This window comes from Halocatena pleomorpha (assembly GCF_003862495.1).
GTDB classification, from domain to species: domain Archaea; phylum Halobacteriota; class Halobacteria; order Halobacteriales; family Haloarculaceae; genus Halocatena; species Halocatena pleomorpha.
Genome location: NZ_RRCH01000028.1, coordinates 115343 through 173013, shown reverse-complemented (window position 1 = coordinate 173013; position 57671 = coordinate 115343). Strand labels below are relative to the sequence as shown.

The window sequence follows — 57671 nt, the reverse complement described above, 5'->3', positions numbered from 1 at the left end:
GGATTCGTCGGCTACCTCGTCGGCTTTACCGTTGCTGGCTGGTTTTTCCGTAACGATCCAACAAATCGTTTCAAGCTCGCTACTGGTGCGATTGTGGGTGCATTCGTTCAGGCGAGCTTCGAAGCAAGCGCGTTCGTGCTGATTGAACGAGAAGCGATGGAGGCCGCATTCGTGAGCCTCATCGGTAACACGATCACTCACGGGATCATCCTGGGAATCATTCCACTATTCCCTTGTGTTACAGCACTCTACGGGCGAATCGAGCGTTTTCTTGGCTTTGCACCAAAAGGGACAAATATCGAACAGATTGTCGAGAGGATTGAGTAATATGTGGTGTAAACGAGCCCACTTAACCACACTGGCGACAACCTCTGTCCACTCACTTACCATTCTCTCACGGTGGGGTGGGCATTGATGTTGAACGTTTGTGATTTTACATTTAGATATCCCGGAACAGTGACCCCTGCTTTGTCAGGGATTACGTTCGACATCGAACAGGGGGAGGTCCTCGGAATCGTCGGACCCGTTGGAGCCGGTAAAACCTCGTTGTGTATGGCTCTTGCTGGCTTCATTCCCCAAGTTACGGGGGGCAGTTCAACGGGTGAACTCACCGTTTGTGGACTCGACCCACGCGAGGTATCCAACGAAGCGATGGCGTACCGTGTCGGAATGGTCTTCGAAGACTACACGGCACAACTCACTCAGCCAACGGTACTCAGTGAAGTGATGTCCCCGCTCCTCAACCGTGGCGTCTCAAGAGAGGAGAGCGAAGACCGTGCTCGTAAACTGTTAGATACGGTAAGTCTCACCGAGCAGGTGGACAAGCGAACCTGGGAATTGTCCGGTGGGCAACAACAACAGGTCGCTATCGCTACGACGCTTGCAATGGATCCGGACGTTATCATCTTCGACAGCGCAACCGGAATGCTCGATCCCATGGGGACGGCAGATGTGAGAACACTCATCAATGAGCTAGCAGGTGAGACGACACTGGTTATCGCACAGAACGACCCCGACATGCTGATCGGTCTCACTGATCACGTGTTGGTTCTTTCTGCGGGTGAAAGCGTCGCGTTTGGGCCTCCCGAGCAAGTTCTTCGAGATGAGGATCTCCTCGATCAGAGCGCTATCACACCGCCCGTGTGTCTTCGCGCCGCCCGTGCGCTTGATCTCTTTGAGACACCGCTCACGGCGGCAGCGTTCGAAGAAGCAGTCAAATCATCGACGCTATCGGAAGTGGACAGCGAACAGCCGGCGACAGACGGTGATCGGCCCGGCGAGACCCTAGTCCGAATTTCGGACGTGACGTACCAGTATCCAGACGGAACCACGGCACTCTCGAATGTCGATCTCGAAGTTCGTGCAGGCGGAGTCCACGCGATCATTGGCGGAAACGGAGCGGGAAAGACCACCCTCGGAAAACTCCTCGTCGGACTACTCGAACCGATGTCCGGCCGTATCTCGATCGACGGTGTCGATACCTATGAGCAGACCGCGTCCGAACTCGCACGTACAATCGGTATTGCGCTCCAGAATCCGGACGAACGACTCAGCGAGCGCACGGTTGAATCCGAAATCGCCTTCCCACTCCACCGTCATCAGTATGAACGGACAGGTCTGTTGTCGAAACGGAAACACTACGACAACAGCTACATCGACCACAGGGTATCGTGCGTCAGTGAACTTGTCGGACTTGAACAAGAGCTGCACGATCGGGATCCGACGCTGCTCCCCCGAGGGCAGCGTCAGCTCGTGGCGATCGCACAAGCTCTCTCCCTCGATCCCTCAGTGCTCATTCTCGATGAGCCGACAGTTGGTCTCGATTCAGCCGCCAGAAGACGAGTTGGACGTACTATCAGTCGCTTGCAGGAGATGGGAAAGGCCGTGATCCTGATCGAGCACGACATGGATTTCGTCTGTGACGTTGCTGACACCGTGACGGTTCTCGATGACGGTTCGGTCGCGCTCGCTGGATCGACACGGGACGTGTTCACGAAACACAGCCAAGAGACACTTTCGGAGTGGTGGCTTCGTCTTCCACGAGCGGGGCAGCTAGCCAGCCGCATCGGTGTCGACGCGCTGACCCTTGATGAACTCGTCTCGAAACTCACATCGATACCGGAGGTGTCGTAGATGGGACGAGTACCGACACTCTATCACGAGCACGATACGATCTTGCATCGCCGTGATCCTCGGGCAAAACTGTTCGTGTTCGCGCTACTCGTCGCTTTCCTCTATATCGCTCCGACGTGGCAGTGGATGGCGGCACTAACTGGGATCGGTCTGTGTATGGCTCTCGTCGCACGCCTTTCGTGGAAGTGGGTCGCTGGGTTGTGGCTGCTTCAGGTGCCGAACATCCTCTCGATCACCGCTTTCGCGGCGAGCGACCAACTCTTAGCCGGTCAGCTCCCTTCCCTATCAGAACTCGGATTCGCTCTCAACATCGTGTTCGCGTGGGCGGCTGCGCTGTTCGTCAGCGTCAGCCTCTTCTCGACGATGCGGACTAACGAAATCGCGGACGGCCTACGTGGACTCGGTGTTCCCGAAGTGATTTGCTTCACCGTCGAATATACGTTCTTACTCATCTATGCTAGTTTGAATGATATATTCGACATTGCTGATGCGATGCGATTAAAGGGAGTTGAGATGCGGAGAAGGAGACCAATAGCGTTTCTGGTCGGCATTTGGCGACTGTTCGTTCCGGTCGTCATCACGATCGTTCGTCGGGCGAACACGATGATGGCTGTCCTCCAGATGCGTGGATTCGCGGCGGCGACCCGGCGTGATCGGGAGATCCCGTCGAAACTCGATGTGGGAGACGCGATATTGGTCGGCGGCGGACTCGTCCTAGTTTGTGGGGCTCTCATCGCGCGTTTCGGCGTCACCGAATGGCAGGTGGTTCGCACTGTCTTCAAGGCCGCCCTTTCCTAACGGACGTTTCATTTCCACCTAACGATCTGGAGAGCTGTCACCATCACGGATTCGGCAATCTCGCTGCTTGGGAAACACCTATCTTTCTACAAGGAGAGAAACCCGCCGTTCACGCCGGGGAGGATATCACACTACCGATATGAGTGCGAAGCCAGAATCGAAATCAGGGGGGAGTTCCTTTCCGGGAGTATTTCATAATGACAGATGAGTGCAGACAGTTTGGTCTAATTCTGTGCTTCCGCAGCAGGAGTTCATTCCCCAGTGTGCCGCTGCATAGAGCGAATCACCGTTGACGAAATAGAGCACGCAGGACGCTCAACGGCGTGAACGCAGTTTGTCGCTTACTTTCTAATGCACTGAGTTCGACCGATGTCACAGTGATCTACTCCGAACTGGAACCAGAAGATACGGATTCCCGAAGAGCCGCGAGCTGTTCAAGGACGGTCTCCCGGTTCACGTCGGTGGCTGCGTATGGGTTCGTGACGGCCGCGAACGGTTGGGAGCCGTCGAAGGCGGCCGCTCGTTCGACGGCTCGGTCGAGCCGAACAAACGCGTCGGCCAGTCGTGTTGCTGCTGTTTCCGATGGGAGCCACGCATACGCGTCGTGTTCGTCGTTCAGGGAAATCGCCCGCTCGTCAGTCTCACAGCGATAGACGAGCGTCACCATCGGCGCGCCCGTCGCGTCGTCGATCCATCCGCCGTACATCGCTTCAACAAGTGGCCCAACACGACTGTCGATGGATAACTCCTCCTGAAGCTCGCGACGGAGTCCGCCGACGAGTGTTTCCCCGTACTCGAACGTCCCACCGGGTGGTTCCCAGTGATCATCACATTTCGTGAGCAACACCTGATCGTCTGGGCCGAACAGGATCGCCTTCTGGGTGAGCTTGCCAACATAGTGAGTGGTAGTGTCTGACATCGCTACGTCTACAGTGTTCGGAATAGGAGGTAATATCAGTCGTGGGAAGACCATTCACGGGCCGAGGAATGGCTGAGTGGGGAGTGGTCCTCCGAGTGCAGTATCTGGAGGCAGCCGAGCTAGGAACGTCTCACTATCCGAAGCTGGTATGTTAGCCCGATTCCCCATCGGGACGCGTCGCGGCCGACGAACCGCACGGACTAGCGGTCAAAAACGAGCTTGCGAATTACGACGAGACAGAGATCCACGCTGGTCAGCTGTATCTAAACCTCGACACGATTGACGAGAAATATTTGGTCGAGAAGGGCCAACTCGACCGACGAACGAACTACTACAGCCTGACGCAACAGGGCCGGCGTGAGATCGACGCTCGGACTGACTGGAAAGCACAGTACATCGACTCACGTATCTAGTCGGAGTCAGTAACTGGTGTCAGCGTCTTCTTATCGGCCTTAGCTTTCGCGTGTTCGGGGTGCCACCGCTCGTTGTCGAACGGTGATAGACAGAACCCGACTCGGGTTGAAGTCTGGTTGCGTGAGTAGTTAAGGATTAGAGGACAGCCACCACACTAACGGTCACCGTGCCCAAAGGATAGATGTCTGGGGGACAGACACCACTACAATGAGCAAATTGAAAACGGCTCGTCGACTGTGGAACCGGCTGCCATCAAGCGTCAAGCAACGAATCATCAAGAAAGGACGGAAGCTGCTTCGACGAAAGTAATCGATATAGTCGTCAGCTCCTCTTTGTCGCGTTATTGGAGACGAACGCCTGAAAGAACTCGCTGAGTCTGATCCGCGGGTCGGTCGGCGGTCTCCTGACCAACCAGCACCGATTTCGGGATGTCGACCGCCGCCGTGACCGATTGGAGTCGTTTGGCGATGTGTCTCACAGTTACCCCACGAGTTAGAACTGATCTGGCCGGTCTCTGGGAGTTTCGTCATGTTTCGACGGACACGTTGCCCTCCGCAGTCACGGTAATGGAGTAGCTGCAGTAGTTAAACGTTACCTCCCCGCCTGTTCCGTCGTTGTTTACGAACAGGACATCCAGAGCATCGGGATCAAGGGCGTCGTACAACGGTTCTGGAAGTTCTGTCGGGTGAATATTCATCTCTGTGGCGACTGCCTCAATAACGTTCCTGCTGAGCGATTCATCAACGGAGCGTGGTGGCGATGGACCCATTGTATTGATTTAGAAGGACAACTGTATACCACTACTGGTCGCCTAGACATTCCATCGAAGGCACTCAACACTCACCGGAGTCGCTCATCCATTTAAGTAGTGGGCGAAGCTCCCCGAACTGTGGTCCCTTGACGATCTCGTTCTCATTCTCATTCTCATCCCACTGAATAAATCCGTAGTCTTCGAGTTTTGGAAGGTGGGTATGGTACATCGCTATCTGCAACTGCCGGTCAGCGTCCGCTTGCTCTGGCCGCCCGTCTGCGGTGCTCTGGTTCGTGACGCTCTGTGGGTTGTGTTCAAGCAGATCGAGTAACAGTTCTCGGCGGTGTTCGTCTCTGAGTGCGTCGAAGATGTTGTCGTTCATTGTAGCCTCAAGAAGTGCCCCCCTGAAGGCTAACCGTCCTTCAGGATCTCTTCACACTAGTGAGAGGATCGGCAGACGGATAAGACTATCGTGAACGTAGATGCTCAGATTCGGATTTTCGCGAAATACGCGTGATGAAATTGTGATTCCCATATTGGATGATGTGAGAACACGAAAATTTGCGCCCGATTCTGTGGAATCCCGAACTCAGCCACCGTTCACTCGGTCGGTAGCTCTTCGTCTGCTACATCAGCTGTGCGTGCATCTGTCTTCTCAGTACCTTGCAGGAAGAAGTGGTTGAACGGCTGGACGTGGCGCTGTCGCATCATCTCTGAGGACTCGATTTCTACCCCAAGGTCGTGGATCGCGTCGGTGACTGTGATAATGTCGTCTGTACTGGTGCCAACCACATCAACGCGGATATTTCGTCGGCTAGCCAACATCTCACGAACGTCTATCACGCCCTGAATCTCACGGAGTTGCTCGGAGAACTCAGCGAGGTTGGTGGGTGGTGCGGAGATGACAAACGTCACTTGCAACGGCAGATTCGCGGCAGCAACGGTGGAACAGCAGCTTCGCGCCATTATTCAACAGTGTATTATGTAGAATAATGTACTCGTGGCAGAATGAATCATATTGTTGTGGGATAACCATAAGCATTTCATTCCTACCCACAGAATACTCACCGATGGGTTCTCGTAGATCGATCCTCCTTGCGGAGATGGCATGGCCAGACATTGAATCGGCACTTGAGTCTGGAACACGGACCGTAATCGTTTCCGTCGGTTCGATCGAACAACACGGGCCACACCTGCCACTCAATATGGACACGCTTGACGGTGATGAACTCGCTCGCCGAATCGCAGAGCAACTCGGCGATGCCCTGGCCGCACCGACAATCCGTCCCGGCTGTTCCGGTCACCACATGGAATTTTCAGGGACGATCACGGTACCACCTGAGACGCTGATGAACATGATCCGTTCGTACTGTCGATCGTTGGACGACCACGGGTTCGAGTATATCGTTCTGATACCAACACATGGTGGGAACTTTGCTCCTGTCAAGACTGTGGCCCCTGATATTGGGCGAGAGATCAGTGCCAGCGTGATTACGCTTGCCGACTTGGAGGAGCATATGCAGTTACTGAATGACGGGCTTATCGAGGCAGGCATTGAGTACGATCAAGACGTGATTCATGCAGGTGCAGCCGAAACAGCAATCGTACTGGCGATAAACGACGGACTCGTACAGGGAGAACACTGTGAGCAAGGGTATGAAGGAGACCTCTCTCCCGCACGGTTACTTAGCGAGGGATTCAAATCAATCACCGAGAATGGTGTCCTCGGCGATCCCCGTAAGGCGACTGCCGAGGCTGGAGAACGCATCATCGAGAAAGTGACGAATGAGTACGTTCAACACATTCGGAACGAACGTGAAGCGACATAACGTACAGATTGGAGTAAACACCTGCTTTGTCTGTATTACGGGGGGCTGAAGATGTTTTTTTCATGCGCCCGATTAGCAAAGCAAGGCTAGATAAGAACGCCGAATGCTCTCGTCGATGATCATAATTACAGATGGCGGTTCACACTAGACACTTGACTGATGCATATCTTGTTGGGATCAAACTTTGCGAACATATCTGTAATCGGACGTCGCTCTGTGAGGCTTCTACTGCGCTCGATGGTCCATTCGACACACCTTACTGATGGCTACCCGGCCCGGCATCCAGCACCAAGAGCTTGCGCAGAGATTCGGTCTTGATCGTCTCCCAGATGAGCCAGTGCTATCACGAACCAAGTGCTCGCACTGCGTGACACACCCACCCGATCGGCCAACGGCTGATCGTGGCGAGCGGGTGTGGTCTCGTGCAACGAGAAGACGACTCGTTCCGGCACGATCGCAGAGGTCTAAGACGGCCCGAACATCGCTCACGTGGCCTACCGATCGTTCCTATCGATCTCTGGCTATTTGACAAGACAGTATCGTCGCCGGATCGTAGTCCGGGTAATGACCGTCGCTTGAACAGCGGGAATCAAGGGGACCGGTAGCCCGTAAATGAAAAATACCTTTTGAATCCAATGGTGTAAATGTTCCTATTGGAAAGATATAATAGATACCACTGCAACATTTTGATGATAGCGTGCAACGGCGTGGCAACCGGGTAGATAGCACAGCGGCTTTACGGGCGCTGGAACGCGACGGTCACTAAAGCGGAGAGACCAGCAGACAGGGTCCGCCGTCGCAGAGACGTCACGCCGGGGCGCTATCAGCAACAACTATGAGCAACGAACAATCTTCGAACGACGAAGCGATCGACAGTCAAGCGCAATCGAACGACGTATCGCGCAGGGATTACTGCAAGCTGGTCGGCGCAGCATCGGCGGCGTGGACGGTCGGTGGGGCCAGCACTGCCAGTGCGAGCAACCATGTGCCGGTTGGCAACGGCAGTTACACGACGGCGTTGCCGTCGGGTGCGCAAGCACCTCAGGATGCAATCTGGACGACCACAGGGTTCGGTGATGAGCCGGTTCCGACCAACGACTGGTGGTCGAGTCTAGTCTGGAACGCATTTTCGGAGAACATGTTCGCCCAGCCGCTGATGCTTCGGGCGGAAGACGACGGGCTCCTCGTCAAGAACCCGACCAACTGGGTTGACGGCACGACGACGGTGATGGACAACAGCGGCCGTGATCTGACAATCGGACACGCAGGTACCGACAGTTTCGCTGACACGCGCTTGGACGATCACGGCGACTGGTCGGTTGACGCGCTCTGGGGCGAGGGGAGTGCCACGACGTTGCGCACAACGTTCGCACAAGGATCACCCTTCGTATTCTGCGAGTACGAGGGCGGCGGAGCCGTGATCAAATTCGACAGTGCGCCAGAGATCTGGACTGAAGAAGGGAACGTTCTCGGCGTCACCGTTGGTGGGCACCACTACGGGCTGTTCGCTCCGTCCGGAACGACCTGGTCGGGCGTCGGCACCGACACACTCACCAACGACCTCGGCGGCGCTGGCTACTGCTCGATCGCCGCCCTACCCGAGACCGCTTTCCTCGGAACGTTCGAGGACTACGCGTACAACTTCGTCACCGACACTCGGGTCGACTGGGAGTACGACCAAGCCAACGCTGCAGTCCACACCACCTACAACTTCGAGACGGATGACAGGGCCGAGAGCGCAACCACAGGGACGATCACCGCTTTGCACCCCCATCAGTGGAAGCACAGCGATGACGACACGCTAGAGACGACTTACACGTCCCAGCGCGGGGAGATGCGTGTCGTCGCCAAGTCATCGTTTTCGACGACGTACGACTACGGCGGCATGCTCCCGTTCTTACCCGACGAGGGCAGTTACGACACCGCAGAGCTGCAGGGATACATCGAAGAGATCGACACCTCGATTGAGGGCCCCGACACGTACAACGTCGGCAAAGATTACGGTCGGCTGGTCGAGAGCAAGGCGCTGGCCGAGCAGTTTGGCCTGAGCGGCAAGCGCGACGACATCGTTGGCTCGCTGCGGGATCACCTTGAGAGGTGGCTTCAGGCCGAGAGCGGAACGACGGAACTGTTCTACTACGATGACACTTGGAAGTCGCTACTGGGATATCCCGAGAGCCACGGGTCGGCGTCGTCGTTGTCTGATCACCACTTTCACTACGGGTACTACGTGCGCGCCGCTGCCGAGATCGCGCGCACCAACTCTGAGTGGGGCGCTCAGGACCAGTGGGGCGGTATGGTCGAGCACCTGATCCGCGATTACGCCAATCCTCGCCGTGATGACGACATGTTCCCGTTTGCACGCAACTTCAGTCCGTACTGTGGGCACTCTTGGGCGGAAGGCGGCGGTGCCGAGTTCGCCGACGGGAACAACCAGGAATCATCATCCGAGGCGCTCAACGCATATGCGGCGATCATCGAGTGGGGCGAGTACACGGGCAACGAGGAGCTACGCGACTTCGGCGTCTTCCTCTACACGACTGAACTCCACGCTGTCCACGAATACTGGTTCGACGCCGACAACGCGAATCACCCCGACTCGTGGGACTACGGGACCGCCGGGATGGTGTGGGGCAACGGTTATGCCCACGCCACCTGGTGGACTGCCAACGAGGAAGCAATCCATGGCATCAACTGGCTGCCACTCGCTGGCTACTCGCTGCATTTGGGATGGGATGACGCGGTGCCGGAGGAGAACTACAACGAACTCGTCGAGAACAAGGGCACTGACGAATTCGACTACTGGCCGGACATCATGTGGATGTATCGGGCGCTTTCGGATGGACAGGACGCTGTCGAGAAGTTCGAAGCGCGGAAGAACACCTACGAAATCGAAGGTGGACACACGCGCGCTCAGACGTATCACTGGATCTATAACCTCCGCGAGATGGGCTCACCGGACGGCACCGTCACCGCAGATACACCGTTCTACCAGGTGTTCAGCGACGGCAGTCAGCGGACCTACGTGGCCTACAACGCTGGTGACTCCACTACAACCGTGACCTTCTCCGACGGCGCGCAACTGGACATCCCTCCGAATTCGATGGCCACGTCTGCAGGCGACGACACCGGTGACGGCGGTAATGGCGGCGGCGGTGACAGTACAACCACCTACTCCGGCGACAACTGGACCGCCATTGTCACCGACGACGGCGACACCAGCTATTGGACGTTCGATCCGAACAACGACGCCGCTTGGGCGGACATCCAGTTCGATGACGGCGGCTGGATCGGCTACCGCATGGAGTCCGATGGGGGGACCCACCGCCACGCACGCGACACCGCTGACGACGGCGACTCTATCAACGTCCGATTCGTCTGGGACGACGGTGCTGGTGGGCAGTACGTCTCCGACGCGATTACTCACGAGTACTGACTGCCTGCCCAACCGCTCTCCGGTCAGTAAGTCAGACGCGGTCGGTGTCTCTCTGGCCGATCTACTACTGAATGATACAAACGATTCGGCCCGACTGTCTGGCAGGGTGAGCGAAGATACTGGTACTGGTGAACGGCGTCACTCTGCGCCCTGACTTTGCAAAAGACTGATTAGCAATTGTTGTTCTTATGAAGCTATGGATAGAGACCCGCTCCAAGACGCGCTACAGGGCGCAGGGTTGACCTCATACCAGGCTGACGCCTACGTCACGTTGCTCGAGCAAGGAATGATGCCAGCCGTGAAGGTCGCCAAGCGATGTTCCGTACCGATGTCCCAGATCTACGATGTCCTCCGCGATCTCGAACGGATGGACTACATCGAGACGTTCGATCAGGACAAACTCCACGCCCGTCCACGAGAGCCGATCGATGTCCTCCGTGAACTTCGGTCTCGGGGGCAGCTGATGAACAAGGCGGCAGACGCGATTGAGGACCGGTGGGAGCGGCCAGCGATCAGCGACCACATGGTCAGCGTCGTCAAGCACGAGGAGACGGTCGTTGACCGGGCCCGTGACTTGATCCGAGACACGGAGAGCTTTATTGAACTGTCAGCAACCGTCGATCAGTTCCGGGCGTTGACGAACGCCCTTGCGGACGCACATGACCGTGGTGTCGTCACGAAGGTGGCCGTATACGGAATCGATCTGGAGGAGAGACTCGCGGAGTCCCTTGAGGGGACAGTAACGGAACTCCGCGCGTGCCGGATCCCAGGACCGTTTCTACTCGTAGCGGACCGCACGTGGACGTGCTTCACGCCAAACGACTGGGCCAACAGGCCGTTCGGCGTCCTGATCGATGACTACATCCTCTCGTTTATCTTCCACTGGTACTTCCAGACGGGCGTCTGGGCCCTCTGGGAGACGGTCTATGAAGACACCGGCCCGCCGTACGTCTACGTGACCCTCGAAGAGTTCGTCCGGGACGTGGCGCCGCTGTGGGAGGACGGAGCGAGTGTCGCCGTGACGGTCGAGGGAACATGGGTCGACACGAACGAACCCTGTGAGATCACCGGGCGTGTCACCGATATCGCGTACTCGGATGTCTACCGCCCTGAGAGATGCCCGTCGTTCGAGGAGTTGGCCGGATTCCTACGGCTGGAGGTCGCCGCTGACAACGGCCTGTACAGCGTCGGCGGGTGGGGCACCGTCTATGAGGATATTGAGGCAGTCCGGATCTCCTTCAACGCGATCGAATTCGACGAACCGACGAGTGCAGACGCCGACGGTACGCAGGACATCACCTTGATGACGTGGTGATTCTGTCTCAGCAATATCAAGCGCGTCCCTCATAGATCCGCGGATCGGGTTAGACGGCACGGTCGTGGCCCGTTTGTACCAGCGATCCCGATAGCGCTCACAGTTGTGTTGTCCGCGATCCCAAAGATAGCCTCGACGCACACGGCGTCATGGCTGATCCAGCCGTGGATGTCAAGGTTTGAAACGACCTCTTTCCCTTCGATCGACACGTCGAACTCGCGGGCGCCGTCCTCCGTCCAGTAGATTTCGGAGGTGAGCTCGCTATATATCTCTGAGTGGTGCAGAGCGTCAGCGATAGGATCCAACCTCTTGTCGACTACTGCGCTGGTCAGGCCTTTGGTTTAGAGGAGATTCACTGATAGACCTGACAGTCTAAATTGATACTCAACTTACCATTATTGAATATTATATGAAACACGTCATTTATTCGTTCCACGGTTTATACTTAGAATCAACGTACTCGGAGCGGATAGATATGTCAATATTCTATTTAGTCTCCAGCAAATAGACAAATTTCATCATGTATCGTTTACAGTCCAGTATCTAGCCTGAGTGATGGTTGCATTACAGAGTTGGTCTACGTGAATACGATGAAGTGGAACACCGACCCTCGTCACACGGTGCGCTGAAGCGCCACGATAGCAGAAGCGAACAACAGTGATCCGACACGAAGTGATCGTATAGCGAAAGGATCGGATCGACGAGTGTCGTGCTTTAGACGGCAATCTGGTAATTGAAGTGGTGTCAGGTTCGTTAGATCGGTCTCACGGGTGTGTGTCATGGGCTGCTATTCATTACGAATGTAAGAGTGTAACGAGACTCGTCTCATCGGCTGCGTTCAGCTGATAGCAATCAGGTAACCAGGCAATCGCTTGAACTCAGCTGTTTCCAACCGGTGTTGAGTACAGTAAGAAGGAGATACAATATCACCGACTCTGTAAATAATTCTAAACTGTAGCCATCTATAACAATTAGGGTAAGAGAGCTACTGCTCAGCAGGTACAGTCCCGGAGAGAATGGCCGTTTGCAAGAATCTGTCCGCCGAAGTTAGCGTCGATCCCCTACTTCGGCGTGTAAACGGGAACAGGGCCTCAGAAAATTTTGTTCCTAATTCTATCGTAAATAAGTGGGATGTACGCTCCAGGAATGCCGTTGGTACACAAACTGCCCCCGGTGTCAGTTGTCCGTAGCAGGGTAATTCCGATCAATCCTGGTCTCGTTCGTACTGCTGTCGTCACTCATTGGCCTATCTATAACTAGTCCCACAATACAATCTGATACTGGTTAGGTAGATTTGTCATACATATGTACTACACAGGCAAAAATAGTAATGAATTGGTGGATAATACCCGCTAACTGCTATGTTTTAGGCAACTCTGGGCTTTTCATCGTAAACGCGATGTCTTTATTTCGTCGAGTTTGATATTCTTCCTCTGGTCTTGGACGATAACTTCGTACCCGAACTGCACCGTCTCTGTCCCTGACAGCCAGTGACTATCCTTATCATGTCCTGTCTCCGACGAACTGCATCCACTGGGGCATGGCAATGGCTATGGTCGATCGCAGATGTGACGATGGATTCTACGCCCCTAATGTCAATAGAACCGACAATAGAAGCGGACAATACCGTCTACCGGAAGGCAATCACCGAACGGGAGGAATTCTTGAACGATTGCAATATAAATTTGAATGGTTTGAGTTTGAATCCTAATGGAATCAACTGGTATTGGTGTATATCTAACTATAGACGGGCCATAATAGTAGTTAAATATATTATATATAACGTTAGCTTATGGGTATACTGTATGTAACTATTGGTTAAACGCTTTTAGAAGAGGTGAGAAAACTATGAGAAAAGAATCAACCAATGATGAACTGGATAGTAACACGACGGATACTTCACCTGCCGTCGATCAGGTCCATACCTCGCGGCGGTCGTTTCTCGCGGGGGGCAGTGCGCTTGCGACGGGAATCAGTAATCTGAATCTAGCCAATTCCGTGCTCCCGGAGGACATCCTTGCTAGGGTTCCGGATGAGCCTGCTAAGAATGGGAAAGTGCGCACATTCACAGTACACGCGATTTCTGTGGATATCCCCTATAATCGATTTGGACTCCATCAGCCCAAAGGGGTGATGTATGTCCTCGATGAGGATTTGGAGGCCGCCCGTGAGGCGTCCGGCACGTTCCCCGATGAGGGGTTCGAGGCGGCTGACGACGATGACGAGCGATTCGACTTCTACTCAAGCGTTAGACGGGAGAAAAAGGACAGGAAAGGAAAGAAACACAAAAAGGGAGCGCACAACAATAAGAAAGACCGGTGTGCGGATACCGATGAGGTCGAGTGTGACTTCGATATCACGCACGGTGAGGATCGGTGTGAAGACGATAACCACGAGGACGTTCCGACTTCAGTCCTCCGACCGCTCGTGATTCGTGCGAACGAGGGTGATCTCGTCGAAATCGAGTTCATCAATCATCTGGATCGTCACGCGTCGATCCACCAGACGAGTCTTCCGTACAACGTCAAAGACTCCGACGGGGCGAAAGTCGGTTTTAACCCGGATACGACCGTTGCGCCCGGTGACTCCATTACGTATCGTTGGTTCGCGAGCCATCAGGGTGGCCACTTCTTCTATGACTTGGCGAATCCTGCGATGGACAGCGCTGCGGAGCCACCACAAAAGGCAAACCTCCTCTCGAAAGGCCTGTTCGGCACACTAGTTGTCGAACCCGAAGGAGCGACGTGGACAGACCCATTTACCGGGAAGGAGCTGCGGAGTGGAATTCAGGCAGACATCCACGATCCCGAATTTATGGGCACCAGCTACCGGGAGATCGTTGCGCACTACCACACGCCTGAAGGGATGGATCCGGATCTGACGTTTCCCGAGTCGGATACGGAGCAGACCGTGCACGCGATCAACTATCGCGCTGATTCGACTGGTCAGCGCGCCGATCCGGACTTACCGGAAACACCCGACCTCGACACGGCTCTCTTGGAAGAATTTTTCTACAACTCGTGGGTGAACGGCGATCCTGGTGGCGGGGACAACATGTATCCCGTCTACAAGGGCGACCCGATGAAGTTCGTCGCGGTCGGTGCCTCAACCGAGGAAAACCACGTCCATCACTTGCACGCACATCGGTGGAAGACAATCCCAGGTCGAACGGATTCGGACACGATCGACTCCCAGACACTCGGTCTTGGGGCAACTTATCCCGTCTTTTTCGTCGCCGGACACGGCGAAGCGCAGGGATCAGAGGCGTCTGGGCCTATCGAGACAGTTCGCCCGGATATGACCTTCGAGGAGGCGTTCGAAATCGGGGCCGGCGGAGCGCACGGAACGGCGGGGGATAATATCTTCCACTGTCACTTGTTCCCCCACTATGGCGAGGGGATGTGGGCCGGCTTCCGTATCTTCGATAAGGAACAGTGTGGTCTCAAGCCACTGCCGAACACCACAATCGCCAACAAACCAGTGCCTGATGAGGTGCCGTTCAGGGAAGGGATCTTGCCGGACGACTCGCCAATCCCTGGCTTTCCGGACTTCGTCCCTGCAGAAGTTGGAAGTCCGCCCCCAGACTCACCTCAGACAACAGGACCAAATCCGCCGGTAACTGGCCGGCAGCCCACTCCTGAAGAAAAACAGGCACTCGGTGACATTCAACCAGGCGCACCCTACGCCGACCCGTGTGATCCCTTTATCGATAACACCGCATTCGGCGGTCCGCCCGCTGGCAAAGACGCTCCGGTGAAAGAATACACGATCGTAGTGCTTCCCGCTGACATCGTCTATAACGACAATGGCGATCACGATCCCGAAGGAATCATCTACGTTCTTGAGGAAGACGCCGACGCGATTCGGAACGGCGAGCTCAATCCCGAACCGTTGTTCATTCGCGCGAACGTCGGAGACTGTGTTGAGATAACGGTCAAAAACGAGACTGAACGGCCGGTCTCGATTCACCCACATTTTGTGAGCTTCGATCTGCTGGGCTCGGACTCGCTTGCAATGGGCTTCAACTACGATCAGGATACTGAACCCGGACAACAGCGGACCTACCGGTGGTACGCCGACGAGGAAGGCCCGATCTACTTCCACGATCACATCTTCGGCATCGACGACGCCATGCACGGAGAGTTCTGTGCTCTTATCGTCGAACCCGAGGGTTCAGAGTACCTTGATCCATATTCGGGCAGCCCTATCAAGAGTGGTTCACAGGCGATTATCAAACGGCCGGAGGGCCAGAACGACTTTCGGGAATTCTGTCTCCACTACCAGGACTTCGCGCAACTCGTTAATCGCAAGGGAGAGTTCATCAACAACGAGGAAGAACACAACGAGAACGGTGGGACGATGGCGATCAATCTCCGGAATACACCGGTTTACCAGCGCGGCGATCCCGATCCGGCGTATTCGTTCAGTTCTGCCGTCCATGGTGATCCAGCGACTCCAGTCCTCGAAGCGTATTCGAACGACCCGATCCGGATTCGGCTGATTCAGGGCGTCTGGGAAGAACAGCACAATTTCCAACTGCACGGTCGGTTCTTCGAGACGGAGGGATTGGCCGTCGAGGACACCGTCTCGAACATCATCGGCACCTCCGAACAGTTCACGTTCTTCATTGACCCACCCCACATGGACGATGACACTGACTTCAAGCGAATGAACAACCCGTTCGGACTGCCGGTGCAAGACTATCTCTACGGCTCGGCTGTCGTCGATGATCTTTGGACCGGTATGTGGGGGATTCATCGCGTGTTCGACGCCAAAACACCGCATCTCAAGCCCCTCCCCGATCGTGGCCCGCCGAAAGGCGACCCCATCACCAAGACCGATCTACGGCGAATGGGTCACTTCGCACCATTCCTTGGCTTCAAACGGCTCAAACGCCTTGGGTACGAGGCGAAGCTACTGTACGACGAGAACGACGAGCAGGTGTTCCCGCCGGATAAGAATGCCCGGCAGAACAAGAACGTCGGCACGAAGCCGCCGAAAGCCCCAGATCCAGGCGACCCCTGTTCGGATAATGCGCCGGTGCGGCAGGTTAACGTGACGGCGTTCCAAACGGAAATCGAGTTCAACGGGTACGGCGACCACGATCCCTGTGGCATCATCTTCGCACTCGATGAACACGTCGAGGATATCAAGTGCGGCGACCGGCCCGCCGAACCGCTGATCATCCGGGCAAACGAGGGTGATTGTCTCGAGATCAATCTCACGAACGAACTACCGTGCGAACTTGACGCCGACCACGCACACCCGTTAATGCGGATCGAACGGCCATGGGAGCCCTCGAATCGGATTTCGCTGCACGCTCTGCATACTGATTACGACGTGAACGGGTCGGACGGGGCAACCGTCGGGTTCAATTTCGACCAGACGATCGCGCCAGGCGAAACGATTACATATCGGTGGTCACCGCACCAAGATCACCCCTTCGTCGCACTTTGGGACACCGCAGACATACGAAGTCATCGCCACCATGGTGCCTTCGGTGGACTCGTGGTCACACCACCAGACACGACGTGGCTTGATCCCGTGACGGCTGAGCCGCTCCCAGCAGGCGACAGTACAATGCTCAAGAATCCGCATGGGGCAGATAGACGGGAATTCACGCTGCAGATGAGCGACGCTAGATACATCATCAATCGTGATTATCCAGATAATTGTGTCGTCCCACCAGGCCCAGACACCGAGAACGCCGACGCCCCTTGTAATCAGATCGGTGATCGCGAGGATCAGGGCTACCCAGCCATCAACAACCGTTCAGAACCATTTATCCGGCGCTTCCAGACGGGGCCCGACGATCAACATCTCGTCTTCGACTCGGAATCACACGGTGATCCCGCAACGCCACTCCCCAAGGCGTTGGTCGGTGACGACGTCAGGTTCCTCGTCGGTAAGATGGCTGATAAAGCGCGTGGCCTCTCATTCCACCTGTCGGAACACCAGTGGCGACGCTTCACCCAAGTAGCCGACTCCCCAATCATCGGTGTTGATGATAGGTTTACGGTTGGGAGTGCCGATCAGTTGGACATGGTCAGCGGTGCTGGTGGACTCGCTGAGTGTCCCGGCGATTTCCTGTACGGCGAACTCAAAGAACGCCGGCGGCTTGAAGGTGGATTCTGGGGCATCTTCCGCGTCGGAAGGAATCCGGACGAATTCGCCACACCCATACAACCGCTACCCGAGAACGCACCGAAAGCCGACCTTCGGCCGGCAGATAGACTTGGCTGGAACGTTGCCAGCGGTGATCTTACCGAGACGGGAACCACTGATCTCGTGGTCGGCGTGCCCGAGAGCACTATCGGCGGGCCGAACGCTGGTGCCGTCTATATCTTCATGAATACCCCCGAACAGAAGACTATCACCGACCTCTCGACCGCAGATATTGCTCTCTACGGTGAGACAGTCGGTGCACACGCCGGAACCGATGTAACGGTCAAGCCGGCAACCAACACCGCACCGCCCACGCTCGTCGTCGACACAGACACAGACACAACGCACAGGATATCGGGTGGCAAGTCGTTCCAGCAGCAACTACATAACTCGACATCGACCAACCTCGATACGCTGTTAAATAACACGACGAATAACTCGATCAAAACTGTCGCACATCTTCAGGAGACCAGTAATCAATAAAGGGAAGAAACGACCGTTCGACCGCACCAGAACAACCATATTTTGTGATTGAAACGCCATCGTGATCGTCTCCAACAGGGCAATGAACCACCGAGTGGTGATCACGTGAGCGACGCAAGTGATGATCAACTGGAGAAATTGGCAGGTGAGCCCTATACGCATGAACAACGGCAGCTGAAACCTGCAGACGCAGTATCACCGTGTTCACCAGCACACCAATTATCACGATCAAATATACTCTGGGTAGGTCGTCACTCCGATTGGGTCGCTGCTGAGGGGTCGTTGAAGCCCACCGCTACATCACAAACGTAGATCTGGTCTAGCTCGCGAAGACGGGCGTGGATGTCGGCAGCTGTCGTTAATTCCACTTGTGTGGCGAACGCCTTGTCCTTGAGATGCTGGGGGTGTGGAGAATTGTCAATCGGCATACTGAAATACACATCTGCCCGCTCGTACGTCCCGCTGTCGAAGCGAAAGAATGCACACTCTGGTTCCATCACAAAGAGTGCAAGTTCACCCGCTTCGAGACTAGTAATCGCGCTCGCACTGAGATGTGATTCCAGTTCACGTCGAAGCTCGGCCGTAAGTCCAGACATTGGTAGCAATGAGTTCGTATCCGAGTTAAATCCGATTGAATACTGTCTGACTATATGAGTTAATAGACATAGTAAAACTTACCAATCTTCCTCATAGTATTCGATAGATACTATTCCCTCTAATGGTTATATGAAGTAGAGAAACGTAGTTTGGCGAGATAAATATCGAGATGGATTATGTAGTAGAAATTCTACTTAGACGACTTCAGGCTGCAAAAGCCACTCATTTACCAAGACCGGAAGGAGAAACATATCAGTTTGATAGACAACATTATACTGTAACGGTCCAGACACCTTAGTTGACAGCGCCTTTCTCATAAGGACCATTCATTAGCCGAGATGATGACAGTTTTTGACCATTAAACAACCATTTCCTTCAACATTTTGAGACGAAGCCGATTCTCGACGAACAGTTGCGATCAAGACGGGTAAATCACTGCAACCACTGAAATTGTCCAGAAACTAGTCCCATAAAATATATTTTATTTCTATCTGTACTCCATGTGGTGCGGGAAAATCAGATCAATCGTGCGGCGTCTCTCGGACCGTGGGGTGGTGGGTGGTGAAAGCAGGCTCTAGAGAGACGGATTTACCAATAGATGTTCTTGCACAGAAGACGATCACCTTAGAAGACACGCGAACACTGCCCCTCGCTCTCACTCGACGAGTCCGTGCAACGCGGCCGGCCCGTAATAGTAACTTGCGTAGTCCCACACACGCAACCATCGGAGTCAGTCACGGATTGTCTGGGGATGTTTATCGGGTGTGTCGGCGCGCCCGTTGTTTCGCGCCCGCCCTGCAGTGCATCGATGATCGTGCGATCGGTCTCATTCAGGCGGTCGTCGGCTGACGTGAATCGACGATACATCGAGCGGCTTTCGGGGCGATTGCGATAGGACTGTCCCCAGATTCTGGCTTTCAGTGAATCTTCGTCGGATAGTAGAGCTTTTCCGGCTCCTTGTGGTCGAATTCGTGGACGTTGTCCGGTAGACTGACGTAGTCGGTTGCACTTCCAACAGGATCGTGGTTGCCGGAGGAAGCGTATGCCGGGATCTCCTGTTCTACAAGCCAGTCGAACTGTTCGTTCAAAAACGTGTTCGCCTTGACGCTCCGTGAGTCCTCGCCGTATAGATCACTTGCGATAACCACGAAGTCGAATCTTCCTCAACCGCCGTGCCGAAGAGACATTCGACTGCAATATAGATAGCAGAATTGAGCGTGTCGATCGTTTCGGTTACGTGTCGATGCCACGTTTTGAGCTGACTTCCTACGTGGAAGTCCGCAGTATGTAAGTTATCTCGACAGCTTGCTCCCTAACAGTCTATTTCCGAAGCGTACATACATTCCATAGTTTTAATATATTTAAAAAATATAATATAAATGACTGCTACTATTTTCGTCCGTTAACAGTCTACCTTGCGCTTCTTTTTGTCGCGCTTGACGTCACCGTCTGTTTTGCAAACCTGAACGTTCTTATTGCGCTGGAAGTTGAGCTGTTCCGCCGTTGCGGCTCCTTGACCGATGGCAACGGCGACCGCTAGGAACTGCGCGTTCACATTCAACTGCCTGACAACCTGAGCCTGCGTGAAATTTTCGATGGAGTTGTTTTCAATGGGGTTGTCCTTCTTCTTGTAGTCAGCACCCCAAGCGCCGTCCTTCATCTTCTTTCCGTTCATTGCAGTAACGAGTTCGGTGCTCTCTGGCCTGACGTTGTTTCCGTTTGACTCCAGGATCTGCGCGTTGAAGTTACCTTGGTAGCTGGCCTGGGTGGCGTTGGCCTCGCTTTCGTCAATCGCGACAGCGAGAGCTAGGAGTTGGGCGTTGATGTTCGTCTGGAAACTGTCTTGGAACTGCGCGATACCGTTGGTGTCACCACGGTTATTCCGCTGGGACGAACCATCTTTTGCCCGCTTCACGTCCGAGTCCGAGTAATCGCCGTCCATCTCGGCGTTTGCTGCGAACTCCTTGATTGACATCGGTTCGAAGGCTACTGGTCCGTCTTTGATCTGGGCATTCTTATTGATCTGACGGCTTACCTGCAATGCCTTCGCAACGCTTCCCTCTCCGACGGCAATCGCGATTGCAACACCTTGTAAGGAAATGTTCGCCTGGTTGACAACCTGAGACTGACTGTTCAAGGATTCACCGCGGTAGCGGTGATCTTTCTTGCTGTTCTCAGAGAACGCGCTCGCAGCCTGAAGGTTCTTGTTTTTCTGGAAATTCTGCTGACGCGCCCTAGAGCGACTTCCGCCCTCAGCGATCGAAATCGCTGCTGCCTGCAGGCTAAAGTTGATCTGATCTACGTCTTGTTCCTGATCAATCTCGGTGTTCTCGTTATAGTCGGGTTGGTATGTTTCGCCGCTAACATGCCAGCCGTTGAACTTGTGCTGTTCGGTTTCCTCCGCTAAGATGACGTAGATGTTTCCAATGTTCGTAAACGTCTCCTCCCTCTCCTCATTACTTTCAGACATCGATCGAGGATCCTCTCCAGCCTGAAAGTTCGAATTCTTCTGGATTGTGCGCTGGAGTGCCTGTGCCTCCCCGCCGTCGATAGAGATGGATACGGCTAGCCCCCGAACAGCGACATTCAACTGCGAGACGTCCTGATACCGGAGATAAGGGGTTGATGAATTACTTGATACATCATCCATTCGTTTGTTTAGCCACGAATCAAGGTTATCCGACGAGGTATCGGCACCGAAGACGAGATACACGTTGTCCCCCTCTACATCCATGCCATCGTTACTATCCGCGCTTGTGGACGAGGAGATCCCCGTGACAGAAAAAGTACCAAGACCTGCGATCCCGATACCTTTCAGGAATTTTCTTCGTTGGAATCCTGTGAGGCTGCTGCTCCCACCACTCGTTTGCTCGGGAGACTGTTCGATGTGTTCACTGCTCTCGTCACGCTTACCTCCGTGTTTGCCTTGAGGCATGGTTGTTGGTTTGTCGGGTGTATCTATTGTAATGGTGCGTTTAATAGGTGTTATCTGTAGTATACTACGATGATAGTTGGTAGTTCACATACATAAAAATGAAATTTAGTGTTTTCTTGAATCAGCTATCGGTATCAACAGAGAAATAAATTGGATGTTGAGCCACGAAAGCACGTATCTATTGTGTAGTAATCAGCATCTCATATGTATATATTGTTGATGAAATAAAATTTATATTCTATAATTGATATTGCGCTCGCGGACTTTCACAGCGAGCCACACCTGAGACGGATTGGCCATGAATCTCCGAGTTGGGAATAATGTACCAAATTTGTATTCATGGGAGAAGATAGAAGTCGAAAGTCGATCTCGATGGTTACGCTTTCTTCCGAATAAGTTCCCGAACCGACTCCTCAACGGTGTGTCTGATTTCCCAGCCGAGCTCTTCGTGAGCCTTCGACGTATCGACCTTAAAATCAGGGACGAGCGTCTCGCTGGAGCGAGGGTTTTCGACGAGAGCAACCTCTTTCTCGATGCCTTCCTCCTCCAGAGCGATTTTTGCCACGAGCTCGGCCACTTCCATGACACTCGGGTCTTCATTGCTCGCTATTTCGTACTGATGAACACCTGTTTCACCAGACGAGAGCTGTTCGAGCAGTATTTCCCCGCTTCGTAGGTATGCGCGTACGACATCTTTCACGTGGATATAATTACGCGATTGTGTGCCTGGTTCGTAAACGGTCAATGGTTGGTCGGAGAACACTCGGTTGACGAAGAAGTTGATGACCGTTTCTTTCGAAATCGTCTTCCCCTTGATCTCATGTTCACCGTAGATGTTCGATTTGAGATAGAGATGCGCGGGGAAGGCATCAGTCACCATATCTTCGATAGTATGCTCACTGATGAGTTTTGTTCGGCCATACCAGTTCAACGGATTCCGTGGTAGGTTTACCGTGATCGGGGTTGTCGTGGGATCACCGAGCACAGCCATGCTGTACGGGAAAACGAGCCCAGCACCTGCTTTCCGGCAATACCAGACTACGTTCGCTGTTCCTTGAACGTTAACGTTGTACGCCAGATCTCGGTTGGTATCGCAACCATCGACACCGCTGATGGCTGCCAGATGCATGACGATATTTGCTCCGTCGAGTGTCGCTTCCAACCGGTCACGATTCCGAATATCCACGTGCTGTACGTCTACGTCTCCGATCCTCCTGATTGACCCCCGATAGAAGTTATCTAAGGCAATTAGGTTCCACTCCGGGTGGACCGCTTGTATTCGGTCAACGACACGGCTACCGATGAAACCGGCAGCCCCAGTGACGGCGATGGTCGGACAACCAGTTGTGTTTGTTTCAAATTTCATAATTTAGTTTACTTTTTCATTGTACATTCTTTCGATACATGTAATATCAATATCTATACTAGTGGTTTTACATATAATTTCTGCAGTATCGGACACTCGGGTTTTCTCTTCATCCCAACCAATATTGTACATTATATCGGACCAAGTATCCGGATTGCAAGCAGTTTGTTTTGGTGCCCTGGCGGCATCACCGACGTGAATAAATGGCCGTCTGTTTGTACCGTCACCGCGTTCGGTGAGTGGTTGATCTGTTGCCGTCCTGTAGGTGAGTTGGCTGATGGGAAAATGAAATCCGACTCCGGGCGTATATCCATAATTAGTGCTTATCCGGAGCGCGGTTCCTCGGAGGTGTTCATCGGAAACGGAGTCGACGAGTAACCGCTCGTCTTTTCGGTCGTAGGTACTTGACACTCCTGTGACTTCTTCGAGAGGAGTGATGGTATCAACTCCCTGCGTTGCATGTTCGACATTGCTGTAATCGTGAACGTCGTCTCGTTGAAATTCTACATTTGAGTCGCTTCTGATACACGCTCCAAGAAGGTTTCGCGGTGATCCAGTGGAAAAGGTATCCAAGCCGGTAGCGGTATCGACCGTTTCTTTGGCTTGCAACAACGGTACCAGTACACAACCGGTGTAACCACACTCACCTGTGACGAGAATATCCATGAATTTTGGAAGTCCTGTATTTAGTTGACCGCTACCTTTGATTCGGGTTCTATACGCTCTTCCAGGACGCTAGGGAGGAACCGATCCTCATGGCTCGAAATGGTCTCTTTGTACTGACTAAGGGTCTCGAAGATGTCCCGAACACCTCCTTCGAAGAATTGTGTCTGGTTGCCGATAAGATCCATATAGCGGCTGTTTTCCATCTCCATCTTGTGGGTTTCATCCTCGTCACGTGGGTTCTCAAAGTGTTCAACGGCGACGTTGTAATCGAACTCCGCGGCGACATCTACGATAGTGTTTGCCGCTTCTACAATGCTGATTGGCCGTGTCACTTGATTGTAGACGACGTAGTCGTCGGGAGGGGCAGCGTGATCAGATAGTGCTAATCGTGCCAACCCTTCAACCGCGTCTTCGAGACTAATAAACGGTTTCCGCTGTTCCCCTTTCCCGTACACCGTCACAGGATAGCCAGCAACTGCTTGTGCTGCAAAGCGATGAGATACCGTCCCGAAGTAATAATCAAAGTCGAATCGGGTCTTGAGTCGATAATTTTCGCCACGTGTTTCCTCAGTTTCGGTGCCGTAAACGATAGACGTACGAACATCACTGATCGGAATGTCGAACTGCTTATGCGCCAACCGCATGTTCGCCGCGTCGTGGGATTTAGTTAGGTGATACCAGCTACCAGCCATTGCCGGGAACGGCACCTCATCGCGCTCTTTGCCGTTCTCCATCACGGCACCGCCCTCTGGAATAGGGAATTCCGGGGCACCGTACACGCCAGTGGTTGTCGTCTCTATAAAATGAGCATCTGTAAGATCGTTCTCTTCAAGTCCCCAGAGAAGGTTGCGTGTCGCCTGTAGATTGTTGTGCTGCGTGTAGTTTGCGCACTCACCATTGATCTGTGAATACGGTGCAGAGGGTTGAGCAGCCGCGTGAACGACGGTATCGGGTTGGTGGACAGCTAAGAGGTTATCGACGAATGCTTTCTCGGTTAAATCGCCCTCTACGAACGAAAGGTTGTGCAGACCGAGAGCGGATTTTGCAGCCCCTAGACGTTCATCCATCGAGCACACAGGAACAGCACTGGTGCTTCCGATTTCGTCAACCCACCCGCGTCGACCAAAGTTATCGACGAGAATGATGCGATCATCTGACCGGTCGGCAATTCGCAACGCAGTCGGCCAACCGATGTATCCATCAGCGCCAGTTAGTAATACCGTCATGGCTTATTTGAAATAAGGACATAGGACATAAAAAGTATTTATATTGGATTTTAAAATTAACAAGATTTAAGTGAAATATATAGATAGTATCGTTATTGTTGCCATCAACACTTAACACTATCAATTAAGCACTAATTCATGTTTGCATCCCACTCCATCCATCCTCTCGGTAATTTTAAAATTACTTATATAGTCTATTTAATATATTTAGTAATAAATTAACATATTAATAGTAATTTTTTGATTCCATTTTTTGATTACTATTCTTTTCGTTGCTCACTCAATCGCTCCCAAATCTCTACGCATCCGGCACCGTCCTCAATATCTTCGAGATGTTCTTTATCGTCGTCTGCTTTCTCCTCTTCTTTATCGGTCATGTCCCACACAACTATTGATAGGATATATAATAAAATTTTTTCTGAGCCAGTATAAATTAAATAAAAATATTAGCTAATTTTATCCATCTCAGAGTGTCTTAGGTATAAGCAGGACGAACTGATGGCACTCAACACCTCTTTTTTGATCGAGGATACGGTGCGCCGAATGTCTCAGAAGCGACCGATTCCAGAGATCTGTCCAACGATGTCCTCAGCATTGGATCGCTCAAGTCGAATACCATGGAATTCAATATAATATTAATAAAAACATTAAAAATCAAATATTTCTTCTTAGCAATGTAGGTCTGAAAGACGTAAAACCCACACCTGAGATTCTGTTCGCCGTTTTGGTTTCTTCACGTAGACGGCGTCTTCATTTCCATATCCTCCAACCGCACTTCCGCTTCCTCCTGGTCTTCCGGATATCCGATGTCCATCCGCCATCCTTCAAGTCGAATGGCATCAATTGTACGGCCACTACGAACCAGTAGATCGATCGCTTCGCTAATCTCATACTCGCCACGGTTCGAAGGTTGTACGAGCTGGCACGCGTGGAAGATTGCCGGTGAGAACGTATAGAAACCAGTCATGACGAGATTTGTCGGTGGTTTTTCGGGTTTTTCGATGACTTCGGTTATCTCACCGTAGTTGTTAGTGTCACAGACACCGTACCGGCTTGCTTCCTCGTAGGGAACTTCCTCCACGAGAAACGCGGCATCGGCTCGGTCTTCCTGTTGCCGATTGATTACATCGCCGAGGTTTGCGTCGAAGACGTTGTCGCCGAGCATGAGCATGAAGTCGCTATCAATGTGTTCTTCGACCGTCAACAGTGCATGAGCGAGTCCGTTTTGCTCGCGCTGATGCGCGTAAGTGATGGGGATCTCCTCGAACGAATCGCCGTAGTGGCTAATGATCTCTTCTTTCATATATCCGACAACGACGACAAGTTCTTCTGCTCCCAACTCTCGTAACTGTTCGAAACAACGCGTGAGAATCGTCTTTTCCGCAACCTCGACCATTCCCTTTGGTTTCTCTTCGGTCAAGGGACGCAACCTCGTTCCCTTCCCCGCAGCAAGTACAACTGCTTTCATGATACAAACCATCTGTTATGGGGTGCACAATAATCTTTCTATTAATACTAACTAAATATAAAATATTAAAATTTATGAAGATAGTGTCATTAGACGTGGGATGTCGATACGACGATGGCCGCGTGCCTCATCGAGAGTGACGTGACGTAACGAATATAAATGTCGATAAATCGACATTATCTTCGTCGCGCTACCGACGCCATCACGATTGGATAGAAGTATTTGATGGCTAATCTTATCGTCGTCGATGGACAGAGAATCATCCAATCTCGTGATGGAATCACCTGTAACGGATTGACTTGGTAACGGCCAATTCCTACGTTTTGTTTCGACTAATGAATAATAGTTCAAAAAGAAGATCATTTCTTGCTCGATTTTAACTCCGGGACGTCTAACTCACCTCGGAGATATTTTTGTTAGATAACTTATGTACATAAGCTCCTTCTATCACTTTATGAACTAATTCATGAGGCTCTTAGAGTCGTAATTGTCGTCATTCCTCGTCGGTCTCGAACTCTTAGTCGGCAATCGTTTTCTCTGACGGCCGCCACACTACCACCAATCTGGGTCATCATCTTCGGCATCGATTGTGTGAGTATCAACTGGCGTGGTGCTACATACCGCCCCATATATTACATTAGATAAACAATAGAAAAATATTTCTGCAAAGAAACGACAGAGATAGGTGTGAAGGAACTCCTCACGTCTGCAATCAATATCAGCCGTAGAGAGCTTACCTCTAAAGACCGGTCGAAATAACCAGATTTATTTCTTATGATATTTCAAGAAAATAAACTCATTAGAATCAAAATACGACCGAGCAAAAATAATCCGGTGAAACCATGACTGAGACCGTGTTGGACGCCAACAACATTCGTGTCGTTCGGGACGGACGGGACGTTATCGAGGACGTTTCTCTCTCAATCCCGACAGACGACCAACTCCTCGTTCAGGGTCCGAGCGGCGCAGGAAAGACGACGTTGTTCAACGTTCTTGGCTTGCTCGATACGCCGACGGACGGAACGGTCAGAATTCGGGGTGAGGACACCGCTTCGCTCACCGAGCGAAAGCGCGCCGAACTTCGACGGGAGACACTCGGCTTCATCTTCCAAGACTTCCAACTCATCGAGGATCTCACTGCGTGGGAGAACGCTGCTCTCCCGCAGGAACACACCGGCACGCGAGACGAAGAGTGGCTCGGAACGCTCCTTTCGCAGTTGGAGATCGAGGACCGCGCCGAACACTATCCCGCAACACTGTCGGGTGGGGAGAAACAACGGGTCGCCATCGCCCGAGCGCTGGCGAATCGTCCTGCCATCGTGCTCGCTGATGAACCGACTGGCCAGCTTGACCCCGAGACGACCGAACAAGTGCTGGATCTGCTGTTTCGGCTGCAGGAGACCGCCAACACCGCACTCGTCGTCATTAGCCACGATATGCAACTCGAACCACGATTTGACACCGTGGTTCAACTGAAAGGCGGGAAGATTCGTACAGAAACAGCGTGAGACAGAAAAAAGCGCTCAAGCCCGAGATATTACGGAAAATCAGGGGGGGAAAGCCCCGTCGTTTACAGTAGTTACCGAATCTAATTCGACTCGGTACAGAGCTGATCGGTTTGAGTTGGGCAGTCATATATTGTCACTAAATGGGAAATTATATTCAGGTTGTTGGAATCCAGAATCATCTTTATCGATTGTTCGCTGGGACCACACACGCACACAGAGTCACCTCTATCGATTTGTTTGGGACACATCCAAAGATAATCTGATCCAAACGGAGATGGTTCCCGAACCGTGGAGGGAAACTACGGATGGGGAAGTTCTAAATAGAAGATAGATTATGTTTTTCAAGGTTCTGGCTCTGGAACCACCCTCACACCTCTATCGATTTGTTCTCACAAAAAAGAGCACCACGAAGACAGCTTAGCACTGATGAAGTTGTAAGATATTCCATAACCAGAAACTCCCTTCCTTTTCTTCTGTAGCTTATTTTCCATTTTTTCGAGACCGAGACGATATCGAACAAATCGATAGAGGTGTGTCTCCACTAGCTGGGTTAGTGTTGAAACTAGAAGAAATACGAATGGATAAAAAGAGGAATAGCCCGTTCAAGGAAATATTCGGTCAGGAAGTAGCAGCGTAATCAAGGTCAAGTTACTCTCATCCCTCCTTTATAGTTCGAACAAATCGATAGGGGTGAGAGGGTGTGTTTATGCTCCGTGATACTATCCAAAGAAAGCCTCCCTAACAAATCGTCGGAGGGCTGCAGGTGAAACGCAGTAGCTCTTTGATTCTCTGCCCCTGAGTCTCATAGCGGTCAAAAAGAAATCGACGGAGGAATCTTTTAGTATCCTGCTGGAGTGGGGTGCGGTATGCCCACGGATCCTAGCCCTAAGAACTCCTCCAAGTCCACGGGTTCTATCAAAGATCTTATCCTTGAGCAGGAAGAGGCCGCAAGTCTCATCAAAAATCGGTCTCTTCTTGAGCCGAACGAGATCGTTGACGAGGAGCGCATTGTCGGTCGTGACTCTCAGCTCACCAACATCACTCAGCATCTTCGTGTTGCTATCAGCAATGAACGTCCTCCAAATCTCCTTCTCTACGGGCCATCAGGGACTGGAAAGTCACTCATCATCAACGCTGTCTGTGGGAACATCGTTGAGCTTTGTGAGAGCCGTGATATCAGGTTTGGGGTGATCCAGATGAACTGCCAGAACGTCGGGACTCTCGGCTCAGCAGTCTACGAGTTGGCCCGAAAAGTCGCCAAAGACATCGGAACAACTGCTGAAGTACCAGAACACGGCGTCTCAAACAAGAAGAAATGGCGAGAACTCTATCGGCTAATCAACGAGCACTACGACACCGTTGTGTTCATTCTCGATGAGCTCGATATGCTTGTCGGGCGTCGAGATAAGGATGAACCAGCCTTCTCTCGTCTTCTCTATCAGCTCTCTCGTGCTGGAAGCACTGACGAGATTACCGCCCAAATCTCCGTAACCGCCATTACTAACGATACAAAGATGATGGAGAGCGTGGGGAGTCGTGCTCTCAGCTCATTTACGCCTGAGGACGTTCATTTTAGCGACTACGACGCTAACCAACTCCGAGAGATTCTTCGAGCTCGGGAAGATGCTTTCCACGAGGATGCACTCAGTGACGATGTCATCCCACTCGCAGCAGCATTCGCCGCGCAAACCAATGGGGACGCACGGAAAGCGATCGACCTGATGCGAACAGCAGGATCGATCGCAGAAAAAACCGGTGAGGACAAAGTCCGCGAAGAACACGTTCGAGAAGCCCAAGACAAGGTTGAGAAGAACCGCGTTCTAGAAGTGACTCGTGGAATTAGTACTCAGAAGAAGTTCTGTCTCCTTGCGACCGCTGCTGCTGCTCGGGAAACTGGGACTGGAGCAGTAAAGAGTCCGCTTAGCTACCGAGTGTATCAATATCTGACAAGGACGCTTGATGCAGACCAGTATTATCAAGAAACATACGTGAATAAGATGAAAGAACTCACGACGTATTCTTTGGTCGAGACAGAGCGGAAAAGTCAGGGGCCGCATTCGGGGAGCTACCTCGAGTTTACGTTCGGAGAGGACCCAAACACCATCGTTGAGACACTTCGAGAAGATTCGCGACTGAAGAACATCCACGCGGACGAATTACGGACAGTCGTGAAAGCTCAGATCAATCAGTAGCTCCCTCCCGGAACAAATCGATAGGGGCGCCTCTCTCTCGTTCCAATCTACGGCACTGTTACAGTGCACCTGAGCATGTTGCCTTTGTCGCAGGTGGGCGCAAACCTATCGATGGATCAAGGAACGGATCACAAGTTTGAGGAAGCACTGTTCGAGATTACCTCAGATGATTCCTCACTGAAATGGTTCTCCGGTCGAGTTGTCGTGAACCGTGTGGATCAATCCCACCATCTACGGGCCAACAGAGCCGCCATTAAAGTAGGTAATTCCGTTGTCGGCGTCTACGCCCTGGCCACCACGCACGTAGAAGATATCCTCGCCTTCCCACGGACCCTGATTGTGCCGGACCCAGCCCATGCCATGACTGCACCGCACAAGTTCTCCTTCGCCCTCGCGGGCGGCGTCGGCATTGCCGGTCGGGTACTGGATCTCGGCGTTGCCCCACCGCTTGAGTCGGATGCCCTGATACAGGTAGTTCCGGAGGGTACACTGGCCGATCTTGCCGCCGGTGATGGTGTAGTAGACAATGCAGTAGTTACGGTCAGTCCTATCGGTCGTGGGCAGAAAGTCACAGTCCTTGACGGTGATGCTGCTCGCGCCCTGAGCGACGACTGAAGCTTGGTCGTCGGTGTACGGCGACGTACCGACGAAGTTGATGCCCCCGACGTGGGGGTTCGCGATGCCGGTTGCCCCAAAACACGTGAGCGACTTGACTTCAGCACCGCCGCCGTTGATGTCGATCTGGCCGCCCGTCTCGATCTCTCCGATTTCGGCCGGTAGGTAGGCCGGGATCGTCACGTCCTCGTTGTAGGTCTGACTGCTCTGGAGGTTGATGTTCAGCGCGTCGCGCATGAACATGTAGACCTCGTTGTCAACGGCGGCCTGAATCGAGGTGTAGTCGCCACCACCGGTCTTGTCCACGGTCACCGATCGGTCGCCGTTCGGGCTGATGAGCCCAGGATAGTTGCCGGTGTCGACGCTTTCGGCCGATATGGGGGCGACTGCTCTCACGGAACCAGTCGAAGCTGCCAACCCACCGCTGACAAGTGCGGCCAGTCCGGCGACACTACCAGCCTTCATCAGATCTCGACGGCCCAGTGTAACGTCCTGCTTTGCTCGTTCAGTGTCGTTTCGCCTGACCTCGCGAGGGTCCTCATCGGAACTATCGTCGTTATCTGCATCGTTTGTGGGCATCGTTGTCGTCCAGATACTTTCGTATTACAAGCAAATAACCCTATCGATAACAATTACTGAAATAATGTATCGTCTCACTGGTCGGGCTCACCGAACAGTTTGGCTTTGACCTGAACGACTCCGAGCACAACATCGTTGAGCAGTTGTTTCAGACATATTCTATGCGGATTGAGCGATTTCACGGAGCACGGAATGGCAGTTAAGCCAACGCCGACCATTGCTGACTACCCCAACCAGTACTGGAGTCACCAAACCATGGAGAATCAGTCGCCAATCAATGCCTTCAAACAACGTGATCCAATCTAGCAGTACCACTAGTAGTTGATAATGGATAGATAAGGTTCCTATTGCAGAGTTGACTACGAAATTTGGACTGTCTATCTAAATTTCTCCAATAGATATCGATGACAAATCGTACCTAGCCGACCTCAGATTAATGGGGAAATGTAGACTGTCGATATGTTCAGCATTGCTTGTGCATTAGAAATTTATCCAGCTAACTCCTACGTAATGCTAATGTCCAAGTTATTACTTAATAAATTCTGTAGCACAGCAGAGATACATTTTCCATCAGATTCATGTAGCAACATGTATATGATACCATTCTCCCTATACAGTGCTTACCTATCAGCTGCTGATCCGGTCGTGCTGGGCGCTTCCGGTCTCGACAGCCGGGAACTCACAGGGGTGCTGCTAGTCCTTGCGGTCGTGATCTTTTTGTGGGGATTCGAGCGCTACCGTACGACATTCTCGAAAACAGAGTTTCTCGTTGCACTATTACTATCGGTCGGGACTCTTGTTATTGGTGTCTTCCCGGACGTATTCGATCGGCTCGGTGAGGCATTGAAGATCGATCAGCGCTCGTTTGCGATCTCGTTGGTTGTCAACACCGCGGTGGTCTTTATCATCCTGTATTTGCTCGCACAGATGCGTGCGAACCAGCAGTCGGTAGCCGACCTCACCCGGACGTTGGCCATCGAGCAGGCGGACAACGATGACGCTCCCAACGAGCCGACAGTGTGTGTCGTCATCCCGGCATACAATGAGGCTGAGAGCATCCGGGGTGTCGTTGAGTCGCTTCCCGACGTGGTCCATGACCATACGCTCACGTCGCTCGTCGTCTCCGATGGTTCGACCGACGGGACGGCGGCGCGGCTTGAATCGACCGACGCGATGGTCGTTATCCATCCAATCAATCAAGGACAGGGCAGTGCGCTCAGAACGGGCTTCGAGATCGCCGGGCAGAATGGAGCAGATATCGTCGTGACGATGGACGCCAACGGCCAACATCCGGTTGAACAACTTGATGCTCTCATCGAACCTATCGTAACAGGCAAAGCGGATTACGTCGTTGGCTCCCGGTATATTGGGGCGGACAGCTCGGGCAACACCGTTCACCGACGGTTCGGTATTCGGGCCTTGACTACCCTCATCAACGCGATGACGAAGGCAGGAATCACTGACTGCACCAACGGCTTTCGTGCAATTCGGACCTCGACACTCAGCGAGTTTACGCTCACTGAAGAGCGATTCAGTGCACCCGAACTCCTCATCGAGGCTCGTAAAAACGGGCTTAGAATCCTCGAAATTCCTATCACTGTCACCCAACGGGAAGCTGGTAATACCAAGAAGCCTACGCTTGGGGATGCACTCGGACTCACGCGCACGATTTTCATCACCTGGATTCGATGACCGTCCGCGGCCGATCGGCAGGCGTACGGTGACAACGGTCTCCTCTCTGCATCTGCAATATATCTTCGGTCAACTGAACTAGGTTGACAACCGTAGGTCTGTCGGGAGGATGCTCATCTCCCTGACTTCGCACGTGAGGAACACGCCCTCAATCTGGTACATTAGCTCGTTGCTGTTGTGATTGGGACTGTTGAGCGCTCAGGACAGAGGGCTTGCACACCTGTGTTTACAACAGTACGTGTGTAATGACACAATACAACAGTACGTGTGTAATGACATTAGACGAAGACGGTTGCGCACGAGACCGACTTTGCAAGATCATTTGATTCTGTGAAGCCCAATGTGATCCAGCCCGATGTTATTATCCGCTTTCACACTGACGTTCTAGAGATAGAACGCCTAATCCATAGCCTTAGAAGCTGCAGTAATTAGTCGCTCCATATACGCTCGTATCGAATACTTCTCAAGCGTCTGTTCGTCAACCCCCGTCTTCATCGCTATTTCGTCCGTCTCGATTTTGTGAGGCAGTTCGTCTAACGGGCCAACGTGAAGTCGGTCGTGAGACAGATGGGGAAGTATACCGACCGGAGTCGCGAACACATCGGAGCTCAGCGCGAGCGCTTCGAAAACGACGGTCGGGTACGCTTCCGCGGTTGATGTGAGCAAGAGCGCATCCGCCGCTGCTATCGTCCGGAGTGTTTCATCGTGAGAAAGTTTCCCAATGAGTGCCACACGGTCCTCCAACCGCTCTCTCTGTATCCTTTCGACTAACGCCTTCCGTTCTGGACCATCGCCAACGACGATGAACTCGTACTCCGACGGTAACTTTTTGGCGATTTTGACGACTGCAGTCGGGTTCTTTATCGGAACCAGCCGTCCAACAAAAACGAGAAAGTTCGAATCCGGTGTAACACCGTGGCGTTTTCTGGTTCGCTTTACGTCGAGTCCGTCCGCGACCTGCTCTATCTGCTCAGTCTGTAGATTTCCATGAAGGACCTGTGCGAACGCGGACGACTTCGCTTCAAGAATCCCTTTGATTCTCGGTGAACGACAGAATGTGACGTCACCCATCCAGAATCGAAAATTGACTCGTTCTAATATGAATCGTGGCGAAATCTGAAACGAAGCGTCCATCGACGGAGTATACCCGACGAATGTAACGTGAGTGATGCTGAATAGTTTCGAGAGCACCGTACCCGACCAGTACAACGCGTGTGAAGTGGTGTGTATTGTCTTGACTTCGTTCGCAGACAGATATCGAGCCACGAGGGGAAGCATGAGAATCGAATACAGGGCACGAGTGAGCATTGAAACCGGAGAGTAGTTCGGATAATTCGACGGCTTGGACGGTATCGGTCGCCGTATCGTTACTCCGTCAACGACTTCTTTGGGCAGCGTCCCCTCACGTTTTGGAGTAAACACCGTGACCTCGTGTCCCTGCTCTGCGGCGCATCGGCAAAAATGCCATCTGACTAGCGCTCCGCCGCTTATCTTCGGATAGAACTCCTCGGCAAGTACTACAATGTGCATCTTTTTACTTGTACCCGAGTGCTTCGAGTCGTTTTTCGATCGTATCGCCCGTCGATGCTCCGTCTTTCTTCTGGAATCGAGTCCCCAACTGTTCGTCGCTGTGCTTCAAAAGTATGCGTCTGAGGGATTCATACGCCTCCCGGTCTGGTTCCGAAAGCGATTCGGCATCGACCACATCTCCGTCCGGAAGGCGAATCGCAGTTTCGGAGACGATATCCCCAGAGCCCAACTCGCGCGTCATTCGGTATCCTCGCGTGATGTTGTAAATAGCGAACTGTCGTAACCCCTCCCGCTCGTTTTCCCCAGTCGCGCTACTGAAGGCGAACTCGTTTCGTCGGGAGTCATCGAAAGACAACAACGATTCACCGGGCAGTGTTTCGCTCGACTTATCGAGGAAATCGAGCATCGTCGGAAAGATGTCGAGCGTACTCACCACATTATTGATGACATTCGGAGCGACATTCGGTGTCGAAACGATCATCGGTACGCGAGTCAGTTCTGGATACACGAACCGTGGATGTGCGTATCGACCATGTTCCCCGAAGAGGTCGCCGTGGTCTGCGGTTAGTACGATCAAGGATTGTTCGAAGAGGTCGCGTTTCCGAAGCTGATCAAGGAACTGACCGATCCACGCATCGACATACCGAATCTCACCATCGTAGAGATTTTTCGCCAACCGAACGTCCTCCTTAGACGGCGCTCCCTTTGCCAACCGATCGTAGAGACGCTGTGCATCCACTTTCGAGATCCGTGAGGATTCAAACGGTGGATTGTACGGTCCGTGAACGTCCATGTAGTGATTCCAAAGGAAGAACGGATTTTCGTCGTCAAGCGAATCGATCCAGTCGAGTGACCGTCGGTTGATTTCCTCAGCGCGCGCATGATACTCCCCTCGGTTGAAGACGAACCTGTCGAGTGCGCGTTGAGCGAGCGCAAACAGCCGACTTCGACCGAGATACATATCGTCGTAGAACTTATCAAAATCTGTATCAAAACCGTACGCCCGAGAGACGTACGGATTCGAGTGAAACGCTCCGGAGATGTGCGTGTCGGCCACCGAAGTAGCGATGGTCTCAGAGTCAAGTGAAAAATCTTCCACAATGGCGTTTGTCGGGTGACGACCAGTGAGGATAGACGGAACCGCTTCGCGCGTGTGCGAACTCGTCGAATATGCGTTTTCGAAGTGAAGAGAATTCGAAGCGAGAGTATCGATGTTCGGAGTCGTCCTCTCGCCATATCCGTAACAAGTGAGGTGGTCTGCCCGGAGAGCGTCGACGCTGAGAAGGACAATATTTTTCTTCATCTATTACAGTTAGATAAATAATAGACGATAGTTAATGAGGCTAACGGTAAAACAAGGATCCTAAAGACACATCAATAGCAAGGGATATCGTTCATAACTTTCCTCTCCAACAGATATAACATTATAATATAGCGGATGGTAACTACATTAAAGGAGATTTCGCACAATAATAGGTGTTGATGCAATGTCTCAATTCCTTCCAGGGTCAGCAGAGATCGAATCGGTCCATCATCGCACGTCTTGAACTCCCTCGGTAACGATATTTATGTCAGATAAATTAGAAACTCAACCACGCTCCTCGGAGCAACCCATATCGTTCCTGTATCTCAATAATACGGATCCAGAATCGGGGGGCGGTGGTGACCTTCGAATTCTTGAAGAGGCAAAGGAGCTGGCAAAGCGGGGTCACAGGGCGCATATGCTCGTTAGCCGAACCGATCCCGAGTGCCCATCGCAACGGCAAATAGACGGTGTAACGATACAGACCGTGAAGTGTCTCCCGGATACGATGGCCAGAATTCCCACGGTCTACTTCTATCTTTCTCGAATGCTCTTCCCGTTCTTCTCCATCGTCCCGATTCTCTCGTTGGTTTATCGCGACGATTTCGACGTGCTGGTCGACAACTTCACACCCCATCCGAGTTTAGCGGCACCCATTGCACAGATTTTTTCGCTCTCGTCAGTTGCCGTCGTCCACGAGTATCACGACCGAACGGCATTGAAGAAGTATCCCTTGTTTATCGGACTCATTCAACTCGTCGTTCAAAACCTCCTTCGTATGGGATTGTATGACGCTGTCGTGGTACCACGGGAACTCACCAAAGAACAGTTACAGCAATATGGTGTCGACGCTCCGATATACGTCGTCCCAAACGGCATCGATTTGAAGCCGTTTAAGCGGATCGATGCCGTTGACGAATCACCCTACGAGCTGGTCGTTGTCTCTCGGTTGGAACAACGCAAAGGCATCGATTTACTCGTCGAAGCGATGTCCATATTGGCACGGGAGAAACCAGATATACGGCTCGCAATTGCGGGAACCGGAACCGAACGGGAACGGCTAGAGCGGATGGTCGAAGAGCGAGGGTTGCACGACCAGATCGACTTTCTGGGATTCGTCTCTGAACGCCGGAAAGTGGACCTACTCAACGGAGCGGAGATATTCGTCCTTCCGTCACGGCAGGAAGGATTCGGAATCTCGGTCCTCGAAGCGATGGCCGCAAACTGTGCCGTGGTCGTCAACGATCTTCCGGTCCTTCACGAACTCGTTCCCGAAGAGGGAGGCGTCTTCGCCGACGCAGCGACTAGTGAGGAGTTCGCTGATGCGCTGTCCACACTGCTCGAAACTGACCAGACTCGACGACGGCAGATGGGCGAACGAAATCGAAAGGAGGCAGCCAAGTATTCGTGGAAGAAGGCCGCTGTCGAAGCAGAAAAAGGATACCATAAACATCGTTAGCCGACAAAGCAGTATTCACCGTTCGTGTCTGTCAAAGAACGAACAGTCCGTCTCGCGGCCCTTGCGTCAGGAATTCATTACGAGCGGTTCATACCAGTCTCGATTCTCCCGATACCAATCGATGAACTCGTCTACCCCCTCACGGATGGAACGAGTCGGCGTGTAATCTAACAGTCGTTGTGCCTTCGAAACATCCGCATGAGTGTGTTCCGCGTCGCCCTCCTGTCGTTCGGCAAATTGGATCTCTAAGGTCGGGTCGATGGTGTCACGGACCGTCTCAGCGAGCGTCAGGATGTCGATCGTATCGGTCGAACCGACGTTCAGCGTTTCGCCGTCTGCTTGGGAAGTGGTGAGCAGTTTCCCGTTTACGCGGGCAATGTCGGCTATGTAGGTAAAATCGCGCGTTTGGGTTCCGTCGCCGTACACTATGGGGGATTTTCCTCGGAGACACCGCGAAACGAAGTTCGAGATGGCCATATTGGGACGCATTCTCGGACCGTAGACCGTGAAGTAGCGGAGTGAAACGGTTGGAAGTCCGTAAATCTCGTTGTAGACACGAGCGTAGTGTTCGGCTGCGACTTTCGAGACGCCGTAAGGGGAAACGGGTGATCGTGGATGATCTTCGTCGTAGGGGAGGTACGCGGGTTTGCCGTAGACGGACGAAGACGAAGCGTGGACGACACGTTCGACATTCACTTTGCGGGCGGCATCGAGAACGTTGACGGTTCCATCAACGTTGTATTCGGTCACCATTTTCGGGTGGTCAACGCTGGTCCGAACGCCCGCCTGTGCGGCCTGGTGGAACACGATGTCGGTGCCAGTGATCAGTTCGTCGAGAAGGGTCGTATCGGTAACGCTCCCTTCAACGAATTCGTAACTCCCGTCGCTCTCGCTTGTTGCTCTATGTCCGACATCGATGTTGTGTTCTTTCAGTCTGAGGTCGTAGTACGGTTCGAGATTGTCGAGGACGGTAACGTCATGTCCTCGTCGAGCGAAGTTATCAGCGAGGTGACTGCCGATAAAACCGGCACCACCAGTGACGAGTATCTTCATAGCACCAATTCAATCTCCAAAATTAAGTTACTTTTGTAATATTTTATTAATTAATAATAGGGCATATTGATAAAACGTATGCTCTTGGTCCTATCACCGGGATATCGATGTAATTATGTCATGAGAGAACCCGTTTCTTTCCTCGATCAAATATCACGGAATCGCCGTTAGTGTAGACTTTATGGTACTCGCTCGACAGTCTTTGGTCCACATCCCACGTTATCCTGAAAATTCCGTTCGAAGAACGATATAGGTACACGTCTGGCCTAATCAAGATATGTCTGTACTCCAACGTGGACATGTTCGAGTTGAACAAAAATCCCAGCCGCAAGCGCTGATACTCATGGTCTTCGTGGCGGGATATCGACCGTATCGTCGACTCGGACGCGTAATACGAGTCGGTGGAGATATCACCCGATACGTACTCGTTTGCGAACTGTTTCCCAGCTAGCTCATCGTCGGTCAAATACATTCGATAATTGGTGGGTCTATCCGGTAAAGCAGTAGTCACCGATGCGATTTGAGCAATGATGATGAAGCCGACAAGAACCGCTCCAACGGAAATCAACACCATCCTTTTTCGATCCGAATCGAGAAGAGAGGGTATCAATCGTAGGAAGCATACGGAAGCGAGTGCGGCCAGCACCGGTTCTGCTACATACAGACTCCGACCCACGCCGCCGATGGAAGGGTCAACGAGACTAGCAACGATGAACAACGAGGCGACCACAGCGGCGGAGAACGCAAATACTGTGTCATCTCGTCCGTTAGCGACGACTAGGATCAATCCCGAAATCCCGCCAAGCGGAAGGAGGACGAGACCGTGGCCGCGTCGAAGAAGAATGCTAGCAACGGTGTTCTGTACCTGTACCGCGTTATGATACGAAGGAGGAGGCGTATACAGCGCGGACTCAGACCCAGACTGGAGGAGGAAAATAACCCGGTTAATCATCCGTAATCCCAACCCTCCGACATGAAAGTACTGAATATAGAGAATGAGGGAGAGCAACGACACCGTGAGAACCACCCTGTCGGTCGAAATTCCTTTTTTGTAGTTTAGAATCGGCCACCCCCGTTTTTCCAATCCGTTGATGACAATGACCATGCTGCTGAAGGCGACGGAAAGGGCGACGATCAACGTCGGCGGGAGTTTATGCGTGAAGATTGCTGCGACAAAGAGCAGCACGATGGGGACGATCCGCCTCGAATCGCGGGTTTCCACGTAACCCATCAACAGAACGAGAAGGATACACCACTGTAACACCCCGAACGTTTGAGCGATGGGTTGATACGAGAGAACGACGGACATTTTGCAAAATCCAGCAATAGCCGCCGCCACAACGGCGACCTTGGACCACGTGTCCGTGGTCAGCTTTCTGACGATGAGAAGGGCGGTTAATGGGAATAGCAAACCGGTCAGCGCCGGGTACACAACCATCGCAGTTGGGGCGTCAACGCCCGCGAGGAGTCCGACAATCGCGGGAAAGACCTCGAAAAGGGGTGCCTTCAAATAGAAACTGTCCCGCACGGCGGTAATGCTACCAGTTTCCATCACACCCTGTACCCAGTATGCGTATCCGTCGGGATCAAGACCGATCATACTGGCGGGATACTGATACACGTACACACGAAAGAGGATCGCGAGAGCGACGATAGCGGTGAAACAAATAGCTAAGTAACTGTCTTGAGAGTAGAATGGAAGCGGAACGAGCAACCACAGCAACATCGGAAGTAGAACGATTCCCATCCAAGGATAAAGACGGGAGCTATGACTGATACTGAATCCGATCAGTATCGAAGCAAAGGAGAGTGCGATAGAGAAATAGAGGGCTGTTTTCGACGTAAGATTATCCACGAATGGTAATCGAATAGTAATGGCAAATATTTTTTGTCTCATATTAATTCATAAAGAGATACGGAGTGTTCGATTCGGGATCGACGTGGTCGCCCGCACGATGTCTTGACCAACGTACAAGAAGTGATTCGATGTCGAGGATCACCGATACCCGCGTAACACATTCTATCATCGCTTACAAAAAACATTTACCGTTATAGGAGGTAAAACTTATTGCAGATATCTGCAAATAGACTCGAAACCAATTATGGTAGATACGAAAGTTGAAGGCGAGACTACCTTCTCGCACATCTCCAGGGGAGCACTTGTAACTTTACTAGGGAAATCGATCGGGGTTCCGCTCGGAATCGGGTCAACGATTCTCGTTACTCGACTCTTCGGGGCGGAAATTTTCGGGCAGCTACGATTTGGTCTGACGGTGATGGATTTCGCCATGATCTTCTGTGTATTAGGGCTGACCACGGGAGCGAAGCGGTATATTTCGATAGCGGAAACAAGGAGAGAACAGTTGGAATATTATGCCCTCTCCCTGTTGATCGGCGGCTCCAGTTCGATACTCGTCGGTGGGAGTATGGCGTTCTTTTCGAGAAACATTGCCTTGCTGTTCTTCGACAACGTGAACAGTGCCGTCTTCATCTTCTACTTGGGAATATCTCTTCCGTTCGCGACGGTATTCACGATCTCGCTCGCGGCCACCCAGGCGTGGAACTACTCCTCGTTCAAAACAGCACTCCAGGACATCGTATTTAAACTGTCTCAGATAGTTTTGTTCGGAATCGTCGCGTATTTTGGCTTTCGTCAAGCGGGGTTGGCACAGTCGATGTTCTTTATTTACTTGCTCATCAGTCTGTTGGCCGTCCTTTCGGTGTATGTGATCGTCCGTGACGATTTCGAGACGACCAGCGGGATTTTTCGGGCCATAACGCTCGATACAGGGAAAATCAAACCATTAGTCACCTTCTCGTTACCGCTGTTGTTCACGAAGAGCGTCTGGTATCTCATGAACAACGCCGACACACTGATGATAGGATATTTCATCGACGAAAATGCGGTAGGGTTGTACTCCAGCGCATTCTCCCTCGCCCTGTTCGTTCAGATAGTCCTTGGCGCTTCGGGGTCGTTGTTCATGCCGAACATGGCACAACTCTACGAGAACGGGAAAACGGGCGAAATCCGCTACGTGTACAGGAAGGTCACGAAATGGTTAATGATACTGAGTTTACCAGTCATGATAGGAAATTTGGGATTTCCGGTAATTTTACTGAACGTCTTCGGTCAGGAGTTTGGGCAGATGTCGGTTACTCTCGGAGTGCTTTCGATCGGTATCTTCTCCCACGTATTGTTTGGTTTGAATGGGGCGATCATGCCAGCGATCAATCGACCGAAAGCGTTGTTGTACAACAACATGACCGTGCTGCTAGTGAATATCGTCTTGAACACGTTGCTCATCCCTCGCTACGGCATTATCGGGGGAGCAACGGCAACAACCATCTCGTATTTCCTCCTCAACATTTTACACGAGTCGGTCCTCTACAAGGAACTGGGCCTCATTCCGGTCAGGAAAGATTTCATCGCGGTCACACTCTGTTCCCTGTTGGCCATAATCGGCGTCAACCGAGTAGCCAACCTCGGTATCAACACGCTTTCCAGCGCGATTCTGTACGGCGTGGTCGCCTACGCGATTTATATCGGAATCGTCCTGAAGCTCGATTATATCGACGTTGATGAGTTTTTTGGATTGATAAATGGATGACACTAAACAAGTAGAGGTGAAAATAAGATTCGGCTGATCCGCACCAGCGGTAGAACATCAATAAAAGACAACATTTGGATAAATCTCACAGTGCTGTTACCGATAAAGATTAGTCGAAACAATAAAAAAGTGGTTACTGATGGATTTGCTCGTGCTCGGTGCCGACGGAATGGATCCCCGCGTTACGCAGTATCTGATTCGAAAGGGTCGAATGGAAACGATAGCCGAACTTATCGAGTCAGACGAGGGCGAACTCAACGGAATGGCGAGTAGAAGAGGGACGCAACCAGTTCCCCATACGGGTCCGGCGTGGCTAACCGTTTATACCGGACGGACCGAGCGAGAACACGGCCTCACGAAAGGTGGTTGGGTCCAAGGCGACTCCGTATTCACCGACCACTACGACGGAACCGTATTCGACGAACTCGTGAGCGATGGATATCGAGTCGGTGCGGCGTTCATGGCTAATACGTATCCGGCACACATCGATACCGAAAACGGGTCGTGGATGATTTCAGGATATCCGTCGGCAGATGACGAGAACCGAGTTGTTGAGCCAACTTCTCTCACGGAGTACTTACCAGGGGACTTCAAGTCGCTCCAAGCGAAACGATTGGTCGGCGGTGGTGACGAGGACTCCGAAGGCATTCTGCCCGTCGAGGAGTGGATAGCCGCGGACCAACGAGGACGGGAAGAAATCCTCGTTCCCCTGCTCAACGACAACCCCGTCGACGTGTTGTTTTACGGGACACAGATAACAGACGTAATGGGACATCGGTGCAAGCCGTTTCCGTACTATACGACGGGGGTCGGAGAACGTGTCGTGAAGTATATTAACGATACGTTCGGGACGAAACTACAACCGCCTCGCCTCAACTCGATGGCGTGGAACGCAGAATTTCGGCGTGCGTACGAGTACGTCGACGCGGTTTTGGGATGGTTCATCAAAATGTACGATCCGGACCGTATCCTGTTGCTCTCCGACCATGGGTTCGAATTGAACGGAAAGGATCACGCATTCGTCGGTACGAGTCTCGCATGGGGCGATATCCCCAGACCGGAGTGCACGACCGAGGTGAAAAACTGTATTCGAGAAGCGTTGATTTCTACGGCAGTGCAGGGAAACGAGAGGCAGGAAAGCGACGGGTTGAGTCGTGAGGAGCGGGACGAGATAGAAGAACAACTCAACGCACTGGGGTACACCGATTGACCGCCCACAAACGAGCGTCACGGGAACCTTGTTCGTAAAAACGGGACCGTCGACGACTCAGAGATATCCGAGGTCACGAAGCAGATTATCGACGTCGAGGTTTTCTTGATCTCGCAATCTGTTTTCTGGTAACTTTCCATCCAATTCAGCTTTCAGTTCGTCGTCCGAAATCGGACGTTGCTCGCCCGAATCCTCGTCCAAATCATAGAGGTCAGGAGACCACCCGCGTTCCGGATAGTCGATATATTTGTAGTTGCGGGCTCGGATGGACCGCATGACGCTATGTCCAAGCACGTACGGTGGGCCGCACGCACGGATATAAGCAGTTCTATCAGAGATGTCCGACGGCGGGAGCAGTGATGTTCCCTCTGTCGTCTCGGGTACGTCGATTCCCGCTGCTTGGAGTAGGGTGGGGAAGATGTCTATCTGGCGCACGAGCGTATCCACGGTCTTCCCCTTGTCCCTTGACGACGAGAGTATGAACGGGACGTTCGTTTCGACGTCGTATACGGTGTGTCCATGACCCGCTTCGACGAAGTGGTCCGAAATCCGAGGCCCAGCAACTTTCTCGTGGACGCGGTTCACCGTCCGTTCGATGCGGCGAACGTCCAGTTGCCGATCGTACCGTAGATAATCCCGGAGGTGTTGGAAATACCCGTAAAATGGTCGCTCCCAGCCTGTGAGGTGTTCACCGTGATCGCCCGTGAACGCGATGGTCGTGTTCTCGGGTAACGCCGAACAGAACGTTTCGAGGGCGCGGTCAAGGGCTGAAAGCATTCGCGAGTATTTTTTAGCGTGCGGTGCACCTAAAGACCCGTATTTCGCTCGATCGTACGATTCGGGAACTTCGATGGGTCCGTGCAGTTCCCAGAGGTGGAGATACAAGAAGAACGGTTCGGACAAGCGGTTGAGGTGTCGTATCGCAGTTTGCTGCCAGTCGCCCACGAGATTTTCGTTCCTGTCACGGTACCAAAAGCGGTTGAACCCACGGTCTAATCCGGTGTCCTCAACGATCGGTCCGGTCACCATGGCGTACGTGTTGTACCCTTCGACTCCGAAAACTCCCGCAAGCGTGTCTAATTCCGGGTTGAGACGCACGTTGTGATGGGAGTTCACCCCATTCGTTTCGGAGTAATTCCCGGTGAGAACGCTCGCCACACACGGGGTCGTCGTTGTCGCCGTAGAATGCATGTTGGTGAAAAAGGTACCCCTGTCACGCCTTTCGTTTAGAAAGGGAGTATTCGCGTAATCTTCTGAAACGAAATCGCTTCGTAAGCAATCTATACAAATTAAAATAACATTTTTAGTACTGCGCATAATATGAGCATCGTCTGGTTGTAGTTATGTGCTTCCAACGACCGGTGAATTCTCGATCGGGGCTAACGAACGCATATATTTATTACTCTCTTCTGTGTTTTATATACTAAAATGGTTGAAATAAAGTATGTGACGAGCGGGATTGTAGGACCCTCCGACGTGTCATCGTCGATATCGAACTATCAGTTTCCGAAGTTTCTAACGACGGAACACTCAACGACGGTGTTGTCGCGAACGCCGGTACAGGAACCGGAGATCATCACCGAAGCAACCGTCAAAACGCCGCCCGGAAATGCGTACGTTAGAGCCATCCTTTTCCCGTTTTTCGTGGCCTTTCACCTCCTCCGAAGCCAAAGAGAGACGGACCTCGTTACAACCGACCGGTCGGGCGATGCGATCCTACCCGTCGCAGTTTTTCACCGACTTGGCTTTGCCCCATGGGTGATCTTCTGCGCCGACAGCCCCGACGGCCGAGAGAACAAACGAGCCCGAGTGAACCTCAAACTGGGCATCTCGCTGCTCCACACGAGATTGATGCAGCGGATAGCGTGGTACGGATATCGGCACGCCGACAGAGTGATTCTAAGTGACGAATCAAGCGCAATCGCTGAGTCCCGGAAGACGGTTATCAAAGGTGGGGTGGACTGTGAAACGGTCGAACATGTAACAGAAACTATAGATCGTGCCGAGTCCGACACAGTCAGGGTCCTCTACGTCGGAAACATGTACTACCACAGGGCCATCGACGTGCTGTTCGACGCGCTGGAGAGTTGTGAGAGCGACGTCGAGCTCGTACTCGTCGGCCCATCGCCGGAGGGTGGTGGTCCGAGTAACATGCAGGAGTTCGTTGAACACGTCGCACCGTCCCTCGAAGCGAGAATCGAATCGCTCCCCGTGAACTGCGAGTACAGAGGGAAACTTCCGCACGAAGCGGCACTCGCGGAGATGGTCGATGCTGACATCGGTATGTGTTTGCTCCCGTACAAGCGAGGGATGCCCCACTTTCTCGACTCGTACCCGATCAAGATCTTCGAGTACATGGCCACCGAAACTGCCGTCGTGGCGACACGGACGCCCGCAACGAGCGAACTGCTCGACGACCCACAGTTGGTGTCGGAAAACGACTCCGAAGCCGTCGCGGACACCATCGACTCGCTGGCTGACGACGAAGAACTCCGAGAGCAGTGTCGAACCCGCAACCGGGAGGTCGTCGAATCCCACTGTTGGAATACCTTATGGAGTCAGATAGACGACGCGATCGCGTCGGAGGTTGAGAACGACGAACCGACCGTTGTAGTGACTGGGTCACGATCGAGATAGCGTTTGAACATGTAACGAAGGGAGGACGCACCGCGGTTTTTTATCATTGATGTAGTTATCTGCAATCATATGGCAGTGGAACGAATTCGAGGGGGTGTTTTGGAGAACGTATTTTGGAAACTGAAACGATATCGTTCGATCCAAACGACGGTCGAGATCGAGAACTGCGCGGGGACGTATCGACTCGTCGTTCCGGACGGCACCCCCTTCGTCGAGAAGTACGACTCCGCCGGCGAGTACGAGCCGGTGTTAGAGCGCGAACTGAAAGAACGGCTGTCGGTACTCGATGACCCGTCATACTACGACATCGGAAGTCGATGGGGATACTTTACGAAGTTCAGTTGTCTCGTTGCTTCGCCCAGTTCGACGCACGGGTTCGACGCAAACCCACTCTGGTTTGCCTTCCTGCAACAGACGCACGAATTCGACCTCCCAGAGATTTCCCTCACCAACGCGTACGTCTCGTCCGAGTCTGGTGATGATACGATCAGTATCGACGAATATCGTCTCGAACACAATAGCCCTGACATCGTGAAGATAGACATCGAAGGAGGGGAATACGAAGCGTTGGAAGGAATGCGGGCGACGTTAGACGACGTTCATCCGGACCTTTTCGTAGAGATTCATCCAGCGTATCTCCGTGACCGGGGGAACTCGGCGGCGGGAGTTTTCGAACTCCTTTGCGAAGCGGGATACGAACTTCAGGTGGCAACGAACCACCGGACGAAAGACGATGTCTGGTCGCCCCTCTCCGAAGTCGAACTTCCTTCTGACGGTGATTACCTCGTTCTGGCCGAGTGACGGCATCGGAGCAGATCGAGCGCCCAACGCGGAAGGGTCGTCGAGAAAATCGCGAACCTGATTTTCGTGAAAATTGGTTGAGAAAGCTCGTTTTTGTAAATTATATTATAATCGAATGGTTTATTTTTAAACGCAATAATCGTGTACCGTGTCGAAATTGGCATCACTCAAGGCCGGAATTTCGAATCCTCGACTGATAGCGCTGGAGTTCTATCGGCACTTTCAGCGAAACGTCCGCGGACGCCTCGGTGTCGACGTTGTCCATCGCGATTGGGACACGCTCGTTCTTTTGGACGCCTGTCGGTACGATATCTTCGAACGACACGTCCCGTTTGAGGGCGAGCTTTCCAAAGTGATCTCTCGAGGGTCACACACCAGCGAATTTCTGAAGGAGAACTTCATGGCTCGGACGCTGCCGGATACCGTGTACGTGAGCGCGACGCCGCAACTGCGGGCACACGAACTGGAGGAGAATTTTCACGCGGTCGTTCAAGTATGGGAAGACGGATGGGACGACGACTTACGGACAGTGCTGCCGAAAGCGATGGTCGAGGAGACGCTCGAAGCGCACGAATCGTATCCAGACAAGCGTGTCATCAGCCATTTCCTACAACCGCATTATCCGTTTATCGGTGACCACGGTCAAGAGATAGAACACGGAACCATCACGGGCGGTGGCGTGTTGGAGGATGAGCGTGATTTCGCGTCCATCTGGGAGCTATTGGAGACAGGACGCGTGACCCGAGAGGACGTCTGGCGGGCGTACGTCGAAAATCTCGAACTGACGATTCCTCATCTCGAACGACTGCTGGAATCGATAGACGGGAAAATTGTCGTAACGGCCGACCACGGAAATTCGTTCGGTCGGATGGGTGTCTACGGTCACCCGCGAGGGTACTATCTACCGGAACTGGTGGAAGTCCCATGGCTCGAACTGCCGTTCGACCGTCGCAGGGAGATAACAGCCGACGGAACGACCGACGTCGCCGCGACGGAGACGGTCGAAAATAGGCTTCGAGACATCGGCTATCGGTAGTGCAATTCAGCGCGTCAGCATCTCGTCGTAGAGTTGGAGATACTGCTCAGCGATACGGTCGAAACGATGGTTCTCCTCGATATATCCTCGTGTTTTATGCAAGAAATCGTCAGCCTTCCTCTCCATCACGAAGCGTACGCCGTCGACGAGCCCGTCGATATCATCGGGGGCGGCCAACCAACCAGTCTCCTCGTGCGTCACGAGTTCGGGCATGGAAGTCGCGTCGTACCCGACGACGGGGATGCCGGACGCCATCGCTTCCATCACGACGTTTGGGCATCCTTCTCGAAGCGAAGGGAACAGAAGGCCGGTACAGTTGGCGTACACGGAGGGAAGCTCTGATTTGTCCACCCGACCGTGCAGCGTCACGTTATCCAATCCGTCGGCGGACCGCTGCACCGATTCGAACAGCGGTCCGTCACCGAACATGAGAAACTGGGCGTCATCCACTCGTTGGGCGACCTCAACGACGTGTTTGGGTCGCTTTCGTTCCACGAAGTTCCCGACGAATATGAACGTCGGTTTTTCCTCCCGACCGGACAGACTACCATTCGTCACGGTGTGATTTGGATGGAACACGTCGGTATTCACCCCGTTGTAGATCACCTCCACATCGACGTCGTACGCCTCCTCTGCAGTTCTTGCCGTGTGCTTGCTCACCGCCGACACGCGGTCAGTGTATTCGAGCAGTCTCCGCTTTTGTTCGGTTGGGAACGTCGGCGTGTCGACATCGACACGAAAAGTGTGTAGATGTCGCAACGAGCGGTTGCGAGCGTGCGAAATTCGGCTGATGGTGTAGTGTGCCAACCCGCCGGTGTGGATGATATCGTGACGTCCGAGACACGCACCGAGATACCGTAGACGGCGCAGCACTGACCCGGGAGTTCCAGCGTACCGTTCACGTATACCCGCGTGGTTCAGAATTCCGTTTCGTCGGTTCGATAGTATCGTTATTTCGTACCCATCGCTGGCGACGTGTTTGCCGATGTTCTCAAAGAGATTCGGAATCGGACTGTCAGATCCAGTGGTGTACGGATAGAAGATTCGTGTCATAGTTTTCACGGTGTGAGTAGTGAATTCGTCAGCGAGCGGTACTGATCAGCTACTTCGGAAAGCGTGAACCGGTCCAAAACGTACTCGCGGCCGTTTTCACCGAAGGTGCGCCGTTGGTGGTCGTTCGTCAGGAGGTCCGCTATTCGGTCCGTCATTCGATCCGTGTCATCCGGGCGGACCAACCAGCCAGTCTCCCCGTGTTGGATTTGATCCGCCATTCCACCGACCATGAACGCGACACACGGCGTCTCACAGAGATACGATTCTGAGATACACATCCCGAAGCTTTCGGCCGATGACGTGAGAAACGTCACATCGAACATGGAATACCACAGCGACAACTCCGAGTTCGGTTGTCTCCCTACCCAGTGGACGTTTTCCGTCACCCCGATATCGTCTCCGTATCGTTTGTACTTCGGGAGGTGGTCGCTGTCCCCGACGAACACCAGGTGAACGTCCCGACCCTCAAGGGGGTTCAGCTTGGAAACGATATCCAGTGCCTTCCGTGGCTGTTTCACCGGACGGGGTGTCTGGCAGGTGCCGATGACGAACGCATCGGACGGGATTCCTAGCGACTCTCGAAGAGAATCGACCTCGTCCTTGAATGCTGGAGCGAACGCGGACTTGTCGATTCCAGGGGCGATAACGTGGTGTTTTTGGCCGGGGGTTCGTCCGTGTTCTCGAAGTATATCAAACATTTGGTAATAAGAGTTGAACACCATCGCGTCGCTGCGTTTCAGGAGCTCATTTTCAAATAGTTTAGCTGATACCAGAAAGAACTTATCGGATGGATTGTTGTACCCGTTGAACCGGGTTACGACCGGATCTCCGGTCATCGAACTCAGCAACTGGGGGACGGGTGTGTGTACGATGCCACCGAAGACGTGAATCAAGTCGTAAGATCGACGGGAAACGAGCAATTTGAGCAAGAATTTCGCCTGTCCGGCACCCATCGCGTCACCGACGAACACCGGCTCGATCCCGTTCTCTCGAAACTCCGATGCGACGGATTCGTTGTACGAGCTGAAAATCGCATTGACAACGGTTTGTCCGGAGAAATAAGACGAAATACGCTCGACTGTCGCCGGAATGTTATTCGGACTGAGTGGCCCCATCACGTTTAATACGGGTCCCATAGAGGTTCTATCTTCAACGATAATAGGATGGGTATTAATTCTTTTTTGCGATTCGGTGATTGGAATCGGAGACTTCACCCGATATCGTCAGGCGACCGCGGAGCGTCAAGCGATGTTTGAACGAAGAGAAAGATGGCAGCCCCAACGATTATCCACCTGACCGTCACTGTCAGATGGAATCAGCCAGTGACCGAGTCGATGGCGTCCCGCAATCGGCCCTTCTGAAACTGTGGTCGAAAATATCGCTCGTTGAGCCACTCCTCGTCCCACGCCTCGTTCTCGATGACCGAAACCATCTCTGCGACGGTGGTGACGACGTTGTTGGTGACGAATCCGACATCTCCTGCCTGCCGAGCGACTACCGGAACGCCACATTCCATCGCTTCGAGAATGACGAGCGGAACCCCTTCCTTTGGCGATGGGTGGACGTAGAGATCTGCCGCCTTGTAGTACCGGTCTATCTCCTCGTACGGAACGTGTCCCGGAGCAATCACCGTCCGGTCGTCGAACTTCGCGGTCAGTTGCTCCCGATACGGTCCCTCCCCGATCACGACGAACTGGAAATCGGTTCGGTCTTGCAGGGAGGAGAGAACGTCTTCAAGAAACGGCATCCCCTTGAGTTTTGATAGTCGCCCGACGTAGAGTGCGATTTTCCTATCTATGGGAAGGCCAAGTCGCCGTCGAATCGGTTCGTCGTCGGCAACAGGGTAAAATCGACCTTCGCTATCCAACGTCGGCGGAAGCATCACGATGTCCTCCTCGCGTATGCCGCGGCGTTTTACGGCGTCCCTGCCGTTCGGACCGAGGGTGATGATCTTGTCGGAGAGGTGCGAAACGACGAACCTGTTCAGGACGTTGTTCAGCGCAAAAACGCCCGCTTGCTCCACGCCACGGTGGAATTTGTACGCGTCGAACGTCGAACCGGAATACCGAGTAATCGTCGGCACGCCGTACCGTCGTCCGGCGCTAGCGACACCGGCGGCGTGACTGTTGAAACACCAAAGTTGAATCAGCACGTCGGGCGACCGCTGCTGGACATACTGCGCACACTGGCGGTGGACCGTCGCGATTTTGGAGAACACCGCCGGAGACGGAACCGAACCCAAGAACCAAGGAAAGGACTTTTCCGGCGTTTGTACGCGATCGTAATACTGTTTTGCGGAATCGGGAAGGGGTGTGCTTCCGAACGCCTCTACGTCGAACCGGGACGAGAGATACTTTCCCCACGATAGCAGGAGTTTTTCGACGTTCTCCGTATCGTCTCTCGTCGTCCCGATATAAATTCCAACCCGTGTCATATTGTATAGTCCCTATTGCTTCCGTACCATTATACTCCACGTCGAGAAAGGCGATAATAACAGTGCTACTACCGCTGTTGACTGCCTCTCGGCCAAGCGGATTGAGCGAATCTTGTCAGTTGTGGACTGGTATCAGCAGCTGGCAGTACGTCCCGTCGTGGGGATGGAATAGATGATCCGGTCGGTGCCGCTAACGGAATACACCACGTTTCGCCGTGCGTCGAATCGGTCGTACGCGGCGGGGGTGATGTGTCCCGGCGACGCCGGAAATAGTTGCACACCGACCGTCGTCCACGACCGTCGGGCGACGACGGGACAGCGTGGTTCCGTACCGCTCCCCTTGAGCCATTCGTAAACGCCTCGTTCGGACACATCGCTTCCGGTTTGCTCCGGGTAGTACCGCGAAGCCAATCTCGTCATGTGACCGTCGCTTGTCCACCCATCAGCGTGTGTAGACGCGAACGCGGCGGCCTCCAGTTCCGGTTGCGTTACCAAGGGTTGGGCCGATGTGGCCCGCAACCCGCTGAATGCGAGTGGTGCGCTGACGACCGAACAAACGACGAGAAGAACGACTGCCGTCGTTTTGAGACGGTCTGAGTCGCGCGTCGTGCCGAATGCAACCACACCCAGTCCAGCGAGGATGGGAAACGGAAGGTGAACGTACGTCTGACCGCGGATGGCGAGGGACTGGTATTCCACAGTCAATCCACCGGTCAGCGCAAATCCGATGAGGGTCAGCGAACCGAAAAGCATCGCTACCGTAGCGTAGCCTTCGACGCCACCGTCGATCGGGATGGGGATCCCTCGGGCAGCGACGATGCCGATAACGGCGATGGGGAGGATGTAGAGCATCGTGATCACCTCGCTCGAAGCGGTTCCGGGAAATATCTGGACGAAATGGTTACCCACGACCAAACCCGCACCACTGAGTAGGATGACCGACGGAACGCCGTACTGAAATCGAGAATCGGTCGTCGGGAGCCACCGAACGAGTAGGACGAGGACAATGGTCCATGCGACGAAGAGTCCCGGTACGGCTGAGATTCTCATGGCATCCATTCCCGTGACACCGTAGTAGAGAACTGCGTAGCCACAGAATCCGAGGACGAGAACCCCTGCGATCACACTCGATCCGCTCTCCGATGTACCGAGATACAGAGTCAGCAGTGAGACACAACTCAAGAGTCCGATTATCGTGCTGAGGTTGTGCGTGAGTGGAAGGATCAGGAAGACGATTCCGGAGAGGACGAACCACGATGGGCGATTCGTCCGCAGAGCATACGCCAGCACGAAGACACTCATAACGACAAGCACGTGACCGATACCTTCGCTGCTCACTGCGGCGGAGCGACCGAGAAAGATACCTTCCGTCGCGATTACGAGACCAGCCACCGTCATCGCTGTTCGAACGTCCCGAACGGACCATCCGAGGTGCCGGCCGACACCTCGCGTCACTAAAACCACGAAGAGACACAAGATAGCGCCGATGCTAGCCGTGAGAAACTGCGCGACGTGGAGCGGGGAAATACCTGTGATGCGACTCGTGATCGAGAGTAGAACTGTAAATGTGTACTCGTCCGGTTTGAAGGCGTTGTTTACTGATAAATGTCCAGTTTTCAAAACGCCACGGGCAAGCGCAGCGAAGTGAAATCCGTCGAGATTGAACGGCAACGGACTCCAATAAAGCGGGATTGTGCGCATCGCGAACCCGACGAGAAACACAGCGACGGCTACGAGCGCGAAGGTGCGACGCTCAGTCATCGACACCACGCCCTTCTTTCATCGTTCGACCGTTGTCCGACACACTTCGGTTACTGACCAGTTCGGCAGGTGAACGAAGCAGGAACGCCCCGGCGACGAGACCCACACTCAAGAGGATTATCGTGAATCCGCCGGCAACGGCACCGAACACGAAACTCGGCGTGAGGGTCGGTGAGATGCGAATCCCGAAGGCGACGAGGTAGTCTAGTCGAGCGAGGGAAACGATGACGGCAGTTCCAAGGAACAACGCACCGCCAACGGCGATACAACCGATGGTGAGTGCATCCATGGCGATGAGGCGAAGTAGACGGATCGGCGGGACACCCGTCGCTCGATAGACACCGATGGCTTGTTGCCGCGCCTGAACGGCCTGCGCGAAGACCGCTGTCGTGCTCCCGATGGTCATGACGGCCGCGAGTAGGAGAAAGACGGCGAACACCAGCTGAAGGTTTCCAAACGCACTCCGTATCGCACGGCCGATTCCGGTTCCGGCAGTGGACTGGCCATCGTTCGAATACGCCGCGATGAGTCGCTCATCCCCCCGAACCGTGTACGAATCCGATGACAGTCGGTTTCCATCGGATATCACCTGAATCGAGTAGGAGCCAGGCGATTGTTCGCCGATATGAAAGACTTCGGTCTTCGCTTTCCCGGGCGGGAGAGAGACGGTTCGTTCCTGAGAGGGAGTGTCGCCGGCCAAGCGAATCTGACGAGTGAGGGTTTGGTTCCACGGATTCGACAAACGGACGTGAGCCTCGGTTTGTGAGAGGATGCTCGGATTTTCTGGATGAATCTGAATCCCACCGTTCATCGTCCGTTGTGCCGTTCGAGAAACATGTATCGTCTGCGTGACAGTCCGATTTCGGGTCATCGTTCGAACCGTAAACCTTCCTGTCGAGGTGAGTGGAAGTCGTGCCGTGCCGTCAGAGGCAGTTCGAACCGTGGTGTTTGAAAGCCGAATCGTCGCGTTTGCTACCGGCGTTCCGTTCACTGTCGAGACTGAGACCCGCGGAGCGGTGTTCGGCGGCGCTCTCTTCGGAATGCCACTGACCTGAATCGAATCTGGGGACATGACGGTGATAGACTTCGTGAACTCGCCCACGCGAAGCGTTCCTCGTCCGGACGGCGGTGTAGGCAACCAAACGGTGACTGACCGCTGTGAATTCGGTTCGAGGGTCGGAGAGATGGATTTCGAGGCGTTTCCGAGTGTAAAAGAAACCTCGCGTGTTGTCCTCTCGGAACCGAAATTTCGAAGCCGTGCCCGTATCGGAACGCTCGAATTCGGGTGTACGCGGTCGGGGACAGAGAGATTGATGACCTCCACCGCCGACGAAGATGTGTCGTCTTGGAACTTCCGTGCCGTCCGTATCATCTGGACGGTTGTTTCGGTCTTTCCGAGGAGATGGCGTCCGACGGGGAGCGATACAAGGAGTTGGTCGTCTTCAACACCGGACGCTGAGTAGGTACCGACGACACGCACCATTGCGATACCAGGGTGTGTGCTCCCACCAAGTGTGATTCGATCCCCTGTTTTGACTCCTAAGGTGCGTGCGAGGCCACTGCCAATAACGGCTTCATCGACCGACTGGGGGCGGCGACCGTTCTCGATAGTGACGTTCGAAACGGTCGTGTAGGCGGAGTAGTTAGCCGCACGAACGACGATAGGGTGGCCGTTCCGGACGGCAAAGACGATCATCTCTGCACTTGCTGGCACACCCTGAGAGCGAAGCGCATCGGCGTACTGTTGTGGAACGTTGCTTGCCATGGGATGTGGAGCCTCAGGTTCCGTAATTGTCGTTCCCTCTGCACTGATGAGTGGTGCTACGACACCGAGAATCGATGCCATAAGAAGGACGACGGTGACGAACACCGTCAGGGTCGCCATACTCGGAGCGAGCGCCCGCCAGTCGAGCAGTCGCAACCTGAAGACTCGCCAAAGTCGGTTTGTCGAGGGCTTCCGCGTTTGTCGTGATTCGAACACACCCGTGATGAGTGCTGGTGGTAAACTGACAGTCGGCCACACGGCGGCCCCCCCCGCAAGGAGTGCGACGAGCATCGTCCCCACATATAGGGGGCCTAACACCGTGAGAACCGCTCCAGTGACGTGTATCGACAGCGATGTTGGGAGGCCGAGCGAGACAGCAGCGTTGACAGCAACATTAGGAAGAATAACGCCGAGTGAATAGCCCGCACCGATGCCAACTAGGGTAAGCAAGCCTGCACGCAACGCAAACAACGAGAGGACAGTTCGCGGTCGACAGCCAGTCGAGCGGAGGATCCGAATCGATTGGCGACGGTCCCGGACGTTCATCTTCATTACGCTGTAGATGGTCACGCCGACGAGAGTGGTACCGCCGACTGCGGTCAGCGTCAGGAGCGAAAGGAGTTGTCGCGTACTTGCAACAAAAAACGCTAGTGCAGAGCGGAGCGCGACGCCACGGGATGGAATTCCAACGCTGCCTTCGTTTGGCCCAGTTCTCGAAGTAGCGGGGTGGATGACGTACGCCCCAGACGCACCGAGTTTCGTAACCGTTTTTGGATGAGCGACGTACCAATCGGACGGAATCAGTTGCTGAGAAGACGGTCTTGGCGTAACGGAGACAGTAAGGCTTTGCTGATTTCCGTTCAGTCGTTGCTGGCCCTGAGTCCGTCTCGTTCCACTCGTCACCCCTGATGACGGTGGTGGCGGCAGTGATACCCCAGAGTCGGTTTCAAAATCGGACGCCTGCCGGTTCGAAATACCGGCGACGTATCGCGTTTCGCCACTCGGTAGCTCCACCGTCGCCATCGGGACGACAAGCGCGTTCACACCCGCCGCCTCGTGCGCACGAGCGACAGAATCGTAGTGAGCGGCGGTTCCATCCGTACCGTACTCCTGTGCGATACTCGTGGTTTGTGTACTCACCGCGGCAACAACAAGGGCCGTTCCTGTCAGAAATGCAATCGTCACCGCGATAACAAGAATTGCCAGTTTGTCGCGGCGTGACCACCGCGTCAACAGAGTGCGTCGATACCCCACGGAACCACCTCACTGCGACGGCACCAGCCGTTTCGGGGGTGTGGTTCCGTGACCTGCAGTCACGTTGACCCAGAGATGCGCTTCCCGATAGGCGTTATCCGCGATCGGATTCGCGGGAACGCCGTCTTTGTACAACAGGTAGAGCACACGAAGTCGCTCACCCGTCATCCGTGGCGTTATTTTATGTGTTGTTCGCCACGTCTTGTTTTGCCCAAGGGTGGTCTGGAATCGTTGAAGCCGCTGCTGGTCATTGACCACCGTCGAATTATCCGTCATCGTCACGTTCTGTAACAGCACGACGACCGAGTAGTCCTCTCGGTCGCGTTCGTGGTTCTCGATGCCGACGATGACGGATTTACTTTCTCCCTTACTGAAGTCCTTCGGGTAGTTACTGGCGACCAATTTCCCATCGTCGTTCTTCGTCAGTACGTAGAACTCACTGAACGATTCGCCTTGTTTTGAAGCTGCGATGGCGTATGTTGCGCTCGCCGTAGCGAGAAGAATGCTTAGAATGAGAACGGCGCTCAGCACGGCATCGGCCCGGGTATTCGATTCGAATAGTTCGCCCCACGCACGGCCGAACCAACGCCGGTAGGGGACAGAAAACCGTTCTTCTTTGGGAAGTTGGTTTCGTCGAACGGCCCCAGCGGCGGTCATGCACAATGTGAACGCGCTGAGGCTCAGCAGAACGGGAACGAGTCGAATCCCCCACGGGGTAAAGTCAAGTAGCAATCCGATGAGCGGGACGATCGCGATGCTCGTCCCGAAGGAGAGGGCAACACGTTCAAGACCGTCGATCCCAGTGTCGAACCATGAGGATTGCTTGGATTCGTCCCGCTTCCCCCCTTCGCTCGTCTCCACCGAGGCGCCTCCAGCCTCCGGAAAAAGCGTGGCGATGAAAGCGTAGCCCGAGGGGAACAAAACAAACGCGAATCCGACGAGAGCCCGGATAGGGGTCGCGTCGAGACCGGGGATCAATACAACAGCGAGTGTGAGAAGAACGAGAAGACAGTTTGCGGCTAAATCCGCGGGAAGGGTGCGGACAGGTCGAGGAAGAAGAAGCGTTAGGTCGACATCACGAGGCATTTGTTTCTGGTGGGGGCTGTAATAATAAAAAGTCTCCGATAACATGGGTGTTGTTCCTACTATCTTGAAATTTGTGTATTATATGGTATTACTCTGATATATAGTTGGTGTTGATGGAAGAAATCCTACGACAAACGTCATATAGAGGATGTTAAAGCGTTTTGAATGCAACAGACGCTATTAGATTTCTCAAGGGAACCTGATAGGAACTTTTCTGTGTTTAATGATATCCAAATCATGATAGATACTCAGATACTAAGTTTATATTTCGGTAGACTCGATTCGTTGTTAATCCTGATTTACGGTAGGGCACGATTAACTAACGGAAGTATCCTGCAAATACCTCAAGGGAGCATATAACAATTGTGTACTATCGGTTTGTGATTTGTGAGCAGATTATATGATCAATAGCCCTCTACGAATTTACGATATAATTAAAATATGAGCTACACACGTGCACTCCTCACCCGATGGTCACGGCGCGATCAGCTGACGGTACTCATCATCGCCGCCACTGTCGCGTTTCTTATTGGGGCAGCGCTGTTGTTGTCCGCAGCGAGTACGCAGACCGCTGCTATCGCCGGGAGTGATAGT

41 protein-coding genes and 2 pseudogenes (2 of these 43 running past the window's edge) are annotated in these 57671 nt (G+C 53.2%); 18 read left to right on the top strand and 25 right to left on the bottom strand.

All coding sequences use genetic code 11. From position 1 onward, the window contains the following. From EIK79_RS12740 to EIK79_RS12730, 3 genes are all read left to right on the top strand, one after another. On the top strand, nt 1-327 hold the 3' portion of the coding sequence (locus EIK79_RS12740) for a hypothetical protein (protein WP_124955488.1). It extends 276 nt beyond the left edge of the window; only the last 327 of its 603 coding nucleotides appear in the window; its start codon lies off the left edge, out of view; it ends in the stop codon at nt 325-327. Between the two features lie 141 nt (nt 328-468). Continuing rightward, the gene (locus EIK79_RS12735; protein ID WP_185715626.1) at nt 469-2133 is read left to right on the top strand and encodes an ABC transporter ATP-binding protein; all 1665 of its coding nucleotides are present in this window, start codon (nt 469-471) and stop codon (nt 2131-2133) included. Next, nucleotides 2134-2931 (top strand): energy-coupling factor transporter transmembrane component T family protein, encoded by a 798-nt coding sequence (locus EIK79_RS12730; RefSeq protein ID WP_124955486.1) that lies wholly within the window; start codon nt 2134-2136, stop codon nt 2929-2931. It abuts the gene before it with no gap. A gap of 382 nt (nt 2932-3313) precedes the next feature. Here EIK79_RS12730 and EIK79_RS12725 read toward each other — a convergent pair whose 3' ends face one another. After that, nucleotides 3314-3850: an NUDIX domain-containing protein gene (locus EIK79_RS12725; RefSeq protein WP_124955485.1), complete on the bottom strand. Its 537-nt coding sequence runs from the start codon at nt 3848-3850 to the stop codon at nt 3314-3316. A gap of 185 nt (nt 3851-4035) precedes the next feature. Between EIK79_RS12725 and EIK79_RS12720 the strand changes: the two are divergent. Then, a pseudogene (locus EIK79_RS12720) lies at nt 4036-4263 on the top strand (helix-turn-helix transcriptional regulator); the annotation flags it as partial. A 341-nt stretch (nt 4264-4604) separates the two neighbouring features. On the opposite strand, the gene EIK79_RS18145 reads toward EIK79_RS12720, so the two are convergent. The 4 genes from EIK79_RS18145 to EIK79_RS12705 form a co-directional block, all read right to left on the bottom strand. Continuing rightward, nucleotides 4605-4742: a hypothetical protein gene (locus EIK79_RS18145; protein ID WP_185715625.1), complete on the bottom strand. Its 138-nt coding sequence runs from the start codon at nt 4740-4742 to the stop codon at nt 4605-4607. Between the two features lie 48 nt (nt 4743-4790). After that, entirely contained in the window at nt 4791-5033 is a 243-nt protein-coding gene (locus tag EIK79_RS12715) for a HalOD1 output domain-containing protein (protein WP_124955484.1), read from the bottom strand. Between the two features lie 64 nt (nt 5034-5097). After that, nucleotides 5098-5397, bottom strand: coding sequence for a DUF7344 domain-containing protein (locus tag EIK79_RS12710; RefSeq protein WP_124955483.1), 300 nt, complete (start codon nt 5395-5397; stop codon nt 5098-5100). 218 nt (nt 5398-5615) lie between these two features. Next, nucleotides 5616-5981, bottom strand: a complete 366-nt coding sequence (locus tag EIK79_RS12705) for a hypothetical protein (RefSeq protein ID WP_185715624.1) — start codon at nt 5979-5981, stop codon at nt 5616-5618. A 104-nt stretch (nt 5982-6085) separates the two neighbouring features. Between EIK79_RS12705 and EIK79_RS12700 the strand changes: the two genes are divergently transcribed. The 4 genes from EIK79_RS12700 to EIK79_RS12680 all read left to right on the top strand — a co-directional run bounded on the left by EIK79_RS12700 (nt 6086) and on the right by EIK79_RS12680 (nt 18243). Next, the gene (locus tag EIK79_RS12700; protein WP_124955482.1) at nt 6086-6844 is read left to right on the top strand and encodes a creatininase family protein; all 759 of its coding nucleotides are present in this window, start codon (nt 6086-6088) and stop codon (nt 6842-6844) included. 835 nt (nt 6845-7679) lie between these two features. Next, a complete protein-coding gene (locus tag EIK79_RS12690; RefSeq protein ID WP_124955481.1) occupies nt 7680-10280 on the top strand; it encodes a glycosyl hydrolase in 2601 nt (866 codons plus the stop codon). 196 nt (nt 10281-10476) lie between these two features. Next, entirely contained in the window at nt 10477-11595 is a 1119-nt protein-coding gene (locus tag EIK79_RS12685; RefSeq protein WP_124955480.1) for a TrmB family transcriptional regulator, read from the top strand. A gap of 1848 nt (nt 11596-13443) precedes the next feature. Then, nucleotides 13444-18243 (top strand): multicopper oxidase domain-containing protein, encoded by a 4800-nt coding sequence (locus EIK79_RS12680; protein WP_124955479.1) that lies wholly within the window; start codon nt 13444-13446, stop codon nt 18241-18243. A 251-nt stretch (nt 18244-18494) separates the two neighbouring features. On the opposite strand, the gene EIK79_RS12675 is transcribed toward EIK79_RS12680, so the two are convergent. The 7 genes from EIK79_RS12675 to aglF all read right to left on the bottom strand — a co-directional run bounded on the left by EIK79_RS12675 (nt 18495) and on the right by aglF (nt 26501). Next, complete coding sequence (locus EIK79_RS12675; protein ID WP_124955478.1) at nt 18495-18839, bottom strand: hypothetical protein; 345 nt, start codon at nt 18837-18839, stop codon at nt 18495-18497. A 918-nt stretch (nt 18840-19757) separates the two neighbouring features. Next, entirely contained in the window at nt 19758-19988 is a 231-nt protein-coding gene (locus EIK79_RS18490; RefSeq protein WP_221621749.1) for a metallophosphoesterase family protein, read from the bottom strand. 254 nt (nt 19989-20242) lie between these two features. After that, nucleotides 20243-21775 (bottom strand): hypothetical protein, encoded by a 1533-nt coding sequence (locus EIK79_RS12665; protein WP_124955477.1) that lies wholly within the window; start codon nt 21773-21775, stop codon nt 20243-20245. 376 nt (nt 21776-22151) lie between these two features. Beyond that, nucleotides 22152-23141 (bottom strand): NAD-dependent epimerase/dehydratase family protein, encoded by a 990-nt coding sequence (locus EIK79_RS12660; protein ID WP_124955476.1) that lies wholly within the window; start codon nt 23139-23141, stop codon nt 22152-22154. Nucleotides 23142-23144: 3 nt separating this feature from the next. Next, nucleotides 23145-23807: an NAD-dependent epimerase/dehydratase family protein gene (locus EIK79_RS12655; protein ID WP_124955475.1), complete on the bottom strand. Its 663-nt coding sequence runs from the start codon at nt 23805-23807 to the stop codon at nt 23145-23147. Between the two features lie 20 nt (nt 23808-23827). After that, a complete protein-coding gene (locus EIK79_RS12650) occupies nt 23828-25033 on the bottom strand; it encodes an NAD-dependent epimerase/dehydratase family protein (protein WP_124955474.1) in 1206 nt (401 codons plus the stop codon). Nucleotides 25034-25766: 733 nt separating this feature from the next. After that, nucleotides 25767-26501 carry a UTP--glucose-1-phosphate uridylyltransferase AglF gene (gene aglF, locus EIK79_RS12645; protein WP_124955473.1) on the bottom strand — a complete coding sequence of 245 codons (735 nt, stop codon included), beginning with the start codon at nt 26499-26501 and terminating at the stop codon, nt 25767-25769. Nucleotides 26502-27343: 842 nt separating this feature from the next. On the opposite strand from aglF, the gene EIK79_RS12640 reads away from it, so the two are divergent. Continuing rightward, nucleotides 27344-28009, top strand: a complete 666-nt coding sequence (locus tag EIK79_RS12640; RefSeq protein ID WP_124955472.1) for an ABC transporter ATP-binding protein — start codon at nt 27344-27346, stop codon at nt 28007-28009. 866 nt (nt 28010-28875) lie between these two features. After that, nucleotides 28876-30201: an orc1/cdc6 family replication initiation protein gene (locus EIK79_RS12635; RefSeq protein WP_124955471.1), complete on the top strand. Its 1326-nt coding sequence runs from the start codon at nt 28876-28878 to the stop codon at nt 30199-30201. Between the two features lie 231 nt (nt 30202-30432). Here the strand turns inward: EIK79_RS12635 and EIK79_RS12630 are convergent, their stop codons facing one another. Then, nucleotides 30433-31395, bottom strand: a complete 963-nt coding sequence (locus EIK79_RS12630; RefSeq protein ID WP_124955470.1) for a hypothetical protein — start codon at nt 31393-31395, stop codon at nt 30433-30435. A 594-nt stretch (nt 31396-31989) separates the two neighbouring features. On the opposite strand from EIK79_RS12630, the gene EIK79_RS12625 reads away from it, so the two are divergent. Then, a complete protein-coding gene (locus EIK79_RS12625) occupies nt 31990-33087 on the top strand; it encodes a DUF2304 family protein (RefSeq protein ID WP_124955469.1) in 1098 nt (365 codons plus the stop codon). A gap of 399 nt (nt 33088-33486) precedes the next feature. On the opposite strand, the gene EIK79_RS18795 is transcribed toward EIK79_RS12625, so the two are convergent. From EIK79_RS18795 to EIK79_RS12615, 3 genes and pseudogenes are all read right to left on the bottom strand, one after another. Further along, on the bottom strand, nt 33487-34158 hold the full coding sequence (locus EIK79_RS18795) for a glycosyltransferase family 4 protein (protein WP_233738147.1): 672 nt from the start codon (nt 34156-34158) through the stop codon (nt 33487-33489). Nucleotides 34159-34251: 93 nt separating this feature from the next. Further along, a pseudogene (locus tag EIK79_RS19310) lies at nt 34252-34617 on the bottom strand (glycosyltransferase family 4 protein); the annotation flags it as partial. 4 nt (nt 34618-34621) lie between these two features. After that, nucleotides 34622-35920 (bottom strand): sulfatase, encoded by a 1299-nt coding sequence (locus EIK79_RS12615; protein ID WP_124955467.1) that lies wholly within the window; start codon nt 35918-35920, stop codon nt 34622-34624. Between the two features lie 265 nt (nt 35921-36185). Between EIK79_RS12615 and EIK79_RS12610 the strand changes: the two genes are divergently transcribed. Continuing rightward, nucleotides 36186-37379 (top strand): glycosyltransferase family 4 protein, encoded by a 1194-nt coding sequence (locus EIK79_RS12610; protein WP_124955466.1) that lies wholly within the window; start codon nt 36186-36188, stop codon nt 37377-37379. 66 nt (nt 37380-37445) lie between these two features. Here EIK79_RS12610 and EIK79_RS12605 read toward each other — a convergent pair whose 3' ends face one another. Together EIK79_RS12605 and EIK79_RS12600 are read right to left on the bottom strand one after the other, a co-directional pair. Further along, nucleotides 37446-38432: a GDP-mannose 4,6-dehydratase gene (locus EIK79_RS12605; protein WP_124955465.1), complete on the bottom strand. Its 987-nt coding sequence runs from the start codon at nt 38430-38432 to the stop codon at nt 37446-37448. Nucleotides 38433-38550: 118 nt separating this feature from the next. Continuing rightward, a complete protein-coding gene (locus EIK79_RS12600) occupies nt 38551-40179 on the bottom strand; it encodes a hypothetical protein (protein ID WP_124955464.1) in 1629 nt (542 codons plus the stop codon). Between the two features lie 355 nt (nt 40180-40534). Here EIK79_RS12600 and EIK79_RS12595 point away from each other — a divergent pair, with 355 nt between their 5' ends. Continuing rightward, on the top strand, nt 40535-42040 hold the full coding sequence (locus tag EIK79_RS12595) for a flippase (RefSeq protein WP_124955463.1): 1506 nt from the start codon (nt 40535-40537) through the stop codon (nt 42038-42040). A gap of 139 nt (nt 42041-42179) precedes the next feature. Beyond that, nucleotides 42180-43250: an alkaline phosphatase family protein gene (locus EIK79_RS12590; protein ID WP_124955462.1), complete on the top strand. Its 1071-nt coding sequence runs from the start codon at nt 42180-42182 to the stop codon at nt 43248-43250. 57 nt (nt 43251-43307) lie between these two features. On the opposite strand, the gene EIK79_RS12585 is transcribed toward EIK79_RS12590, so the two are convergent. Next, nucleotides 43308-44567 carry a sulfatase family protein gene (locus tag EIK79_RS12585; RefSeq protein WP_124955461.1) on the bottom strand — a complete coding sequence of 420 codons (1260 nt, stop codon included), beginning with the start codon at nt 44565-44567 and terminating at the stop codon, nt 43308-43310. Nucleotides 44568-44792: 225 nt separating this feature from the next. Here EIK79_RS12585 and EIK79_RS12580 point away from each other — a divergent pair, with 225 nt between their 5' ends. The 3 genes from EIK79_RS12580 (at nt 44793) to EIK79_RS12570 (ending at nt 47724) form a co-directional block, all read left to right on the top strand. Then, nucleotides 44793-45887 carry a glycosyltransferase gene (locus tag EIK79_RS12580; protein WP_185715623.1) on the top strand — a complete coding sequence of 365 codons (1095 nt, stop codon included), beginning with the start codon at nt 44793-44795 and terminating at the stop codon, nt 45885-45887. A gap of 69 nt (nt 45888-45956) precedes the next feature. Continuing rightward, nucleotides 45957-46688 (top strand): FkbM family methyltransferase, encoded by a 732-nt coding sequence (locus EIK79_RS12575; RefSeq protein WP_124955459.1) that lies wholly within the window; start codon nt 45957-45959, stop codon nt 46686-46688. Between the two features lie 148 nt (nt 46689-46836). Continuing rightward, nucleotides 46837-47724: an alkaline phosphatase family protein gene (locus tag EIK79_RS12570; protein ID WP_124955458.1), complete on the top strand. Its 888-nt coding sequence runs from the start codon at nt 46837-46839 to the stop codon at nt 47722-47724. Between the two features lie 6 nt (nt 47725-47730). Here EIK79_RS12570 and EIK79_RS12565 read toward each other — a convergent pair whose 3' ends face one another. The 6 genes from EIK79_RS12565 to EIK79_RS12540 form a co-directional block, all read right to left on the bottom strand. Further along, complete coding sequence (locus EIK79_RS12565) at nt 47731-48777, bottom strand: glycosyltransferase family 4 protein (protein WP_124955457.1); 1047 nt, start codon at nt 48775-48777, stop codon at nt 47731-47733. A 5-nt stretch (nt 48778-48782) separates the two neighbouring features. Beyond that, nucleotides 48783-49892 (bottom strand): glycosyltransferase family 4 protein, encoded by a 1110-nt coding sequence (locus tag EIK79_RS12560; protein WP_185715622.1) that lies wholly within the window; start codon nt 49890-49892, stop codon nt 48783-48785. Between the two features lie 200 nt (nt 49893-50092). Next, nucleotides 50093-51211 (bottom strand): glycosyltransferase, encoded by a 1119-nt coding sequence (locus tag EIK79_RS12555; protein WP_124955455.1) that lies wholly within the window; start codon nt 51209-51211, stop codon nt 50093-50095. Between the two features lie 132 nt (nt 51212-51343). Further along, nucleotides 51344-52972, bottom strand: a complete 1629-nt coding sequence (locus EIK79_RS12550) for a sodium/phosphate symporter (protein ID WP_124955454.1) — start codon at nt 52970-52972, stop codon at nt 51344-51346. After that, complete coding sequence (locus tag EIK79_RS12545; protein WP_124955453.1) at nt 52965-55991, bottom strand: ABC transporter permease; 3027 nt, start codon at nt 55989-55991, stop codon at nt 52965-52967. The genes EIK79_RS12550 and EIK79_RS12545 overlap by 8 nt, the downstream gene beginning before the upstream one ends. A gap of 9 nt (nt 55992-56000) precedes the next feature. Then, nucleotides 56001-57077, bottom strand: coding sequence for a DUF1616 domain-containing protein (locus tag EIK79_RS12540; RefSeq protein ID WP_124955452.1), 1077 nt, complete (start codon nt 57075-57077; stop codon nt 56001-56003). A 441-nt stretch (nt 57078-57518) separates the two neighbouring features. On the opposite strand from EIK79_RS12540, the gene EIK79_RS12535 reads away from it, so the two are divergent. Further along, nucleotides 57519-57671: the 5' end (the start) of an FtsX-like permease family protein gene (locus EIK79_RS12535; protein ID WP_124955451.1), read on the top strand. It continues 2880 nt past the right edge of the window; the window shows 153 of its 3033 coding nt (coding positions 1-153); the start codon lies at nt 57519-57521; its stop codon lies off the right edge, out of view.

Bases quoted from the DNA above. Each gene is read 5' to 3' on its own strand.
- EIK79_RS12680 (WP_124955479.1), top strand. From the start codon at position 13,444: ATGAGAAAAGAATCAACCAATGATGAACTGGATAGTAACACGACGGAT.
- EIK79_RS12705 (WP_185715624.1), bottom strand. From the start codon at position 5,981: ATGGCGCGAAGCTGCTGTTCCACCGTTGCTGCCGCGAATCTGCCGTTG.
- aglF (WP_124955473.1), bottom strand. From the start codon at position 26,501: ATGAAAGCAGTTGTACTTGCTGCGGGGAAGGGAACGAGGTTGCGTCCC.
- EIK79_RS12610 (WP_124955466.1), top strand. From the start codon at position 36,186: ATGTCAGATAAATTAGAAACTCAACCACGCTCCTCGGAGCAACCCATA.
- EIK79_RS12565 (WP_124955457.1), bottom strand. From the start codon at position 48,777: ATGACACGAATCTTCTATCCGTACACCACTGGATCTGACAGTCCGATT.
- EIK79_RS12675 (WP_124955478.1), bottom strand. From the start codon at position 18,839: ATGTCTGGACTTACGGCCGAGCTTCGACGTGAACTGGAATCACATCTC.
- EIK79_RS12640 (WP_124955472.1), top strand. From the start codon at position 27,344: ATGACTGAGACCGTGTTGGACGCCAACAACATTCGTGTCGTTCGGGAC.
- EIK79_RS12595 (WP_124955463.1), top strand. From the start codon at position 40,535: ATGGTAGATACGAAAGTTGAAGGCGAGACTACCTTCTCGCACATCTCC.
- EIK79_RS12605 (WP_124955465.1), bottom strand. From the start codon at position 38,432: ATGAAGATACTCGTCACTGGTGGTGCCGGTTTTATCGGCAGTCACCTC.
- EIK79_RS12600 (WP_124955464.1), bottom strand. From the start codon at position 40,179: ATGGGAATCGTTCTACTTCCGATGTTGCTGTGGTTGCTCGTTCCGCTT.
- EIK79_RS12690 (WP_124955481.1), top strand. From the start codon at position 7,680: ATGAGCAACGAACAATCTTCGAACGACGAAGCGATCGACAGTCAAGCG.
- EIK79_RS12715 (WP_124955484.1), bottom strand. From the start codon at position 5,033: ATGGGTCCATCGCCACCACGCTCCGTTGATGAATCGCTCAGCAGGAAC.
- EIK79_RS12560 (WP_185715622.1), bottom strand. From the start codon at position 49,892: ATGGGGCCACTCAGTCCGAATAACATTCCGGCGACAGTCGAGCGTATT.
- EIK79_RS12630 (WP_124955470.1), bottom strand. From the start codon at position 31,395: ATGCCCACAAACGATGCAGATAACGACGATAGTTCCGATGAGGACCCT.
- EIK79_RS12665 (WP_124955477.1), bottom strand. From the start codon at position 21,775: ATGCCTCAAGGCAAACACGGAGGTAAGCGTGACGAGAGCAGTGAACAC.
- EIK79_RS12625 (WP_124955469.1), top strand. From the start codon at position 31,990: ATGATACCATTCTCCCTATACAGTGCTTACCTATCAGCTGCTGATCCG.
- EIK79_RS12550 (WP_124955454.1), bottom strand. From the start codon at position 52,972: ATGACTGAGCGTCGCACCTTCGCGCTCGTAGCCGTCGCTGTGTTTCTC.
- EIK79_RS12585 (WP_124955461.1), bottom strand. From the start codon at position 44,567: ATGCGCAGTACTAAAAATGTTATTTTAATTTGTATAGATTGCTTACGA.
- EIK79_RS12685 (WP_124955480.1), top strand. From the start codon at position 10,477: ATGGATAGAGACCCGCTCCAAGACGCGCTACAGGGCGCAGGGTTGACC.
- EIK79_RS12730 (WP_124955486.1), top strand. From the start codon at position 2,134: ATGGGACGAGTACCGACACTCTATCACGAGCACGATACGATCTTGCAT.
- EIK79_RS12555 (WP_124955455.1), bottom strand. From the start codon at position 51,211: ATGACACGGGTTGGAATTTATATCGGGACGACGAGAGACGATACGGAG.
- EIK79_RS12540 (WP_124955452.1), bottom strand. From the start codon at position 57,077: ATGCCTCGTGATGTCGACCTAACGCTTCTTCTTCCTCGACCTGTCCGC.
- EIK79_RS12660 (WP_124955476.1), bottom strand. From the start codon at position 23,141: ATGAAATTTGAAACAAACACAACTGGTTGTCCGACCATCGCCGTCACT.
- EIK79_RS12710 (WP_124955483.1), bottom strand. From the start codon at position 5,397: ATGAACGACAACATCTTCGACGCACTCAGAGACGAACACCGCCGAGAA.
- EIK79_RS12615 (WP_124955467.1), bottom strand. From the start codon at position 35,920: ATGAAGAAAAATATTGTCCTTCTCAGCGTCGACGCTCTCCGGGCAGAC.
- EIK79_RS12635 (WP_124955471.1), top strand. From the start codon at position 28,876: ATGCCCACGGATCCTAGCCCTAAGAACTCCTCCAAGTCCACGGGTTCT.
- EIK79_RS18795 (WP_233738147.1), bottom strand. From the start codon at position 34,158: ATGGGTGACGTCACATTCTGTCGTTCACCGAGAATCAAAGGGATTCTT.
- EIK79_RS12590 (WP_124955462.1), top strand. From the start codon at position 42,180: ATGGATTTGCTCGTGCTCGGTGCCGACGGAATGGATCCCCGCGTTACG.
- EIK79_RS12700 (WP_124955482.1), top strand. From the start codon at position 6,086: ATGGGTTCTCGTAGATCGATCCTCCTTGCGGAGATGGCATGGCCAGAC.
- EIK79_RS12725 (WP_124955485.1), bottom strand. From the start codon at position 3,850: ATGTCAGACACTACCACTCACTATGTTGGCAAGCTCACCCAGAAGGCG.
- EIK79_RS12575 (WP_124955459.1), top strand. From the start codon at position 45,957: ATGGCAGTGGAACGAATTCGAGGGGGTGTTTTGGAGAACGTATTTTGG.
- EIK79_RS12655 (WP_124955475.1), bottom strand. From the start codon at position 23,807: ATGGATATTCTCGTCACAGGTGAGTGTGGTTACACCGGTTGTGTACTG.
- EIK79_RS12650 (WP_124955474.1), bottom strand. From the start codon at position 25,033: ATGACGGTATTACTAACTGGCGCTGATGGATACATCGGTTGGCCGACT.